The following is a 57,671-nucleotide window of genomic DNA, read 5'->3' as shown; positions in this document are numbered from 1 at the left end:
GGTGCACCTTCGAATCGTGTTGGGACGATGTATCCGTACTTCTCCGATGGATAAGTCGGCTCGACACCGAGGAGGACGATATCACCCGCGTTTTGCTGAACGGCTTCATTGAGTAGGCGGACGCAGGAGAAGTAGGCGTCATCAACGTATGAATCGATGGGCATCACAACGACTGTGTCATCGCGATTCACGTTCTGAACGTCCTCCAGGTGCTTGCAGGCAAGCAGGATCGCCGGTGCCGTGTCACGGCGTTCAGGTTCGACCACGATCTCATAATTCCCTGTGACCTGACCCCGTAGAGCCTCCACCTGTGACGCCGAAGTCGCCACCGTCACTACAGACTCCGGGAGGGCGCGCTGGATCTGCTCGAACGTTCGCTGCACCATCGAAACGTGCTCCCCCTCCTCGTTACGCAGCACTTTGAGGAATTGCTTGGAGCGCGCATCGTTGGAAAGGGGCCAGAGCCGGCTTCCAGAACCACCGGAAAGCAGGACGATATGAGCAGGTTTCACGGTAGTAAGCAAGACGAATATTCCCCGTTCGATTTAGCAGAGCGGCAGTTTACAGACTTCGAGAATGATACCATCCGCCTATTTCAGCAACCGCAACTCACATCTTCGGCACACAGCGAGGTAGGAACAAAGAAACGGCTCAATCAACAAAGAAGGCGACCCTGCCAATTGATCTCATGGCAGGGTCGCTATAGGGCGTGAGGGCAAGCCGGAACGCGCCAACTCGTTGTTTCTTAGTACACGACGACCTTCGTGCCCGAAGGGATATTCTGGTTAATCCACTTGGCATTCTCGATCGCCAGGCGCACACAGCCATGACTCAGCTGCTGGCCGAGGCGGCCATCCATGATCGTGGAGCTGTTCTGGTTGTACAGCACTGAGTGGAAGAGGTAGTCCCCGTAGAACTGGGTCCAGTAGTAGCAGCTGTACCCGTGCCCGAACACGTACCCGCGAAGGCCAACCGTGAACTCACCCTTCACCGTGGGCGTCGACGGCTTACCCGGGCTCGCCGCCCAGTAGAACACCTGGTTCCAGTTACCCTGACGCCCATTGTAGACACCCACGCGGCATGCGGCGGTATCGATCATAAGGAGCCAGTTGGTGTTGCTCGCGTACCACTGGGCACGACGGTGCATATCGTTTTGGAAACGCGGGAACTGGAAGCTCGTGGATCCAAACGGCGACGTCACGCCGTCGATGGTGGCGAAGGCCGTGATCGTGTAGGTTCCCTGGGCCCAAAAGCCGTCTGCCTGGCTGGCCCACATGGTCCACGATCCATCCGTCTGCCGGCGGCCCTGTACCCAGCTCGTGCCGGCCGGGGTGTCGACACGGAACGAGACGTTCGAGGGCACACGCGTCCAACCGCGTGCCGCGATGGAGAACGAAGTGTCCTCGATGCTCTGCGACAGGCGCACCGAACCCGCGGAGAACGTGAAGCGCGCGCTATCGAAGGCGTACGTGGATCCATCGATGGTGGCGTAGGTCTGGACCGAGAAAGTTCCCCAGGCACGGAGATCTCGACCGAGAGACGCCTCAAGGGTCCACGCGCCGTCTGCACGCTTGGCTGCCTGCATCCAGACAACCTCACCAGAGGGCTTTGAGATTTTGAACGCGACGTTGGAAGGGATGACATCCCAACCCGATGCCGTGATCGTCGCCAAAGAGCCCGACGCGGAGGCCGTGGTCTGCACCTGTCCGGCGCTCACGGTGACCGCTGCGAAACCAGTTGCCGACGTTTTTCCGTCCACGGTGGCCCAGGCCGTCACCGCGTAGGTGCCCCAAGCGCCACCGAGGGCGTTGACTGTGGGGGACGCAGCCCAGGCGCCGTCCTCTTGCCTCGTACCCTGGAGCCAACGTTCGACACCCGCCGGCGACGTGATCTGGAAAGCGACATTCGAGGGCACGGTCTGCCATCCGGAGGCAGTGAGTGCGAGCGAGGCGCCCTGGGCCTCCGCGGTCACGGACGCGCTCCCTGCAGCGCCGATCGCCGCGGATCCGGCCGGGGCAGTGAGCTTGCCGACGGTGCCCCATGCGCGAATCTGACGCATCCCTGACAGCGGGGCGGAAACCTGCGCCGACCATGTTCCATCAGCGGCCTTGACGCCCTGGACCCACGTGAGCTTGGCCCCATCACGGACCTCGAACGCGACATTTGAGGGGGCGACGCTCCATGCGGTCGCCGTCATGCGGATCTGCGACCCATCGCGAACCGCCGCGACCGTGGCGGAAGGCGCCACGAACACGGTGGACGTTGAAGCGTATGCGGCCGTCGTCGAGCCGAAGGAGACCCACGCAGTGGCCGTGTACGCCCCCGCCTCGCCAACGCCTGAGATGGCATCGAGCGTCGCCGCCCAGCTGCCGTCGACAGCGCGGCGCGCCTGCAGCCAGAGGATCCTGCCCTTCGGCGTGCTGACCTCGAAGGCGACATTGCCCGGATTCTCGGCAAATCCCGAGGCGGTAAAGGTAATCGCCCTGTCCGTGGTGCTGGCAGTCGCGCTTACCCCCGCTGCGCGCGCATCGCAGCTCGCGGTTCCGAACGCAGCGGTGAGCTTGCCGTGCGTTGCCCAAGCAGTGACCGTGTAGGTGCCGTTGTCGATGACACCGCCAGCCATGGAGGAGGTGGAGGCGGTCCAGGAGCCGTTTGCGCCGCGGCGCGCCTGGATCCAGATCTCGGTGCCCGAAGGCCGTCTCACCTGGAAGGCGACATTCGACGGAGCCGTTGTCCATCCCGATGCGGAGAGCGCAATGACGGCCCCTGTGCTCGAGGCACTCACCTGGGGTGTCCCGGCGCTCGCCGTGAAGGACGAGCGCGATACAACGGCCGTGACAGCACCCAGGTTAGCCCAGGTCTTGACCTGGTAGGTGCCCCATGCACCCAGATCACCAGTCACTGAGACCGATGCGGTCCAACTGCCATCGGATTGCCGCTTCGCCTGCACCCAACGAGAAGGACCCGCGGGCCCTGCTATCTCGAAGGCGACGTTTGCGGGCTCTATGGTCCATCCACTTGCCGATAGGGAGACCGTGGCACCCGAAACCGAGGCTCCCGTTGAGACTTCCCCGAGTCCGATATTCACCTTGGTGGCACCAAACGACGCGGTCACCGCGTTGAACGTGGCGTACACCTCAACCTTCTGGGCTCCCCAGGATCCAAGCTCACGGGTAACCGACGGACTCGCCGTCCAAGAACCGTCCGCCTGATGGATGCCCTGGAACCAGACGGTCTTCCCCGCGGGCGTGGTCACGGCGAAGGCGACGTTCTGGGGCTCGGCGCTCCAGCTATCGGCAGCGAGCTTGAGGAGGGCGCCTGAAGCCATAGCGCTGATCCGCGTTGTCGGCGCCGCCACCGTTGTCGTCTTGGTGGCGACAGCCTCTGTGTTGCCGTCGATGGTTGCCCAAGCCGCGATGGTCACCTGGCCCCAACGGATCTTGCTTGAGGGAACCGGCAAGGAGGCGGTCCAAATGCCATCATCCACCACAGACGCCTGGACCCACTGGGTCGCACCTCCTTGGGACGTGGCAGCGAATGCGACGTTGGAGGGCGCGGAGGAGAAGCCGCTCACCTTGAGGGCGAGCGTGGTGCCGTCGGACTCAACCGCAAGTGCCGGTGCGGCGGCTGGGGTGGCCGGGTCTGTTTCCTCCTGCGAAGGGGTGGCGCTGCGATCTGAACCGTCCCCCTCAACCTCAACTGAGGGTTGCGTGGCCTCTACCTGCGTGGGGACTGCATCCGGCTGGCCCGCTTCAGCCGTGGCGTCATCCCCGAACGCCAGGGCGGGAGTCGCGGTGAGGCCGCATCCCAACACAAGCGCGAGCGCGCCGATGACCGGTATGCGAAAGCGTTTCATATACATCCCATCTCTCTAAAACCAACGCACTGCGGGTATATCACCGGGTCCGGACACGATTTTGCCAAGTGCGCCAAACCTCAGCGGGTCGGAAAGCCCCAACGCACCTGATGCGTGACGCCGTAATGCCGGATGAAGTCGTCCAACGATTCGATCTTGATCTTGCCGACGTTGCTGATGATCTTGCCGTCACCCATGTAAATGCCGACATGCCCGTAGATGGAGCCCATCGTGGTGTGGGGATGCGACGGGGTCGCCACGAGCATCCCGACGCGCAGTTGCAAGGGATCAGCTGACGTGCAGTAGGCCCAATACAGGTCACGGGCATCGCCGAAGAAGCTGGCAACACCTGCCCGCTCATACACCTGCTCGACCCACATCGCGCACAGCCCTCCACCGGGGGAAGGCGTGGCCAAGGCCGTATCGACGATATGGCGCTCCACAGCACTTGCGGACGCGTAGAGGGGATAGCGCGGGTAGAAGATGAAATTCACCGTGTCGAACGGCAGGGTCACGCCCTCGATCGTCGCGTATGCAGTGGCGATGTGCTTTCCCATGACGATCAAGCCGTTCTCTTGTCCAGCGGTTGCTGTCCAAGAGCCGTCAGATTTACGGACGCCCTGGAGCCAAATGGTGCCCGTGGGCGTGTCCACACGGAAGGCGACATTAGACGGCACCCTGGTCCAGCCCTGCGCGGTGAGGGTGAACGATGCGGTGCCGACGGCAGCGTTAACTCGCACGGACCCTGCTGAGACCGTGAACCGAGCGGAGTCGAAATAATGGACGGCCCCATCGATGGTGGCGACGGTCTGCGCGGAGAAGCTGCCCCAGGCGCGCAGGTTGAGGGGAGCCGAAACATCAGCGGCCCAACTGCCGTCGGCTTGTCGGATCGCCTGGATCCAAACCTCTCCGCCCTGTGGCTTCAGCACCTTGAACGCGACGTTCTCGGGGGCAATGGCCCAACCAGACGCTGAAAGGGTCGCCCTCGTGCCCCGCGTCACCGCGTTCGTCGAGATGCGACCGGCGGTTACCTCGAGCGCGTCCCATCCCGCCGGGGCCGTCTTGGAGTCCACGGTCGCCCATGCCACCACGTGGTAGGAACCCCAAGAGCCGCCCACTGCGGAGAACGTTGCGGCTGCGCTCCAGCTGCCGTCGGGTTGACGTTCCGCCTGGAGCCAGCGGGAGATGCCCGATGGTCCCGTGACCTGGAAGGCAACATTCGAGGGCGCGCTGCTCCAGCTCGAAGCGGTGAAGCTCAGGGAGCCATCCGTCAACTCCGATGTGACATGCGCGGTGGTCCCCTCTTCGATAGCCGTCTCCCCCACGGCACCGGTCACAACGCCCATGGTGGCCCACACGCGCGCGCACCGTGCACCTGCGATGGACCTTGGGACCTCCGCGAGCCATGATCCATCCTGCCCGCGCACAGCTTGAATCCAGATTGAGCGGGCGCCGCCCGTGAGTTCGAACGCCACATTCTTAGGCGTTGCGCTCCAATTGAGCGCCGATATGAGGATGGCACCCTGATCGGTCCGAGCGGTTGTTACCTGCATCGTCGGCAGCGACAGCGCATGGGTCGTCGACGCATAGGGGGCCGTCTTAGAGCCGAAGGTAGCCCAGACGGTGGCAGAGTACACGCCGAACGCGTTCACGCCATCTTTGGCGGTGAGGGCTCCGCTCCACGCGCCGTCTGAAAGCGCGATCGCCTGGATCCATCGGGTCGTACCACCTGGCAGCCTCACCTCGAAGGCAACGTTACGCGGACGCTCGGCGAAACCATCCGCCCGGAATGAGATCCCTGATGTGGTCTCCTCCGCGGCCACCTGCACCTCAGTGCCATCTATCTGGCATGTGGCGCTCGCATATGCCGACGTGGCCCCCAGATGGGTCGCCCACGCGGTAACCGTGTAGGTGCCGTCTTCGAAGACGCCGCCCAGCATTGAGGAGATGGCTGCCGACCACACGCCCCCAGAAGTCTCGCTGGCCTGAATCCAGGCCTCCCGTCCTGAGGGGCTCTTCACCTGAAATGCTACGTTGCTGGGCGGAATGGACCACCCTGAAGCCTCGAGATGCGCGGTCGCGCCGGTACCATCCGCACGCACTTGGGCGTCTCCCGCAGCCACCGTGAACGAGGTGGCGGCAACTGACGTCGTTGAACCGGAGACCGTCGCCCATACCCGTACCTTGTACGTCCCCAGCACGGTGACGGCGTTCCCCAGTCGCGTTTTGAGGGCCCAGGACCCATCAGCGCCGCGCACGCCCTTAAGCCACCGTGAGGAGCCGGACGCCGGGATGATCTCGAACGCGACGTTGCTGGGCGCCTGGGCCCAAGCTGACGCTGAGAGCACGAGGTTGCCACCTTCGACGGCCGCCCTGGCCTCCACCGCCACCGATGCGACCTCCGCTTGCTCGCGGGCGGGAGACGTCGCGACATCCCCCTCTCCCAGATCTGACGCGGGCGTCTCGTTCGATGGGAGGGCATCATCGTCTCCAGCTGCGGACGCTGATGCGCTGGCACCGTGATCCTGAGGCGCGTCGGTTACGATCGCCTCCTCCTGGCCTCCTTGCGCCGCCGTCACAGCGAGCTGATCGGCCGGTGCCTCGTCAGCGAAAACCGCGCCCGGCACCGCAGCGGCACCGGGCGCAAGCAGCGCGACCAGGATAGATACGAAGACACGCTTCTTATTCATGTTCGTTCCCCAACAGTTGATGCACAGCACATACCTGGCGTCGTACCAGGCCCTTCGGCCAAGTGTACCACCTAGGAGGCGAGGTTTAAATAAACGGCCTCAACACGCCCTTCATACCCGCACGCGCGTACACGCTCGAGATCATGACCTTCGGCGGATATGCCTCGATAACACGGTCATTACCGAGATAGATCGATATATGGCCGGCGTAGCAAATCAGGTCGCCCGGCTGGCGCTCACCGAAGGAGACGCGCTTGAAGCGGGGGTTGTTCCACATGTGGTTCGCGTACTGATCATGGCCCGGCGTGTAGTAGTGATCCCACGGGTTATAGGGGGAAAGCTCCATGCCGGTGGCGTAAAGGCCCTGCATGACCAGACCGGCGCAGTCCACCCCGATACCCGGCGCGCAAGAGTAGTCCCACTTATAGGGAGTCCCCAGGTAATCCATGGCGCGGGTTATGAGCGTGTTCACGAGGTCGTTGCGCGTGGCGTTGTAGGGGATGCGCGACGGCGAGGCGTACCCGAAGATGCCCTGCCCCTGATTCTTGACCTGAACGTTCTGATTGGAAACCTGGTAGTAGCCGGCAGGGTTCTGATAGCCGATGTACGGCGGGAATACGAACGAGGTCTCGGCCGGCAAGACGAAGGGTTTGCTTCCCGAAAGGCTGATGTAGGTACGCACGCGGTAGGTCCCGTACACCGAGTACCCCTGCCAGGCGTACCCTGTGGCAGCCCATGAGCCATCCGCTTGACGGACACCCTGAATCCATTTTGAGCCACCCTGGGGAAGGACGATCTCGAAAGCCAGGTTCGATGGGGTGACGTTAAAACCCTTGATGACCACATCGAAGGCGTTTCCGCCCGATGTGATGCGTGAGCTGACCGTGATTGAACCCAGACTGGCCGTCGCTGTCGTCGAAGCGAGATTCGAGGTGAGCTTGCCGATGGTGGCGTATACCTTGATGCGATAGGTACCCCACTCGCCGAGGTCACGCAAGACAGAGACATTCGCCGCCCACGCGCCGCTCTCCTGGCGAGACGCTTGGACCCATTTGGACGCTCCCGAGGGGAGCACGACCTCGAAGGCAACGTTCTTGGGGTCTATCCACCAACCCGAGGCCGAGAGGGAGAGGTCGGTCGCATTCGAGACGGTCGCGAAGGCCTTGACCGGTCCGGCGCTCGCCTCGACGGTGTCCCCGCCGACCGTGATGGTTGTCCCGTCGAACGTCGCATAGGCGCTCACACGATAGGTTCCCCAGGCACCGAAGGTGTCCGTCGCCGAACCAGACGCCGCCCATGAGCCGTCATCGCGGCGGACCGCCTGGATCCACCTTGTGGCACCTGTCGGAAGTTTGACCGCAAAGGCCACATTCGAGGGGGCCTTGTCCCAGCCGGAGACGGAGAAGGTGAGGTTCGCATCCTCGGCGGTCGCCGAGACCCGGATGCCCCCCATCGTCGCCCGCGCCACGGCCGTTTCGCCGAACTGGGAGGTCCTACCGCCAAACGTCGCGTAGACGGTGGCACGATAGGCGCCGAGCTGCTTGTACACGGAGAGAGCCTGGACCTGCGCCGTCCACGAGCCATCCTGCTGGCGGTACGCCTGGACCCAGGCTACATCTCCCGAAGGGAGCTCGAGACGGAATGCGGCATTGGAGGGCGCTATGCCCCAGCCCGATGCCGCGAATGTGAGGTCGGCTCCGGATGCGGATGCAGACCCCGTGACGCGAACATCTCCGGCGCTGACTTGGGCTGTGTCCGAACCATAGCTCACGGTCTTACCGGCGAAGGTGGCGAAGGACGTCACGGTGTAGGAACCAACGTTCCCGAAGTCGGAGATGCTGTCGACGCTCGCCGTCCACGAGCCGTCGGACTGGCGGCGTGCTTGATACCAGCGCTCCGCCCCGGTGGGGGAAACGATACGGAACGCGACGTTTGAGGGGTCGAGGGTCCAGCCGCTCACGCGAGCAGCCAGAGTCCCGCCATCGACGGAAGCAGTCGTCGCAGGCTTGGGAGACGCGACGTTCACACGGGCCAGGCCATACGATTCGGTTTTTCCGCCAAAGGTGGCGTACGCCTCCGACTCGTAGGAGCCGTACGCGCCGAAATCGGCACCTGCGGGTATGGAGGCGCTCCAGCTGCCGTTAGTCGAACGAGTCGCCTGGTACCAGCGGACCCCACCACCCGGAGAGGTCACCTTGAAGGCGACGTTGCTCGGGTTGACGTTCCAGCCAGATGCCGTGGTCTCAAGCTTGCCGTCGCGCGCAGCGAGGGAGACGGCCGGCGTAGGCCGATCGATCTGAACAGAGGCAGACGTGAGGTCATAGGTATAGAAACCGAAGGTGCCGTACGCCGTGACGCGGTAGGAGCCAGCACGGTCGAAGATGCGCAGGGTGTCCGCCGTCGCCGTCCAGCTTCCATCGGCGCGCCTGCTCGCCTGGTGCCAGGTGACGGCACCGGACGGCGAGGTGATCGAGAAGGCGACATTCGATGCCTCGGACGGGAAGCCGGAGATCCCCATGTTCAAGATGCCGCCCGAAAGCGAGGCGGTGGTCTTCATGTTCGACATATCGGGTCGGGCGAACCGTGGGTCATACGAGTAGTTCAGGTCCACGTTCCCCGAGATGCCCGCGACCGAACCACGCGAGGTATACTGCCACATGCTGTACGTGCCACCGTAGGTGTTGGTGACGTTCCACTGGGCGACCCAGCGCTCCCACTGGTTGAACACGGGACTCGAGAGGTTCGTCTCCCACCAGCTCGTGCTCGTGTACACGCCGGGGGTGTAGCCCTGGGCCTTGATAGCGTCGCAGTAGGCCTGCGCCATGGCAGCAAACGCGGCCGGCCCGCCCGTGATCTGGCGGTACTTGTTGTTATCGTCGACACCGGCCGGCACACCGCTCTTATCGGTGTTCTCGATGTCGTAATAGACCGGGAGCGCGAGGTCGGATGGACTGAGCCCCGCCTTCTTCAAAACGGTGAGTGTCCAGTTGGCCTCTTTCTTCGCGCTTTCTGTATCCCATGCGTAGCTGTAGAGGTAGACGCCGAACTTGATGCCGTTTCGCTGGGCCCCGGCGATGTTCCTCAGGAACTGGTCGTCGTCCCCGCCCCAACCGTAACCCAGGCGGATGATCGCGAACTCAACACCCGCCTGTTTGACCTTAGCCCAATCGATGACACCGTTCGCATAGCTCACGTCGATACCCCAGGCGGTGGCGCCGCTCGGCAGGGTCACGCGCGTGGCGCGGTACGCGGGACCGTTCTCCGCGGGCCCGCCGACCGCCTTGATCTGGCCGTCCTCGTAGCGCCAGGAGTTCGCCATGGACAGATCGGAGGAAGGCGTGTCGGAGCTGGATTCGGCGTCTGCAGCGCCCTCCCCCTCGCCCTCGTCTGCCGCCGGCTCCTGTGTAGCCTCCTGCGGCGCCGCGGGCTGCTCGTCAGCCTCGGCCGTCTCCGTCGCGGCGTCATCGGAGGTGTCTGACGAAGCGGTGTCCTCCGTTTGCGTGGACGCCTGAGGATCGGGCGTCACAGTCGCCGCTGCCTCGGCCGCGCTCTGCTGGCTCTCGGCGTAGACCGCAAAGGGTTGGACGAGCGGGGCGAAGGCGAGCACGGCGGTCAGAAGCGCTGAGAGCGCGAATCTGGATCGGGGCATGTCAGTTCCTTCCCGGCAAAAGCTGCATTTGCACTCACCAATATACGTCATCCCACGTTCACATCTGCAGACGATACCCCGGGTTTTTCTGACAGTTTTGATATCTTTGAACAATAAGTCGGTGCCACCGGCATCGATCCAATACACGCGGTGCGAGATCGAAGAACCCCGCCCCTCTGCACGTGGTCCACCCCGCTCTGGTACCATGACCACAAAGTCCATCGTGCCTGCGTGAATCGGAGGATCCATGTCTCAGTATGACTACCTCGTTGTCGGGGCCGGTGTCACCGGCGCCATCTTCGCCCACGAGGCCCGCCGAGCCGGGAAGACGTGCCTGGTCATCGACCGTCGCAACCACACGGCAGGCAACATGTACACCGAGGATGTCCACGGCATCAACGTGCATGTGTACGGCGCCCATATCTTCCACACCTCCATGCGCGAGGTGTGGGATTACGTCAACCGCTTCGCCGAGTTCAACAACTACGTGAACTCCCCCGTCGCCTACTACAAGGGCGAGGTCTACAACCTGCCCTTCAACATGAACACCTTCGCCAAGATGTGGCCCGGCGTCGTCACCCCCGCCGACGCCCGCGCCAAGATCGACGAGCAGATCGCCCGCGAGGGCATCGAGGAGCCGCAGAACCTCGAGGAGCAGGCCCTGTCCCTCGTTGGGCGCGACATCTTCGAGAAGCTCGTCAAGGGCTACACCGAGAAGCAGTGGGGCCGCGACTGCACCGAGCTGCCCGCGCACATCATCCGCCGCCTCCCCTGCCGCTTCATCTACGACAACAACTACTTCAACGACCGCTTCCAGGGCATCCCCATGGGCGGCTACACCAAGCTGATCGATGCGATGCTCGAAGGCACCGAGGTCCGCCTCGGCGTCGAGTACCGCAACCTCATCGCCGAGCAGCCCGATATCGCCGACCGCGTCATCTACTGCGGCCCCATCGACGGCTTCTACGATTACAAGCTCGGCACCCTCGAGTACCGCAGCCTCCGGTTCGAGACCGAGGAACTCAACGAGGTGAACCACCAGGGTGTGGCCGTCGTGAACTACACGGAGCGCGACGTCCCCTACACCCGCATCATCGAGCACAAGCACTTCGAGTTCGGCGAGCAGGAGACCACGGTCATCACGCACGAGTACCCGGCGGACTGGAAGCCGGGCGACGAGCCGTACTACCCGCTCAACAACGAGCGCAACGCCGAGCTGTACAAGCAGTACGCCGAGCTGGCGAAATCCGAGGGCAAGGTCGTGTTCGCGGGGCGGCTGGGCGAGTACCGCTACTACGACATGGACAAGGCCGTGGCGGCAGCATTCCGCCTGGTGCGGCGCGAGCTCAAGATCGAGCCGACGGAGGCGTAGGCAGCGGGGCCCGTCTCCCCGGCACGAAGCGGCGTCCTGAACAGCGGGCTCTGGGTACATACCCGGAGCCCGTTTCTGAATGCCGACAGGTCAATATTGCCTCTTTTTACTGCAGGAAAGCCATGATTCAGATCTGCCAGCAAATCAGGCGTACGCTGACAGGTCAAAAACAGGGCTTTTCGCCGTATAAAAGGGCGAATTTCGACCTGTCAGCGTTTGGGCCGGTGCCTGTCAGCATCCGGGTCAGCGCGTGGCGCGGTGCTCTGCAATCAGCGTGCCGATGAGCTCGACGGCCGCATCATATGAGCGCCGACGGTCGAATTCGACCTCGGCTACGGCCCGGGCACGGGTGCCCATCCGATCCCGGGCATCCGCGTCCGCGATCAGCTCACCGAGAACCCTCGCGAGACCCGCGACATCCCCCGGCGCCACGTTCACCCCAAAGCCGTCGCGCTCGACCTTCGCGCGGAACTCAGGGTTCATCGACGTGTTGACCATCGGGTGGCCGGCGGCGAGGTAGTCGCCGATCTTGGTGGGCACGCTCTGAGGGGCATCGGCCACGAGCGAGTTCACCGTCGCATCCGCCGCGGTGAGGTAGGCCGCCATCACGGGATAGGGCAGGTAACCGAGGAGGTCCACCGGGGCGGCGGTCTCAGCCACCACCCGCTCGAGATCGGGACGGGTCGGGCCGTCGCCCAGGATCTTCACGCGCAATCCGGGATGGGCAGGTGCGAGCTTGGCGGCGGCGCGCACGAGGGTCTCCAGGTCGTAGAGGGCGGATATGTTCCCCGCGTAGGTGAGCCACACCTCGCCGACGGGCTTGATGACCTCGGCGGCGTGCGCGGTCGTCCCCGCATCGAAGGCGACGAGGTCGTTGCCCACGTAGAGCACGAGCTTGGGGATGTCCTCAGCCCGGTCGCGGAAGCCGCGGGCCGCATACTCCTCGCTCGTCCCCACGATGGCGTCGGCGAGCGCGAAGGCCCGGCGTGCCTGCAGCTCAAAGGGGGCGAAGAGGAGGTCTGACACGACCGGCACATCGAGGGCCACGCGGAAGGCCTCCGGCCAGAGATCGTTGACGTCGATCACGAAGGGGATCCCGTGCCGCCGGGCCGCGCGGCCCACGGCGAGCGTCACATCGTTCGGCGGGATCTGGCAGTAGATGAGGTCGTAGTCGTGGTGGGCGTCGAGGTAGGCCTCTGTGCGCCGCGCCATCACATGATGGGCCCAGATGCGCTGCGGGCACATGTTCTTCGGGTAGCTCGGCTCTTCGATGAAGCGCACATTGAACGGATGGGCGGCGGCGTTGAAGGTGGTGAGGTCGCGCTGGCGCTTCTCCCAATGCTGGAAGCTCGCGGTGATGAAGTCGACCTCGTAGCCGCGCGATGCGAGCAGGGCCGCGAGGTAGGTGTAGCGCGTGGCGCCCTTGACCTCATCCCCGAGCCGCGCATCCACGCTCACCACGGCGATGCGCCCCTTCCCCTCCGGTTTTCCCGGCATGGCCCCTCCGTTCACGTCCATCCGCTACCGCCTCCTTCCTGCCACCAGCCCGCTGATGCGCTCATAGGAGACGCCGAGCAGGTTGAGGGCGAGGGCGAGCCGGTAGCGCCGCTCCCCGCGTCGCCACTGATCCTGGCTGCGGCGTCGGAGCCCAGCGCGAAATGCGCGGGCGCGGGCACGTCCCCGGGCGCGGTCGTCATCGAACAGCAGGGCGATGTTGTAGTGCGTGTCGACGATCAGGTGCACCTTCTCGCGCAGGTATGATAGGGCCGCGGGCGTGAGACCGCCTGTCACCTCGCCGGCCTCGGCGCGTCCCAGGTACGCGAGGAGCTCCTCGACCACCCGGGTGTGGTCGTCCCAGCGCCGCACGTAGTTCGCATGGCTCACGCTCTGCGCGGCGTTGCCCACCAGGTACTGGTAGACCTCGATATCGAAGTAGGCGATGGTGGCCGCCGGAACGCTCGCCTTGACCACGTACTCGTAGTCCTCGTAGAAAGTGTGCTCAAGCAGGCGGATCCCAAGGGCGCGCAGGTAGTCCGTGCGGCAGGTCAGGGTGTGGATCATGATCTGGAAGACCGTGTCCCCGTTCGCGAGCACGGTGTCGAAGGGCAGGACCTCACCGGTGGCCACCCCGGCCGCCAGCGGAAACGGCGTGCTCGCGCCCGTCGTCATATCGACCTCGCGCTTACGGTCGATGACGAGATCGGCATCAAGCGAGCCGAGGGCGTCGATCAGGCGCACGAGGCCATCGGTGTCCACCCAGTCGTCGCCGTCGACCACGCGGAAATAGCGACCCTGTGCGGCGGCGAGGCCCGCGTTCACCGCCGAGCCGTGGCCGCCGTTCTCCTTCGAGACCACGCGGAAGATCCCCGGCCGACGTGCGGTGAAATCCGCGGCGAGGGCGCGCGTCCCGTCGGTCGAGCCGTCGTCCACGACGATAACCTCGAGCACCCCGTCGAGACGGGGGTCATCGTATGATGCGAGGCCGCGGGCGAGGTAGGCCTCCACGTTGTAGGACGGGACGGCGATGGTGAGGACGGGACCTCTCTCGGAAGAGCGCTTGGAGCCGCCAGGGGCACCGCCCGCCGCCGGCTCTCCCCCACGCTGCGCCGCAGCCACCTGATTGGGGATCAGACCATCCGGATCCGGGCACGTGCCACCTTGCAGCCCATCCTGCGCCATCTGCTCGCTCATGATACCTCAGACCCCCGTCTCACCTTGGCGTAGCCGCCGCTCATGCCCCTTCGCAGCAGATGGAGCAGGCGGCCGACGGCCCGGTAGAGCAGCGTCGAGCGACTCCTCAGCACGGCGGCGCCCATCCGCGTGAGCGTGCTCGGGCCCTCGGGGGCGTCATCGAGCACCAGGCTCTTGAAGAGCGGGTCCGCGATGAGCTCGCGGCACCAACGCGCGCGGTCAGCCCCCGTCATACCGGCACGCGGGTCGCAGTTGCGCTCGAGGGCGGAGAGGCTGTATCGCACGAGCCGCGTACCGAGCCGCGCCCGCACCTCACCCCCGTCAAGGCTCCAGCGGATCTGCTGATCCCAGAGCTCCTGAATGCGACGGCGATGGACCTCGAAGTACCTCGGTACGAACCGGCCCGTCAGGTTCCCCGCCGTGCGCTTCCCATACACGTAGAGCGGCTCATCCACGAGCGCGGCGCCCCGGGCCCGGTCGAGGACGGCGATGTTGAAGAGGATGTCCTCGATCAGCGGGACATCCTCGAACGCGAGGTCCGCGATGAGCGTGCGGCGGTACACCTTGTTCCACGCGTACCCGTAGAGCGTCGCCTCCTCGAGGCCGAGCACCTCGCGATGCAGGTCTCCGCCGGTGAAGATCCCCGGATGCGGCGGCAGGAGCACGCGCTCCGAGGTGGGCGCGCCGGAGCCGTCCAGGTACTCCTCCCGGCAGCCGAAGACCACGAGATCGCAGCGGGAATCCGCGAGTGCGGCTAACGCTCGTTCAAGCAAAACCGACTCGAAGCGGTCATCCGCATCGGGCATCCAGACGAACGCGCCGCGCGCGGCGGCGAGACCCGTGTTGCGCGCGGCGGCGAGACCGCGGTTCCGCTCATGGCGCACGAGGCGGATCCGCCCATCGCGGACGGCGGCGTCTTGCACGATGCCGGCAACCTCATCAGGCGATCCGTCATCGACGCAGATGAGCTCCCAATCGGTGAAGGTCTGTGCCTCCACCGACGCGATGGCGGCGCCGAGGTGGTCGGCGACCCGGTAGCACGGCATGACGATCGAGACGAGGGGGGTGCCGGACCGTCCCTGTGATGCGGGTTCGCTCCCCATGCCTAGTTGAACTGCTCGCGGTAGGCTTGGCAGACGTCATCGACCTTGCCGATCATGCGCATGCGGCCCTTCTCGATCCACACGGCGCTCGAGCACAGGCGCTCAACCTGCTCAAGCGAGTGGCTGACGAAGAGCACGGTCACGTTGCCCGAGTCGATGAAGCTCTGAATACGGTCCTCGCACTTCTTCTGGAAGAAGACGTCGCCCACGGAGAGCGTCTCGTCGACGATCAGGATATCGGGCTCGACCACGGTGGCGATCGCGAAGGCGATGCGCGCCACCATGCCGCTCGAGTAGTTCTTCATGGGCATGTCGAGGAAGTCGCGCAGCTCGGCGAAGTCGACGATCTCATCGAGGTGCTCGCTCATGAACTGACGGTCGTGGCCGAGCAGGGCCCCGTTCAGGAAGATGTTCTCACGCGCCGTGAGCTCGAGGTCGAAGCCGGCACCGAGCTCGATGAGCGGGGCGATGCTCCCCCGGACCGTGACCGAGCCCTTGGTGGGCTCGAGCACCCCGGCGATGACCTTGAGCATCGTCGACTTACCCGATCCGTTGGTGCCGACCAAGCCCATGACCTCGCCCTTGGGGACGAGGAAGCTCACGTGGTCGAGCGCGTGGAACTCGCTGAAGAACAGCTCGCGGCGCACCAGCTTGATGAAGTACTCCTTCAGGCTGTTGAGCTGCTCGCTCGCCATGTTGAAGACCATCGTGACGTCGTCAACGATGACGGCGCACTCCTCCGGTGCGAGCGTGCGGGGATCTCGTTCGTCTCGTCTATCAGGCATGGCTTCCCTTAGATGTAGAGGATGAAACGGTGCTCCGTCCTGCGGAACACGAAGACGCCGATCAGCATGGCGACAGCGGCCCAGAGTGCGCACATGAGCAGGAGCTCGGGCGTGGGATCGCGTTGCCAGAGGAAGATATCGCGCATGAACTGCAGGTAGTTGTACATGGGATTGATCTTCACGAGCGTGATGATCCAGGTGGGGGCCTGCTTGTCGACCAACAGCGAGAGATCCCAGAAGATCGGGGTCAGATAGGTCCACGCCGTGAGGACGACGCCCCAGAGGTGGATGACGTCGCGGAAGAAGACGGAGAGCGCGCCGATGGCCAGCCCGACGCCGATACAGAAGAACATCAGGAGCGCGAGCGCCACCGGCAGCCAGAGCAGGTGCCAGGTGGGCATGACCCGGAAGAAGAGCATCACGATGGCGACGGCGATGAGCGAGAACGCGTAGTTCACCAGCGCGAAGAGGACCTTCTGCACCGGGAAGATGTAGCGGTGCACGCGGATCTTCTTGAGCAGCGGCGCCGCTTGGATGATCGAGGTGAGCGCGGCGTTGGTGGAGTCGCTCATAAGGGCGAAGGTGACGTTGCCCACGATGAGGTAGAGCGGGAAGTTCTCCACGTTGCTGCCGAAGAGGTATGAGAACACGATGCTCATGACGACCATCATGAGCAGGGGGTTCAGCACACTCCATGCCACGCCGAGGAAGCTGCGCCGGTACTTGAGCTTGAAGTCCTTGGAGACGAGCTGCTCGAGGATGAGCAAGTCTTTGCGGTACGAATCCACCTGGGGCCTGTCGGCTTTCGCGGAACCGGATATGAACGGCACGGGCCGCCTCCTTTGCGGTCAGTCGTCTGGGCATGACGAGGCCGCGTCGGTAATCTGATCGTAATCGCCCATTATACCGGGCGCGCATGGGACGCACATCGGCTGCGCCATGAGCACACATCCGATACGCCCGCGCGCCGCAGAGCGGCAGGGGCCGAAGCCTGGATCAGCCCTCGGGAATGCTCTTGAGCTCGAGCTTGACCTCCGGCACGCGCGAGAGGTCGGCCAGGGTGACGCCCTCGACGTACTCGTCGATCGCGGCCTCGAGGCCGGTCCAGAAGCGCACCGTCGAGCACAGGTCAGAGCGGCTGCAGGCGCCCTCGAGCCCCTCGCAGGCCACCGCCGCAGTGTCGCCCTCGGCGGCGCGCAGGATGTCGCCGGCGGTCATCTCAGAGGCGGGCCGCCCCAGCTCATAGCCACCGCCCTTGCCGCGCACGCTTGTGAGCAGCCCCGCCTGGAGCAGCGGGCGCACGAGCTGCTCGAGGTACTTCAAGGAGATGCTCTCCCGCTCCGCCACGGTGCGCAGGGAGATCCTCCCCTCGCGCTCGCCGAAGGCGGCGATGTAGATCATGAGCCTCAAGGCGTAGCGCCCCTTTGATGACACGAGCACGGGTGATCCCTCCTTTCCGGAACCTGCTTGGGATGTGCGGACCGGCTTATGCCGCGTCCTTGGACAGGATCCCGTCGAGGGTCCGCCAGGCGAGCTCGGCGCACTTCACGCGCGCCGGCATGTGCGAGATGTCCTTCATCTCAGCGGCTTCGTCGAGATCCTCGAAATCCTGCTCGCTGAGCTCCTCCCCGCGGATCATCGCGAGGAAGAGCCCTGAGAGGCGGCGCGCCTCCTCGACGGTCTCGCCGGTGACGAGCTCGGCCATGATGTCGGCCGAGGCCTGGCTGATCGCGCAGCCGGAGCCCGTGAAGCTCGCCTCCTCGATCACGCCGTCCTCGATGCGCAGTTGCAAGGTGAGCTCGTCGCCGCAGGTGGGGTTGATGCCCTCGTGCTCGTGGGTCGCCCCGTCCATCGCGTACTTGTAGTCGGGGTGGGCGTTGTGGTCCATGAAGGTGGTCGAGGTGTACAGGTTAGCCATTGAAGGTGCTCCAAACCCGCTCGAGCGACGCGATGAAGGCGTCGATGTCGTGCTTGTCGTTGTAGAAGGCCACGCTCGCGCGGCAGCAGGCGAGGTTCTCGACGCCGAGCCAGGTGAGCAATGGCTGGGCGCAGTGGTGCCCCGCGCGGATGCAGACGCCGTCCATGTCCATGATGCTCGCCACGTCGTGCGGATGGATGCCGCGCACGTTGAAGCTGACCGCGCCGTGGTGGCGGTCCCAATAGATGGAGCCGATGATCTCCACGTAGGGAAGCTGCGTGAGCTGGCTCATGAGATAGTGCACGAGCGCCTGCTCGCGCTCGCGGACGGCTTTATAACCGACCTGGTTCACCAGGTAATCGAGGGCCGCGCCGGTGGCGTAGATGCCCGCGGCGTCCTGGGTGCCCGCCTCGAACTTCTCCGGCACCGGAGCCCAGGTGGCCCCCTGCTCGGTCACGGAGTCGATCATCTCGCCGCCGGTGAGCATCGGGGGCATCAGCTCCAGGAGCTCGTGCCTGCCCCAGAGCACGCCCACGCCCATGGGGCCGAGGACCTTGTGCGCCGAGAACGCGAAGAAGTCTGCCCCGAGCGCCGTGACATCGACGGGCATGTGCGGAACCGACTGGGCACCGTCCACAACGAGGTAGCCGCCCTGCGCGTGCACGGCACGGGCGAGCTTCTCGACCGGGACCTCGACGCCGAGCACGTTGGAGACGTGCGTGGTCGCGATGATGCGCGTGCGCGCCCCCACCTTGGCGGCGATCTCCTCGTCCGTGAGCTCACCGGTCTTGGTGGGATACAGGTAGACGAGTGTGGCGCCGGCCGCAGCCGCGGCCTGCTGCCAGGGAATCAGGTTCGAATGGTGCTCCATCACCGTGATGGCGATCTCGTCACCGGCCGAGAGGACCTGCGGCGCGAAGGACTTCGCCACCAGGTTCAGCGACTCGCTCGTGTTGCGCGTGAAGACGATGTCATGCGCTGCCGGGGTGCCGTTCGGGCCCGCCGGCGCACCGATGACCTCGGCGATCTGGGCGCGGACGCGGCCGATGGCCTCGGTCGCCTCAACGGAGAGCGAGTAGAGGCCGCGGAGCGGGTTCGCGTTCATCGTCTCGTAGAAGCGCTTCTGCGCCTCGAGCACGGCGGCGGGGCGCTGCGCGGTGGCGGCGCTGTCGAGGAAGGCGATGTCCGGACGGGAGGCCAGGAGCGGGAAATCGGCCTTGTAGGGGTTTGCCTCGATGTCTATGCGCGGCCAGTCCCGCGAGGCCTCGTCGCTCGCATCCACCACGCCGGCACCCGGGGCCGTGCAGGTGTCGCAGGTCACGTTCTCCGTATCGATCATGCAATCTCCTCCCCGAAACCCGGGATCACGGTCTCACCCAGGCGGATGACGTTCGCGCGAACCTCGTCGTCGGGCGCGTTGAGCGCCGCGTCCTCGAGCTTCGCCGAGATGAACAGGGCCTCGGCCGCCTCGGGCGACAGCCCGCGGCAACCCAGGTAGAAGAGCTGCTCGGGGCGGACATGGCCGATCGTCGCCCCGTGGTTGCCGGCAACGTCGTCCTCGTCGCAGAGGATCACCGGCACGGTCTTGTTGTCCACGCGCTCATCGGCCAGCAGCACGGTCTCGCGCTCGGCGCCCTCGCTCCCCGTGCACCCGTGCATGAGGTCGATGGTCCCGCGGAGCACCTTCTTGCTCGCCCCGGCGAGCACGCCGTTCGCATCCATGGACGACGTCGTCCGGCGTCCGAGATGGCGGATCTGGTAGTTGAAGTCGCGCACCTGCTCGCGGGCGCCGAGGTAGCTCGTATCCACGTCGATGCGCGCGGCATCGCCGCGCAGGTCGGCGGCGAGGCCCGTGTAGGAACGACCAGCCCCGAGTACCGTGTGCGAGACCTCAACGTGCGCGCCCTCGTCGACGAAGATTCCCGCGTCGTCGAGGGAGATGAAGGCGTCGTCGGCGGTCTGCACGGTCGTGATGGACACACGGCTCCCCGCCGCAGCGAAGACGCGCATCGCCGCACCGATGAGGCCGGGCTCAGAACCGGTGCCATTGAGCGCGACCGTGAGCTCAAGCGACGAATCGCGGCGGGCGATCACGTCGACACTCGCCACGGAGGCGGTACCCGGGGTGCCAGAGACGCGGACGCGGACCTGAGCCGAGGCCCCGCTCGGCACCTCGAGCACGCAGGGGCGCTCGCCGATGCTGCGGAGGTAGCCGTAGGCCTCGGCGCCCATGCCGGTCTCGAAGGCCTCCTCGACCGAGAGCTCCTCCTCAACCCGGACGGCCCCCTGCTGGTAGCGGGAGAGCGCCGGCACGTCCATGGGATCGACCTCGCCAGCGGCGAGTGCGACGTGGTCGCGGGCGTCGCCGGGCGCACTCGCGCGGGCACGGGACGCGAAGCGCTTGCCGGCGGCCACGAGGGCGTCATCGAAGGCGTCCGCGTTGGCGGAGACCACATCGGCCGATCCCGGGGCGGGCTCGACGCTCACGGCGGCGGGCGCCGGCGTGAGGCCGGCCGGGATCTCCACCGCCGTATCGTTCATCTTGAGCCAGCTCCACGTGGGGGCCGGCATGGCGTTCACGCCGGTGAGCGCGACGGCGCCCGAGGCGTTTCCAGAGGTACGATCCATCAGCCGACCGCCCCTTCCATCTCGAGCTTGATGAGGTTGTTCATCTCGACGGCGTACTCGAGCGGCAACTCCTTCGAGACCGGGCTCGCAAACCCGTTGACGATCATGGTGCGCGCCTCCTCCTCGGAGATGCCGCGGCTCATGAGGTAGAAGATCTTGTCGTCGCCGATCCGGCCGATCGTGGCCTCATGGCCGATGTCGACGTTCTTGGCGCGGATGTCCATCGCGGGGATGGTGTCCGAGCGCGAATCGGCGTCGAGCATGAGGGATGAGCAGGACACCGTGGCCGCCGAGCCCGTGGCCTCGGGCGTGGCGACGATCGAGCTGCGGAAGGTCTGGATGCCGCCGCCCTTCGAGATGCCCTTCGTCTCCACGGTCGCCGTGGTCTCGGGAGCCGCGAGGACCACCTTGCAGCCGGTGTCGAGGTTCTGCCCCGCGCCGGCGAAGGTGATGCCCGTGAACGAGCTCTTCGCGCGGCGGCCGGCCAGGATGCTCATCGGGTAGAGGTAGCCCACGTGGCTCCCGAAGGATCCGGAGATCCACTCGATCTCGCCTGCCTCCTCGACGCGGGCCCGCTTGGTGTTCAGGTTGTACATGTTCTTGGACCAGTTCTCGATCGTGGAGTAGCGCAGGTGCGCGCGGCGTCCCACGAAGAGCTCCACCGCGCCGGCGTGGAGGTTGGCCACGTTGTACTTCGGGGCGGAGCAGCCCTCGATGAAGTGGAGGTCGGCGTCGTCCTCGACGATGATGAGGGTGTGCTCGAACTGCCCGGCGCCCTTGGCGTTCAGGCGGAAGTAGCTCTGCAGGGGGAAGTCGAGCTTGGTCCCGGCGGGCACGTAGACGAAGGAGCCGCCGCTCCATACCGCGCCGTGCAGGGCGGCGAACTTGTGGTCCGTAGGCGGGATCAGCGTCATGAAGCGCTCGCGGATGAGGGCCTCCCACTTCGGCTCGTGGAGGGCCTCCTCGATGCCGGAGTAGACGATGCCCATCTTGGCGGCAGTGTCCTGCATGTTGTGGTAGACGAGCTCGGAGTCGTACTGGGCGCCGACGCCGGCAAGGTAGCTCCGTTCGGCCTCGGGGATGCCCAGGCGCTCGAAGGTGTCCTTGATGTCATCGGGGACGGACTCCCAGTCGGAGCGCTGGTCCGTGTTGGGCTTCACGTAGGTGACGATGTTGTCCATGTCGAGACCGGAGATGTCCGGTCCCCAGGTGGGGCCTGACTTCTTGAGGTAGATCTCGAGCGACTTCAGGCGGAAGTCGAGCATCCAGGCGGGCTCTTCCTTGCGCTCCGATATCTCGCGGACGATATCGGGCGTGAGGCCCGCGTCGAGGCGCTCGAAGCCCTCCTCACCGTAGGTGAAATCGTAGAGGCTGCGGTCGATGTCCGCGACCTCGCTGCGCTTCTTCGCCATCTCACGCCTCCATCGGGACGCCAGCGGCCTCGCGCTCGAAGGACTCGAAGCCGTGCTCGTCGATCCAGGGGATCAGCTCGGCGTCGCCCTCGCGCACGATGCGGCCGCCCACCATCACGTGGACGCGGTCGACATGGAGGTGCTCGAGGATGCGCGTGTTGTGCGTGATGATGAGGAGTGAGCCGTCGGTGGTGCGGCGGTAGGCGTCCATGCCGCGCGAGACGACCGAAAGGGCGTCCACATCGAGGCCGGAGTCGGTCTCATCGAGGATGGCGAGTTTGGGCTGCAGGAGCAGGAGCTGCAGCATCTCGACCTTCTTCTTCTCGCCGCCGGAGAAGCCGACACCGAGCTCGCGGTTCAGGTAGGAGACGTCCATGTCGAGCTCCGCGGCGAGCTCCTTCACGCGGCGACGGAACTCCCTGCCCTTCATCTCGAGGCCCGGACGGCCGGCGATGCTCGCGCGCAGGAAGCTCGACAGGGGCACGCCGGAAATCTCGACGGGGGCCTGGAAGGAGAGGAACAACCCGGCGCGACTGCGCTTGTCGCAGGAGAGCTCGGAGATGTCCTCGCCATCGAAGGTGATGGCGCCCGCATCCAGCGTGTAGACCGGGTCACCCATGATGACGTGGCCCATCGTTGACTTGCCGGCGCCATTGGGACCCATGAGCACGTGGGTCTCGCCGGCGGCGACCTCGAGGTCGATTCCGTGGAGGATGGCCTTCTCATCCACGGACGCCGTCACGCCCGCAAGGCTGAGCAGCGGTGTTGCTTGGACGGTCATGAAATCCCTCTTTCCCCTCTCCCCGCTCTCGCCGGTGCGCGCGGGCGGGTGTAAATCCTAGTGAATTCATCGGATTAACAATACCCGTACCGAGCCGGTGGTCAAGGCGTGGCGGGCGTAAATCCGAGTAATCTACTCAGATTATAGAGGGATGGGGTTCTGGGGGCGCGAAACCGGATGCGGGGAATGCGGGGCGCGCGCTGAGCGATACAGGGCGTGGGGTGCAAGGCGACCGCGTTACACACGCGGGCAAGACCTGGCTCGATGCGCCACATGCGCGAGGTGCAAAGGCCCAAACCATCGTGCTGAGCGCATTCTCATCTGTTTGGTACAGGTTTCGCCGTTGCAGTGACAAACCTCCTCAGGTTGGTGCAGGTTTAAGCCGCCGTGGCGCGTAGGCAGTAGCTCGGACGCTCTGAACCCGCAGGTCAGAGAAGCGGCACCTTTCGGTCTACTCAGACGAAAGTTGAGAACCTGTACCAACCTGAGGAGGTTTGCCATGCGACACCCAAAACCTGTACCAAAGTGGCGAAGTTTCGCATGCGCCCTCCTGAGCCCGAATCGAACCGCGTGCGTTTTCCGCCTCGGGCGCGTTGCGTGCCCTCGCGCACCCGAGCTGAGAGCGCACGTCTGCCGCAACCAATGATGTGGCATCGACGCAGGCGAGATACGGGATCCCGATGGCGTGAGTGCGCGGCAGCAGCTAGCAAAACTCGGGACGGCTGGAGCTCTTGCCCGCCCACACCGTCGAGCTGGCACGATACCCGCCGCACCCCCCTCGGGCGCCGGCCCGGCGGGCGGCTACGCCAGATCCCGGAACGCGACCGCCTTGGTGTGGGTTTCCGAAAATGGAGCGCTGTTTTGGTCGGTTTGGTGTGGGTTGTAGCTGACGCAGCACGTAGAAGCCTATCTGAACGTGCTGGAACCGCAGGTCATAAGGCTGCCTGTTTTTGGTCTACTCGGCCTCAGCCCGAAAACCCACACCAAACCGACGAAAAATCAGCCTGGCTGCGAAGAGCCCACACCAAGCCATACTTTTTACGCGGAGGCGCCGTCGCGTGCCTCGATCGCCTGAACCAGGAAGGCGGTGGCGCCGGGGCGCACCCGTTCATCGTAGTAGGCACGGAACCGGTCATCCGCCAGGTACATCCTCGCGAGGCCCACATGGGCCTCAGGCGTGTAGGAGCCGTTCTTCCAATGGCGACTCACCCACGCGCCGTGCGCGTCGCTGAGCTCCGCGGCGGTGGCGGAGCAGGGGTCTCCCCCATCCATCGCTTGGCTGAGCAGGTCAAGGACCCGCTGCTCGAGCTCCTGGGTCTCGCGCCACTCGTCCTCGCTCATGCCGAGGACCACGGCGTTCGCCTCATCGGCAGCGGCATCGCCCCAGCGCGCCCGCACCTCGTCGCCGTACTTCCGCTCGTTCTCCTCAACCGCCGCCTGCTTGAGCGCGCGAAACCGGTCGTGCTCGGTCATCTCGCACCGTCCTTCCATACGCGCGAGCGTGCCCTCCACACTCGCTATCAGCGCGTCGGTGCGAAGCCGGTCCTCTTTGAGGCGTGCGAGGTGGCTCCTCAGGGCCTGTCTGACATCGAAGGCCGGATCGTCGATGATCCCCTTAATGCCCGTGAGCTCAACGCCCATCGCGCGGTAGAGCAGGATCTGCTGCAGACGGTCGAGCTCAGCGGTCCCGTACGCGCGGTAGCCATTTCCCCGGCGGGGCGCGTGCAGAAGGCCAATCTCGTCCCAATGATGCAGCGCACGCACGGTGACACCCGTGAGCCTCGAGACCTCGCCCACCGAGTAGGTGGGTTCGCTCTCGTCGTGACCGCACATCTCATCGCCTCCCTCGCTCAGTTCGCTCCGACGCGTACCAGCATCGGGCCTCCCGTCGCGTGGGGGTCAAGGCCCCTATCGCGCCACGCCATGCCAGCTGTGCTTCTCCGCAGATCCTTCACAAGGACTCGGCGCCGATTTCTACAGGCCGCCCAAGATCAGCAGGATCGAGCCGATGAGGCCCGGAGTGAGCTGCTTCAACGCCGAGGAGCGCTTATCGGGCGAGGTGACGAACAGGAACGCGCCGGCGATCACCGTCGAGACGGCACCGGCGAGGGCGAGCTTGAGACCCCAGTCCGCGCCGGTGATGGCGGCCCCCAGGCCGACGATCATCTCGATGGCGAGCATCAGGTTGTAGAGTCCCTGATTCGCAGCCATCTCGCGGGTCTGACGGGCGAAAGCCGGCTCCAGGTTGAAGAGGCGACGCGCCAGCGATCCCGTCCAGCCAAACATCTCAACCCCGGCGATGAACACATGCAGGAGCGCCGCAGCCGCAACGAAGATCATCCCGACGGCACGTACGAGAAATGCGATACCCGCGATCAAGTCCATAGCGCACTCACCTTTCGATCCAGTGGAACGGCAGCTCATGGGGGCCGAGGCCCGCTGCATCGCGGGCGGCGATCTCGACATGAAGGCGCACGATGCCCTCATCAACCGACGAATACGGACCGAAACGGCGCGTCAGGCGCACGCCCGGCAACTCACCGGGATCTCCAGCGCAAAACGCAAGATGGAACTTTTGCTGATTGATGGAGGTGGGCGCGAGGAGGGCCGCCTCGACAGCGCGGGCGAACCACGGGGGCGTGTCGGCGCCGACATTGCTCACCTGCGAGGCGACCTTGGACCGCCGCACGACACCAGCGTTCTCCCCGTGACCGATGGCCACGAGGATCACCAGGCTCTCTCCCTCAGGGATGCTCGCGCGCACGAGACGGCGCTTCGCGGTCGTCGCGACCCAGCAGCTGTTGAGGCCAAGCCGCTGCGCCTCGAGCACGATGCGCTCACCATAGTAGCCGGCATCCTGCTCGAGCCCCTTCCGGCGGCGTCCCGAGATCACCAGGTAGTTGGTCACCTGCGAGAACTTGCCGTAATGGGCGAGTGGGCTCGAGAAGGCCCGGGGCTCATCCCAGCGGAAGGAGAGGGTGAGCCCGCCGGCACGCGAGAGCTCTTGGGCGAGGGCCTCGAGCTGCAGGCGGATGGCGCCGCCGACGGTCTGACCGGTGTAGGCGCGCACCGAATGCCGCGCGTAGATGGCGTCGATCAGGTCCATGGCACCTCCTAATGGCTGGCAGCGCCGGCAACACTTGCCGGCTCGACGGCGCGATCCCGGTGTTGCGCCTTCAGGTAGTCGATGTACTTATTCCCCCATGCCTCAACCTGGTCGAGCACCGGCCGGAATTCGCTTCCGATCTCGGTGAGCTCGTATTCGACACGCGGCGGGATCTCGGGGAACACGGTGCGCTTCACCAGGCCAAACTCCTCGAGCCGTTTGAGGTGGGTGCTGAGCGTGGCCTGTGTGACATCGATCTCCCGCTGGATGCGGTTGAAGCGCTTGGGACCGTCTGCCAGCACGTGCAAGATCAGGATGGCCCACTTCCCGCTGATAAGCTGCTGGGCAGTGACGAACGGGCACATCCCGAACACCCCTGCCTCAACACACGTCTCTTTTTTCATACGATCACTCCATTACTCAAGTGAATTAGACTCGCTTAAGATAACTATCGTACTTGTAGCCTTGTTTGCCAAGTCATAGGATTCACTTAGCACGAAAAATTGATGTTAGTTGAGAAAAAACTGTCTTAGATTCCGAAAGGAGCCTGATCGTATGAACACTACACGTATGCCCGTCTTGTTCGTAGGCCACGGAAGCCCCATGCTGGCGCTCGAAGACACCGAGGTCACACGTGGCATGGCTGCCATCATGAACGAGGTGGTCGAACGTCACGGGCGGCCGCGCGCGATCCTTGCGATCTCCGTGCACTGGTTCACCCGGGGCACGTTCGTGCAGAGCGCGCCGAAGCCGCGTCAGATATACGACATGTACGGGTTCCCACCTGAGCTGTACGTGCTCAAGTACCCGGTGGCCGGAGACGCCGCGCTCACCAACGCGGTGCAGGACCTGCTGGGCGCGGATGTGGCCGTGAGTGACGACTGGGGCATCGACCACGGCTCCTGGTCCGTTCTCGTGCACATGGTCCCCGAGACGGATATCCCCGTGGTCCAGCTCTCGGTCGACGGCACCCTCGACCATGGGTCCGTCTACCGGATCGGACAGCGTCTCGCTCCCCTGCGCGACGAGGGCGTCCTCATCATGGCCAGCGGCAACATCGTGCACAACCTCCGGCGCGTCGATTGGGAGCATCCGGACGGCGCAGTACCGGCGACCATCTCCTTCAACGATCGTATCATCAAGGAGGTGACCGCGCGCAACGACGCAGCCATCATCGACTTCGACCGGTTGCCCGACGCGCAGTTCGCCGCGCCGACGCCCGACCACTTCCTGCCCCTCGTCTACACGCTCGGCGCGAGTGAGGGCAAGCCCGTGCGCGTGTTCAACGACGTGAGCACGCTGGGAACCATCTCGATGACGGAATTCGTGTTCGGAGACAGCGCCGCGTGATGCGATCGCAGCGGGAACCTCGGCTGCGACCAGCACGCTTGATCGGAGCGAGCAGATAGTCTGAAAAAGAAACGGGGCGCTCGTGTGAGTGCCCCGTCTTTGAGTCTGTGGTGGATCGTCAGGGATTCGAACCCTGGACCTTGGGATTAAGAGTCCCCTGCTCTAGCCAGCTGAGCTAACGATCCAAATATGTCCGCTTTGCCTGAGAGAGGAAGTGGGGTGGGTAAAGGGGCTCGAACCCTCGACCTACGGAGCCACAGTCCGTCGCTCTAGCCAACTGAGCTACACCCACCGTGTGTCCCTCGCGCAAAGCGCTTGACTATTATGCACTCTGTCCCCCAGGGGTGCAAGCCTTATTTTTTTAAATTCTCAGGGACTCTTGCCAATCTCGCGCGGATGCCCGTGAAAGCCGCTCTGACCAGGCATCCGATGAGAGCTCCCGTGCAATCGACCAGCACGTCGGCAACCTGCCCGTTGCGACCGGGCACGCAGACTTGAATCGTCTCGTCGATCGTCGGGACCAGCATCAGCACAAGTGCGGCGACCCCGAGCATCCGGCGGTCCCGTTTGACACCTGGGGCGAACGCCTGCATCACCAGGACGCCGAGGATGGCGTACTCCGTCAGATGGGCGGCCTTGCGGACAAGGAAGTTCGTCGCCCAGCCCGATGCGATGCCGAGGGAATCGAGCACCGTCTGAATCGCCGAGGCGGTCCCGTGGCTCACCTGAGAGCTGCTGGATCCCGGCACCAGCGAGTTACCCCATATGAATAGGATCATGACGCCCGCGGCCACGCACCAGGCCGGTGACAACGGCCGTTGCCCCGATTGCATCGCCCTCTTACGCCTCAGCCTTGAGACGGGGCATGGACATGGTGCCACCCTGGATGACCCGAAGGTACTCGCGGCTGGTGCGGCGCATGCTGTGCGACGGCATCTTCGCGACCTCCTCGCCGAGAATCTCGTTGATGCGGCCATGCATCTCCGTGAGGCGCTCGCCCTCTGCAACGGCCTCGGCGCGCTCCTCGGTTGCCGGAATCTCCTCGGCTCGAATCCGGGGGGCGGCAGCGGGGACCTCGTCGGCAGCGGGAGCAGGTGCGCCCGCTACCTCGTCCTCCTCTGCGAGGATGGCCAGGGCGGCGGCCCACATGTCCTCATGACCGGAGTAGTCGGCCATGGGGACCTCGTACGGCTCGCCCGTCGATGCGGGCGCGGCGCCTGATCCGGAGACGTCCGCCACGGCGCTCTCATGAGCTGCGGGGACGTTCTGCGGCTGTACGGGCCTCGCGGTGCCGACAAGCCCGAGCGAAGCCAGGGCGGCAGCGCGGGCGGCGTCGGTATCGGAGATGGGAGACACCTCCCGGGAGAGATCCGCAGTGGCCTCGGTTCCCGACGCCGCCTGCATGAAGGACGCCGTCGTAGCAGCAGGAGCGGATGCGGGAGCCATGGCGGGGGACCCACCTTGCATGGCGGCCTCACGCGGCGCGGCCGCAGTCGCAGGCGCCCCCGTCCGGGCCGCGCTCTCGCTGCGGGAAAGCTCGGCGAGGGCGATCTCGTAGATGTCCTTGGATCGAGTGGGATCGCAGCTGATCGGCGAGTCCTCCTCAAGCAGGCGGTCGATCTCCGTCCAGGCCTCGGCCTCGGAAAGCGCGTCGGCAGCCCGGGCGATGACCGGCACGCCCTGCGGCGCATGGGAGCCGAAGATGCCCGTCCGGTGCCCGCCGGAGGCGGAGGCGTTCTCGGCGTCGGGTTCTTGCGCGTCCTCGAACCGGTACTCCCCCGATTCAGATCGGTTGCCCACGCGGGCGTTTCCATTCGCCGCGAGGGCGGCCATCGCGGCGGCGCAGAGCCCCGCGCCCACCGCAGCGCCGATCGCGAAGGGCATTCCACCCTCCTGTATGAGCCGATGAGGACCCTCGAAGGGCGTCGTGAATGCGAATGCGAGCGCAGGGAGTATCAAGCCGATGCCGCCGGTCAAACCGGCTGCGATCGCCGGATGCGCGTATTTCTGTGCTGCCATATCTGCTTCCCTTCATCACACCTGCCACCGGCGGACACCGTGGACGGCACCGCCTCAGAGCATGCGGGCCCGAGAGAAACCGATGAATCTTGGTGGCTCCGGAGCCGATGGGCCCCCTTGCAACGGATGGTGATTCGTTTCATCTGCGTGTTCCATCGCGGCCATTGCCTCAAGTATGTGAGAGCGCTCATCGATTTGCAAGAGGAAAATCCAGATTTTCCCCAGCTCGTGGATGGGAAATCTGCATGTGGAACCCTCTGGCGACTCGAACGTGTCTGCATAAACGGCGATCCCGTACACGCCATGGCACCGAGCGGCCTCCCTTGGCGCACCCCGTGCAGCCCGACACCGAGCTGGGAGCCCCTTACGACCGGCTGCCAACGGGACCCCGCATCGCACGTAGCTCAGGTCCTTGCCCCGATCTTCATCCTGCCCCGCAGGCATACATACAAAAGAAGGGGCCCGAAGGCCCCTCCCCTAACGGCTATGCGTATCTGCACCGCATGATCTTCTCAGCGCTTACAGCGCCTCGGGATGATCCTGTGCCTTCTTAGCCGTGCGCACCAGGAACTCCTGGTTGCTGTCCGTGGCCTTCAGGCCCTTTATGAAGCTCGCTGCGGCGCGCTCGGTGTTGTTCATGTTCGCGAGCACGCGGCGGATGCCCCAGACGAACGGGCGCATCTGCTCGCCGATGAGCAGATCCTCGTTGCGCGTGCCCGAGGCGACCGGGTCGATAGCCGGGAAGATACGGCGGTCGGCGAGGTCGCGGTCGAGCTTGAGCTCCATGTTGCCGGTGCCCTTGAACTCCTCGAAGATGACCTCGTCCATCTTCGAGCCCGTGTCCACGAGGGCGGATGCGAGGATGGTGAGCGAACCGCCGTTCTCGATGTTGCGGGCGGCACCGAGGAAGCGCTTGGGCGGGTAGAGGGCGGCGGAGTCAACACCGCCGGAGAGGATGCGGCCCGAGGCCGGGGCGGCCAGGTTGTAGGCACGCGCCAGGCGGGTGATGGAATCGAGCACCACCACGACATCCTCACCGAGCTCGACCAGGCGCTTGGCGCGCTCGATCACGAGCTCGGACACGCGGGTGTGGTTGTCGGCGGGCATGTCGAAGGTAGAGGCCACGACATCGCCCTTGATGGAGCGCTGCATATCCGTGACCTCCTCGGGGCGCTCGTCCACCAGCAGGCAGATGAGGTGCACCTCGGGGTTATTCTGGGCGATAGCCTGGCAGATCCGCTTTAGGATCGTGGTCTTACCCGCCTTGGGCGGCGAGACGATGAGACCGCGCTGGCCCTTGCCGACGGGCGCCACGATGTCGATCGCGCGGCCCGTGATGGACTCGCGGCCGTGCTCCATGCGCAGGGGCTCGTTCGGGTAGATGGGCGTGAGATCGCTGAACTTCGGGCGATGGCGCATCTGCTCGGGGTCGACACCGTTGACGCTGTGGATCTTGGCGAGGCCCGGATACTTGTCGTTGGCGCGCAGGGGCCGCAGGGTGCCCGAGACCATATCGCCCGCGCGCAAGCCCGCGGCGCGGATCATGTTCGCGGCGACGAAGGCGTCATCGCGGCTGGGCATGTACCCGTGCGCACGGATGTTGCCGAATCCCTGGTGATCGATATCGAGGATGCCCGTGATCTCGCGGAAGCCCTCGGTGCGGGCGCACGCGGCGTAGATGTCCTCGACGAGCTCGGCCTTCTTCTTGCCGGCGTAGTCGATGTTGAACTCCTTGGCCTTCTCGCGCAGCTCCGCGACCTTGAGCGCGGTGAGCTCCTCACGGGAGACGCTCGGCTCGGAAGGCGTGTTGAACCGGTTGTTATTGCGCTTGTTCCGGTTGTTCTGAGGACGGTTGCCGCGGTTGTTGCCGCGCTCGCTGCGNCAGACGGCCGCGACGGCGGGGCTTGGCCTCCCCTGCCTCAGGTGCGCTCGCCTCGGCTGCCGCCGCGGGAATATCAGCCGCTTGGCTCTTCGGCTTGCGCGTGCGGCGCGGACGAGGGGTTTCCTCGGCGACGGCCTCGGTTGATTCAGTCTTCTTTTGTTCTGCCACGTGGTGCTCTTTCTTTTCCATCGGCCACATGCTGGCCGCCTGCAACCGCAACGGGAGAAAATGCTGCCTGCGGATGTGATTCAGGATGTAAAACTGGATTGCGCTTCGCGCTGCCCGCAGTGTAACACAACGGCACGACATGCAAACAGGCGCATCGTAAAATGCACGGAACTGCGGAGATTGCGTGCACCGTGAGAAAACAGGGCGGCACGGCGCCGTAGAGGAAAAACAGGCCCCTCATCCAAAGAGATCGGATGAGGGGCCAGAAAACAGGGCGAATGCGGATGTTCCGCTACATCTGGGTGGGTGCGGACACGCCGATCAGCGAGAGCGTGAGCTTCAGCACGGAGCGAACGGCGTCGCACGCTGCGAGGCGGGCGCGGGAGAGCTCGGGCGCGACCGGGTGGCCTTCGCTCGGCAGGACCTGGCAGGCCTGGTAGAAGCTGTGGAAGGCCGCAGCCAGCTCCTCGGCGTAGTGCGTCAGACGGAAGGGCGCGCGATCGCGGGCGCAGCTCGCGATGAGCTCCTCGAGCTCGGAGAGCTTGCGGGCGAGGGCGAGCTCGGTGGGATCGGTCAGCAGCGCGTAGTCGATCTCCCCGGAGAGCGCCTTCACGGCGACGGGCTCCATGCCCATGAGCTCGGCCTGCTCGAAGGAGACGCCGGCGGCGCGACGCAGGATCGAGCAGATGCGCGCGTGCGCGTACTGCACGTAGTAGACCGGGTTGCTCTGGCTCTTCTCCTTGACGGCCTCGATATCGAAGTCGATCGTCTGGTTGCTCGAGCGGGAGATCAGGGTGTAGCGCGTGGCGTCGGCCCCCACCTCATCGATGAGCTCACGGAAGGTGATCATCGTGCCCTTGCGCTTGGACATGCGGATGGGCTTGCCGTTGCGCAGCAGGTTCACGAACTGGCCGAGGGGCACCTCGAACTGGCCGGGGTAGCCGAGAGCGTCGCAGACGGCCTTCACGCGGGCGATGTAGCCGTGGTGGTCTGCGCCCCAGATGTCGATGACGTGGTCGACGCGCTGGAACTTGTTCCAGTGGTAGGCGATGTCAGAGGAGAAATAGGTGTAGTCGCCGTTGCTCTTCTGGATGACGCGGTCCTTGTCGTCGCCGAACTCGGTGGACTTGAACCAGAGGGCGCCGTCCTCGGTGCGGTAGAGGTAGCCCATCTCATCGAGCTTGGCATAGGCACGCTCGACCGGCGAGGTGCCGGTCCAGTCCTCCTGGTACATGGTGCGCTCGCTCATCCAGACGTCGAAGTCGCAGCGGACGTCGTGGCAGGTCTCGCGCATGTCCTTGAGCATCTTCTGGTAGCCGCGCTCGCGGAAGGAGAGCATGCGCTCCTCAGCGTCGGCCGTGACCCATTTGTCGCCGTCCGTGCGGAAGAACTGGGCGGCCTCGTCGATGATGTAGGTGCCGCCGTAGGAGTCCTTGCCGAGATCGTTCGTGAACTCGTCCATGTAGAGGTGGGAGTCCGGGTGCTCGTCGAGCTCGTCCTGGACGTAGTTGTCACGGTCGAGGGCGAGGTAGTCGCGGGCGGCCTCGATGTCCACGCCCTGCTTCTCCATGATGTCCGCGAGCTGCATGTAGCGCTTTGAGATGGAGTTGCCGAAGGTGTTCATCTGGTTGCCGTAGTCGTTGATCCAGAACTCGCGCTCGATCTCATAGCCGGCGTGCTCCATGACACGGCACATGGAGTCGCCGAGCGCAGCCCAGCGGCCATGGCCCACGTGCATGGGGCCGACGGGGTTGGCGGAGACGAACTCGATCTGGGTCTTCAGACCGCCGCCGACGTTGGAGCGGGCGAAGTCCATGCCCTGCTCGCGCGCCTCGGCGAAGATCGCGTTGGTGGCCTGGGCGTTCAGGTAGAAGTTGATGAATCCGGGGCCGGCGATCTCAACCTTTGCGATGGCGTCATCGGCGGGCATGTGCGCGAGCACGGCCTCGGCGATCTTGCGCGGGGCGGTCTTCGCGAGCTTCGCGGACTTCAGAGCGAGGGTTGAGGTCCACTCGCCATGAGAAGTGTCCGCTGGTCGCTCGATGCCGTAGTCCGCAAGCTCGAACGCGGGCAGCTCCCCCGCCTCCTGTGCGGCCGCGAGGGCAGCGCGTACCAGCTCTTCTATCTTCTCAGGCATAGATCCTCCTTATTGCGAGCGTCAAGGGCCCCGCGAGACGCAGGGATTCTGCTACTTTAGCATATCGATGCACGAATCACGCAGGATATCAAGGTCTTGTGACACCCGTGAAATGCGGAGGGGCGCCGGTGCGGCCCGGGTTATTCCGCGAAAATAAACAACCTATCGCCCCCATAAAATGTGACAAGCAACCCACCAAAAATGGTTTTTCGGCCTTTACCTGCTTATTTCATATTGTTTTCATATCGCTTCCTGCTATTTTTATATCTAGCACTAGAGCAGAAGGAGGAAGCATGTTCGCAATCGGAGAGCACGTTATTCACCCCGGGCAGGGCGTCTGCACCGTCACAGGCTTTGAAGACGAACCAGCCCCCATGATCGTATTGGAGGCCAAGCGGGGCCTCACCACGACGAGGATGCGCTATCCCGTCGCCCAGGCGAAGCGCCTGCACGCCTGCATCTCGCAGGAGGAGGCCGAGCATCTGCTCGAGCACTACGCCGACCTTGAATGCGACAGCTTCACCGAGCGCAACAGCGCCCTCGAGGAAACCTATTTCAAAGGCCGGATCAAGCGCGGCGCGCCCGACACCGTCTGCGTCGCCAAGACCATGCGCCGGCGCATCCAAGACGCCATCAAGCGAGACAAGCGCCCGAGCAGCTACTATACGCGTGTGCTCAAGGAGGCGCACCGCCGCGCCGTCGAGGAGCTCGCCGTCGCCCTCGATCAGAGCGAGGACGACGTGGCGGCGCGTATCGACGAGCTCGTCGCGCCCGCCCCGGGCTCACCGAGCGTGAACTAGGCCTGCGGGCCGCATCCAACCACTTGGGGTACCATAGCCGCAACGCACACCGAGGGCCCTGGCCGCACGCGCCGGGGCCCATCGCATTGAGAGGGGCTCCCATGGCAGAGAAGCTATCCGCTGGAATCGGACGAGACGAGGCCCACGCCCTGCTCGCCGAGCACAACAAGGATCCGTTCCACATCGAGCACGGCGAGACGGTCGAGCAGACCATGCGCTACTTCGCCCGCGAGTACGACCCCGAGAACAAGGAGTTCTGGGGCATCGTGGGGCTCCTGCACGACCTCGACTGGGAGGAGCACGACGACGAGCCCGCGAAGCACACCATCTACGCCGCCGAGATCCTCGAGGCCGCAGGCGGCACGCCGGAGCTCATCCGCGCCATCCAGAGCCACACGAGCGACTTCAACCCGGAGCTCCCCCACCCCGAGCACGTCATGGAGAAGATCCTCTTCGCGACCGAGGAGCTCACGGGGCTCATCGGCGCCGCGGTGGTCATGCGGCCGAGCAAGAGCGTGATGGATTTCAACGTGAAGTCGCTCAAGAAGAAGTTCAAGGACAAGCGCTTCGCCGCCGGCGTCTCGCGCGATGTGATCCGCTCCGGCGCCGAGCAGCTCGGCTGGGAGCTCGACGACCTCTTCGCGCGCACCATCGAGGCCATGCAGAGCTTCGCCCCGGATCGGGACACGTTCGTCGCTGAGTAGGGTCGCCGCCGACCACGCTGCAGACCGCTGCGGTCAACCTGCGGTAAAAGGGCCTCGGAGCAATTGCGCTCCGAGGCCCTTCGCATTCCCCGCTTAGGCACGGGCGGTTGGGCGTGATCTTACGGTCTCACCTGGCCCGCGCCGGTGATCTCGTATTTCCAGGTGGTGAGCGCCTCAGCGGCGAAGGGGCCGCGGGCGTGCAGCTTCTGGGTCGAGATGCCGATCTCGGCTCCGAGGCCAAACTCCCCGCCGTCGGTGAAGCGCGTGCTCGCATTCGCGTAGACGGCGGCGGCGTCGACCTCGCGCAGGAACCGCGCGCAGGCCTCCGCATCCTCGGCGATGATGGCCTCCGAGTGGCCGGTGCCGTATCGGTTGATGTGCGCGATGGCCTCGTCCTCGTCGGCGACCACCTTCGAGCTGATCTCGAGTGCGAGGTACTCCCGGCCCCAGTCCTCCTCGGTGGCGAGGACGAAATGCGCGAGGGGGCTGTCCTCGGCGTCCGCGTGGCCGGCTGAGGCCGTCACCGCGGCCCCGCGGGTCGCGGCGTCACCGTGGACGAGGACGCCGGCGCGCGCGAGATCGGTGAGGATGAGCGGCAGGAAGTCGGCGGCGATCTCATTGTCCACGAGGATCGACTCGGCGGCGTTGCACACGCCCACGCGCTGGGTCTTCGCGTTCAGGATGATCGCGCGGGCATGGTCGAAATCAGCGGAAGCGTGCACGTAGATATGGCAGTTGCCGGTGCCCGTCTCGATCACCGGGATCAGGCTCTCGCGCACGCAGCGCTGGATCAGGCCGGCGCCGCCCCGCGGGATCAGCAGGTCAACCGTGCCGCGCAGGGTCATGAGGGCGCCCGTGGCGGCGCGATCGGTCGTCTCGATGATGGAGACGGCCTCGCGCGGGAGCCCCGCCGCCGCGACAGCATCGGCGAGCACATGGGCGATGGCGACGCAGGACTTCTCGGCGAGCGAGCCTCCGCGCAGGATGCAGGCGTTGCCGGTCCGGATGCAGATGCCCGCGGCATCCGCCGTCACGTTGGGGCGGGCCTCGTAGACCATGGCAACGAGGCCGAGCGGCACGGAGACCTTCTTGATGTCGAGCCCGGCGGCGTTGGTGCGGTGCTCGAGCACCCGCCCAACGGGGTCGGGCAGGGAGGCCAGGGACTCGAGCCCCTGCGCCATAGACTCCATCCGCTCGGGCGTGAGCAGGAGGCGGTCGAGCATGCCCTCGCTCGTCCCCTTCTCGCGGGCGGCCTCCATATCGAGCGCGTTGGCATCAAGGATCTCGGACGCGTGATCGCGCAGGGCCTGCGCCATGCCGCGCACCGCGGCCTGACGGGCCTCATCGCTCGTGAAACCGAGGGGCCGCGAGGCCGCCTTCGCCGCACGGGCCAGCTCCTCGACGTATGTGGCAACGTCCTGCATAGTGGACACTCCTCTCATCGTTCATTCATGTGCCTCATCTTACCCGATGTGTTAAATCAGGATTCGATGTGCCACAGAGGACGCTTGCGGGAAACGAAATGCTCACCGCACAATGGCTGATCGCATTTATATTCTGAAATTCCAATATTTTAATATGAAAATTAAGATATATATATTCTGAATCTATCGTCAAAATCAAAACTTCCAGAAGTGCGGCAGTGAAGCGGAGATCTCTGAGCAGAGAGCGCCGCCCCATCGACAAAAGTGCAGGTCGTTGGTTCGAAATCTGCCCAGCTACTCGAAAACCCTGTTTCACTGCCGCACTTCTGGAAGTTTTCAAACTGCATGACGCTTCGCACGCCCGGAGAGGAACCCGATACGCGATTGTCGCCTCGCTTCGATGCCATTCTGTGTAGAAAACTGGTCGCCGAATCTCATGAGCACAGACGGCCCGCCGCCATGACCTTTGCAACCGCTGCTCAAACCACCTTGGTTGTTCGCGAAAAAACGCCCCGGCCCCTCCCGCCGCGCACCAAGAATAATGCCCGCAGAGGAAGGGCCGGGGCGGCCATCGAAACACGTGAGGGGTTAGCTCAGATCCGAGCCGTTGCTCTCGATGACCTTCTTGTACCAGAAGAACGAGTCCTTGCGGCGGCGCTCGAAAGTACCCGTACCATCGTCGTGGCGATCCACGTAGATCATGCCGTAGCGCTTGTGCATCTCTCCGGTCGACGCCGCCACGAGATCGATGCAGCCCCATGGCGTGTATGCGATGAGATCGACGCCATCGTCAAGCGCCTCAGCCATGGCCTGAACATGGGCGCGCAGGTACTCGATGCGATATGGGTCGTGGATGGATCCATCCGCCTCAACGGTGTCGGCGGCGCCCAGACCGTTCTCGACAACCATCACGGGAATGCCATAGCGCCCGTAGATCTCGTTCAAGGTGTAGCGCAAGCCGTCCGCATCGATGCTCCAGCCCCAGTCGGAATACTGGAGATACGGATTCTTCGCGCCCATGACGAGGTTGCCCTTGCCGTCCTTCTCGACGCCTTCGTGCGTGGTCTCGCAGTTCGTCGCATAATACGAGTAGCTGATGAAGTCCACGGTGCCGACGGCGAGCTCGGCGAGGTCGTTCTCCCCCATCACGAGCTCGACGCCGTTCTCGCGCCACATACGATGCGCGAAGGCCGGGTAGGCACCGCGCACCATCACATCGGATGAGTACCAGAAGCTCTCCTGGTTGCGATGCTGCGCGGCGAGGATGTCCTTCGGGTCGCAGGTGAGCGGATAGGAGGAGGGTCCGCCGGCGATCATGCACCCGATCTGGTACGCGGGATCAATCGCGTGACCGCGCACAACCGCGCGGGCACTCGCCACAAACTGGTTGTGCAGGGCCTGGTAGTTCCCCTGGATGAATTCAAGTGGCGCATCGGGCATGAAGAGCTTCAGCATGAGCAGCGAGTTGATCTCGTTGAAGGTGAGCCAGTACTTCACGAGGCCGCGATACTCGCGGAAGAGCGTCTCCGTGAAGCGATCGAACAGCTCGATGACCTCCCGGTTCTCCCAACCTCCGAGCTCCTCCTCGATGTAGAGCGGCGTGTCGTAGTGGCTGATGGTCACCAGCGGCTCGATGCCGTACGCCCGCAGCCCCTTGAACACGTTGCGGTAGAACTCGAGCCCCGCCTGATTCGGCTCCTCCTCGATGCCCTTGGGGAAGATGCGACTCCAGGAGATCGACATGCGGAACATCGTGAAGCCCATCTCGGCGAAGAGAGCAATGTCCTCCTTATAGTGGTGATAGAAGTCGATGCCCTCGTGGTTGGGATAGTACTCCCCGTCCAGGCACACACCGTGCGCGCCGGCTGGCATCGCACCGAACATGAGACCTGCGAGCTTCTTGGTGCTGCCGTCGGGCATCTTCACGGTGACGTACCGCGGCTCCGTGGCCGAGCCCACCGTGGTCACATCTGTGCGTGCGGGACCGCGGCCATCGACGTTCCAGGCACCCTCGCATTGGTTCGCCGCCGTGGCGCCGCCCCAGAAGAACCCCTCGGGAAATTTCGCAGCCATTGCTTGCTCCTTTCGGCGCATCAACGCGTCACTCCGCGTTCATCTCGGCGGCTTGTGCGGCCTCGTTCTCCAGGCACTGCTTGTCGTACATCTTCACAAACGGCGCGTAGCAGAGGTAGCCCACCACGAAACCAACCACCGGAATGAAGAGGTTTTGCCAGGCTAGCGACCCCAAGAACTCTCCAAGGAAGACCGGCAGCGCCGTTAGGATCATCACGTACGGGGGTTGGAAGAACCCGACCGAGAACCCGAGCCAGAGCAGGGCCGTGGTGATCACAGCGTTCAAGATGAACGGGATGCAAATAAGGGGGTTGTACATGATGGGCACGCCGAACACCAAAGGCTCTGAGATGTTGAAGATCGCCGGGATGACACCCGCCTTGCCGATCGCGCTGAGTTGCTCAGATTTGGCGCGCATGCAATGCACCGCCAGGGGCAGGACGTTACCCGTGCCGCCACAACATGCAAGCCCAGAGAACAGGAACACAGCGCTGAACACGGGTGCGGAGCCCGCGGCCACGAGCTCAGCATTTGCCTGATACGCAGCCATGTGGGGAGCTATCAGCACAGCAAAGGCGACTGCGGATCCGTGGATGCCCAGGCACCAAAGCAGCATCGCGATGAACACGATCACGATGATACCGGGTCCGGAGATGAGCACCGAGAGCGGGATGGACAAAACGCCAATGACCGCGCCAGGGAGCGTGGTACCCATGGTGTTCTGCACCAGGGTGTTGATGCCGCACCAGAGCACGATGTTAATGACCAACGGAATGAGGGTGGCAAAGGAATCGGACAGGAAGGGCGGTACGGAATCGGGCATCTTGATCGTGATATTACGATCCTGGCAGGTCTTGATAATCCTAACCACAATGAGCGGCATGATGAGTGCTGTGAACATGCCTGTACCGCCGAGGAAGCTCGAGTCGAGGGCGTTCATGGTAGATCCGTCGGCAAGGGTGACCGACTTTACCGGCGATGCCACCATGAGGAACAGGAACAGGGCCACAAAACCGTTGGCGACCTCCCCCTTCATCTCCAGATTCTTGGTGTAGGTGTACGCCACACCGAAGGCGACGGCGATCGCCATGACACCCATGGTCATCTTATAGGGAAGCTGGAGCCACTGGTAGACGGGATCGGTGGTCTCGAGCACGCCAGCGATGTTCAAGATCGTCGCGATGATCGTGAACACCGCGCCAGCGAGGATGAGGTTCATCGTCCCCATCATGCCGCTGCTGATCGAGCTGAACGCCTTGTTCGTCTGCAGCTTGCCGCCATACTCCTGGATCTTCTGCATGGCCTTCGATTCAAAGAGGCCGTCAAAATGTGCCATTGGTCTCCTCCTACGCCGATGCGAGCAACGAATCGATATGCTTGAAGATATTGGGGCAGTTGCCGATCCCGTAGTCCGCCGGCGGAATGACGCCGACGGGAATACCCCCCACCACGCGCTCGACGTTCGCTTTTTGATAGGACACCTGCGGGCCCATGAGGATGCAGTCCGCGCCGGTACTCGCCTCGGCGGCGTTATTGATGCCTGTGGCACTCACAGAAAAGTCAATGCCCTGATCAGCGGCATACTTCTCCATCTTCTTCATCAGGATGCTGGTGGACATTCCGCCAGCACAAACAAGCAGCACCTTCATGGCGCTCCCCTTTCAACGTGGTTGTTCGTTCTGCTTTTAAGCCTTATGCCGTGCGATCGGCCTTCTCGCGATGCAGGTAGATGAGCTCTTCGATAAGCTCCTGCGCGAGCATTGACGTCATCAGATGGTCCTGCGCGTGCACGAGCATCACATCGACCGGCGTGTGCTCACCGTTTGCCTCTTTGACGAGCAGGGCCGTCTGCTGCTCATGCGCATCGAGTGCCGCCTGCTTCGACTGGGCGAGCAGGTCATCCGCACGCTCAAAATCATGCGCGTGAGCCGCGGCGAGCGCCTCAAAGGCGAGGCTGCGCGCGCTACCCGCAGCGGCGATCAGGGCAAATGAGATCATCTCCACACCCTCTTCAGGTGTGACCTCCACGTCTTCCATGTCTCCTCCTTCCAAACCTTGATATGTGCTATCGAGATGCGGTGCGTCCACCGCGACGTAAATCCCATGATTCGGCTCCAGACCTTACTCGTTGAGCTGAGTGAGCAGATCGACGAGGGTCTCCCAGCGCTGCTCATCCACGAGCTTGGCAAGCGCCGCATCGTCCACGAAGAAATCTGCAAGCGAATTGAAGAACGCATCGAGCTCCGCACCGCCCGAACGCGAGAACGAGATGAGGAACACGGCTCTGACCTCGGTCCCCCGTTCATCCCATACGACCGGCTCATCGAGGAGGCCGACGGTCACGAAGGTGTCGTCACTCACCGCTTCAAGGGGGTGCGGCATGGCAACTCCGTTGCCATAAGACGTGGGGGCCGCCTCCTCGCGCTTGAGCACGAGCGGCAGCAAACCTGAGACATCGCCGCGCACCGCCTCAGCGCGCTCGCAGAGAAAGCCCAAGACCTCGTGCTTGCTCGCGCACGTGAGATGGGAGAAGAACAGCGTGGGAGAAAACGCCCCGAGGACCCTATCGTCTGACGGCCCGTTTCTTAAAAAATCGCGCATGCGCTCGCCCTCAGCGGAATCGAAGAAGAACGTCACCTGGCGCACAGGAACGGGAACTGAGACCGGAAGGGGAACCGTGGTGAACACGTAATCGATATCGGTGAAATCCATGTCTGCGACGTGCATGACGTCGCACGAGATGACCGTGTCGATGAACTCGCCGAACTCGCGCCGGCACCGGTGCTCGAGCAGGCGGGCGCTACCGGCCCCCGAGGCACACACCACCAGCAGGTTCTTGCGTGGGGCAGCACCGCGACTACGCTCGAGAGCGAGGGCGAAGGCCAGGGCGATATAACCCATCTCATCATGTGAGGGGACCGTACCGTACGCGCCCTTGAACACGTCGGATACCTCGAGCGCCATGGACCAGGCGAGAGGGTAGCGCGTCGTGATATCCGCGAGCAGCGGGTTCTTCAAATCCATGTGGTAGCGAAGGCGCACGGACAACGGCACGATATGCCGTGCGAGGTTCATGCGCAATTCCAGGTCACTGCGGAAGTCGAAACGGAACACATCCCATATCCGGTCGAGCATCTCGGTGACGACGCTCCAGATCTCATCCGAGATGACGAGCCCGCCCGTGTCCTCCACATCTTTGCTCGCTTGATCGCTCAGGAACGCGGTCTGCTTCCCGGCGAGATGTATCGCGATATAGGCGATCTCAGCATCGGGCAGCTCGATCTCCAAGCGAGATTCGATCTCCTCGGCAATCTCGCGTGCGATCTGGAACTCGCGCGTGGAGATGATATTCGCAAGCGTCTCGCCCTCGAACGGGACGTAGCTGCCCCCTTCAATCCTCAAAAGTGCGATGGCGATATGGGTGATGAGGTTGTGGTAGACGAGCACATTGATGTGGAAGTCGGCAGCATCCAAGACCTTCTTGACGCTCTGCTCAACCCGCTCGAGCGCTTCGCGCCGCACGCCGAGCGCTCTGAGCCATGATACATCTCCCTTGGAATCCTGCGCACCGACTACAGCGCGCTCGGGCATCGGCAGCTCCCCATCCATCACGGAGGCGGCGAGGCAGAAGCGCTTGTTAAGCTCTGATCCAACGACGCGCATACCGTAGCGCGGCCGCCGCTCGATCGACAGGTCGAAACGGTCGAGAATCTCCTCAACGCGCTGTATATCCGCGGAGAGCGAGCCCCGTGACACGAACAGTGTGGATGCCAGCTCGTCCAAGGTCACCCAAGTTGTGCGCTGCACGAGGTCGTTGACGAGATAGGAGATGCGCTCCCGGGGCGAACTCGGGACCGTCTTGGCGTTGCGAGCATGGGACGACGCCCACAGGGCAGCGAGGCGGTCCCCGTCCTCCACGGTGAGCGTGTAACCGCCGCCGCGACGGTGCTCGATGTGGGCGATGCCCGTCAGGCGCTCATTGGCGCGCTGCACATCAGAGCGAACGGTGCGCCCACTGACCCCGAGACATGCGGCGAGATCGGCGGGCGCGATGCCGGGACGTTCCTCGATGAGCTTGATGACGCGCTCCCATCGCATGTCCCGTCGCTCCTTTCGACCTGTGAGGCCCGGGCTTGGGCCTGTATCCCGTTCGTCGCTATCTATCATGCCGCGAACGCCAGGGCGACTCCATACCCGGACTTTCCCGCTCAACTGGCAAGATCCTGAACGAGTCCGCACGACGCGCTATCATGGCGCTGATAATCCACCGCGTCCATCGGAGGCACCATGTCCCTGCGCGCACGTTATTACCTGACCGGACTGTACGTCGAAGACCACTCCGTGAGCGTCCCCCTCGATTGGCGCGGGATCGAGCCCGCCGAGCTCGCCGCCAACCCGAGTCTGCGAAGTCACGAGCCCGCCATACCGGGGGCGCCTGAGACCATCAGCCTGTTCTACCGCGTAGTCTGCGCCCCCGAGAACATCAACCGCGATCTCCCGCTCCTCATCTTCCTGCAGGGCGGACCGGGCGGTGCCGGACCGCGGCTCACCTCGCCGACGAGCGACGGCTGGATCGAGGAGGCCGTCCGCCATTTCCGCGTCATCCTCCCCGATCAGCGCGGATGCGGTCGCAGCTCGCGCGTGAGCCGCCATATGACCGAGCGCATCCCCGGCGCCCGCGCGCAGGCCGACTACCTGAAGCGCCATCTCGCCCGCTCGATCGTCAAAGATTTCGAGTACCTCCGGCTCACGGCGTTCGAGGGACGCCCCTGGGTCACGCTCGGTCAGAGCTACGGCGGATTCCTCACCCTCACCTACCTCTCGTTCTACGCAGAGGGTGTTGCCGCCAGCTTCACCTGCGGCGGCATCCCGCACGTGCCCGCGAGCGCCGCCGAGGTCTACGCGCACACCTTCCCGCGCATGGCGGAGAAGACCCGACAGTTCTATGCACGCTACCCTGAGGATGAGGAGCGAGTCCGTGCCCTCGCGGACCGGCTCTCCGCCCGCGACGTGTCCCTCGCCGACGGTTCCCCAATGTCGGTGCGGCGCCTGCAGCTCATGGGCAGCGACTTCGGCATGAAGCCCAGCTTCGAACGGATGCACAATATCCTCGACACGGCGTTTGAGGAGGGGGATGGGACGCCTGCCGGCGATACGCCCACCGTGACCGACGCCTTCCTCGCCGCGGCCCTCGAGCGGACGAGCTCGGCGGCATCACCGCTGTACTGGACGCTGCAGGAGCTCATCTACGCCGACGGCGAGCTCGAGCACCCCATCCGGTGGGCCGCTGCACGCGAGCTCTCACAGCGCCCGGAGTTCGCCGCAGGCGCCCGGCCCCTGATGTTCACCGGCGAGGCGAGCTTCCCCTGGCTCTTCGAGGAGGACCCCGTGCTCCGGCCCCTCAAGCCCGCTATGGATCTGCTGATGGAGGACACCGCGTTCGATCGGCTGTACGACCCCACCGCCCTCGCCACGAACGAGACGCCCCACACGTCCGCCGTCTACTTCGACGACCTGTACGTTGACGCCGGTCTGCAGCTCGACACGCTCTCGCGCATCGGATGCAGCCACGCGTGGGTCACCAACGAGTTCGAGCACGACGGCCTGCACGGCACCACCGTGTTCCGCCACCTGTTCGAGGACGCCCGCGACCGCGGGGCGCTGGCTGCGATCTTCTAGGCCACCGCCCTCCCTCAGGCGAAGACGATCATGTCGTCGCGGTGGATCGCCGGCTTGCCCGCGAGCTTGGCGAGCAGGTAGTTGCCGGCGATGACCTCCTGGCGGCGGCCGGCTGCGAGCTCCAGCACCTCAGAATCGGCCTCGGCGATCCCACGGGCGATCACCAGCCCGGACGGATCCCGCACATCCAGGGTGTCACCCGCCGAGAACCTGCCCTCAACGCGGCGGATGCCCACGGGGAGCAGGGACGAGCCGCGCGTCGTGATGGCTGCGGCCGCCCCCTCGTCGACCTCGACGGTGCCATGCGAGCTGTCGCCGAGCGCGATCCAGAGCTTGCGCGGGGCGATCTCAAGCCTGCCAGCCGGCGGCTCGAAATAGGTCCCGACCGACTCACCGCGGGCCAGGCGCACGAGCGCATCGGGTTCCTTGCCCGAGCAGATGACGCTCGCGATCCCCGCGGTCATGAGGATGCGACTCGCACGGATCTTGGTGATCATCCCGCCCGTCCCCACGGCGCTGCTGGAATCACCCGCCGAGGCGATGATGCCGGCGTCGATGTGACGCACCCGCGGTATGAAGCGCGCCGTGGGGACGAGCGCCGGGTTATCGGTGTAGAGCCCGTCGATGTCCGAGAGCACCACGCAGAGGTCGGCGGAGACCAGGCAGCTCACGAGGGCGGCCAGGGTGTCGTTGTCACCGAAGCGGATCTCGTCCACCGTGACGGTGTCGTTCTCGTTCACGACAGGCGTGACGCCGAGGTCCACGAGGCGCAGCAGGGCGTCGCGGGCGTGCAGGTACGAGGAGCGCCGGGCGGTGTCGTGCCGGGTGAGGAGCACGAGCGACGCCGTGCGGCCGGCGGCGCGGAACTCCTCGTCGTAGGCTGTGACGAGGACGCTCTGGCCGACGGAGGCGCATGCCTGGAGGCTCGGCATGTCGGTGGGGCGCGCGCCGAGCCCGAGCTGGGGCACGCCGCAGGCGATCGCACCCGAGCTCACCACCACGAGGCGCCAGCCCTCCTGGGCGAGCGCAGCGGCCTGCCGCGCGATGTCGGCCACGAAATCCCGCCGGAGCACCCCATTCTCCTCCACCAGCGTGGAGGAGCCGATCTTCACGACCATCGTCTTGTACGCAGCCGTCATGGCATCGCCTTTCACCGTGTCAGCCGCGCTCGCGGCCCCTGGAAGCGCGCACCATCATAGCGCATGGGCCGCGCCGGCTCCGCAGTGGCCGATGGCTTCGGAGCGCGGGATGGAATAGAGGCGACGCGGACGACCGGCGCGCCGACAGACCGGGCCTCTTCCCAGCCTAGCGGCGCCGGGCCCACGGGAGCGTGGCAGAGACCTCGGCCATGCGCTCGCGCACGAGGCGGTCGCGCAGGTTCGCGAGCCCCTGCTCGAGCCCCACCACATATGACTGCGGGTACAGGAAGCGCCGGTATGCGGGGTCGAGCTTTGCGAGCGCGGCCTGGCAGCGGGCGCGCGCATCCTCCAGGCTCTCGCGCGGGGCGATCGCGCGGCCGTCGCGCACGCAGGGCTCCAGCATCTCACGGTAGCTGAAATGCGAGACGTCCGTCACGAGAGCCGGATCGGTCACGGCGACGAGCGTCTGCCCACGGCGCTCCCCCTCCCCCTCCAGGTGCGCCTCATCGTAGATCATGTCGCAGACCGGGGATCCCGTTGCGTCCACGTAGCGGCGCACACCCTGGATCCCGGGGATCGTGCGCTTGTACGGCTGCTCGGAGAGCTTCATGACCGGCGTCCACGAGCCCTCGCCCTCCTCGAGGCGGGCCGTCATCTTGTACACGCCGCCCAGCGCCGGCTGGTCGAAGCAGGTGACCAGCTTGGTCCCCACGCCGAAGCTGTCAACAGGGGCTCCCTGGTTCAGCAGGGACTGGATCGTGTACTCATCGAGGTCGTTTGAGACGACGATCTTGATATAGGACAGGCCCTCCTCATCGAAGCGCGAGCGCGCATAGGCGGAAAGCTTCGCCAGGTCGCCGGAGTCGATACGAATGCCGGAGAGGCGCTCGCCGCGCTCCTCCATCTCCTTCGCCACGATGATCGCGTTCTCGACGCCCTCGCGGACATCATAGGTGTCCACGAGCAGGATGCAGTTGCGCGGCATGCTGCGCGCGTAGGCGCGGAAGGCCTCGAGCTCGGAATCGAAGCTCATGACCCAGCTGTGAGCGTGCGTGCCCGAGACCGGGATGCCCCACCGGCGGCCTGCCAGCACGTTCGACGTGGACGCGGCGCCCGCCACGTAGCTCGCGCGGGCGACGGTGAGACCGCCGTCCGGGCCCTGGGCGCGACGAAGCCCGAATTCGGCCACCGGCCGCGCCTTGGCGGCCTCGACCACCCGGGCGGTCTTCGTGGCGACGAGGGTCTGGAACCCCACGGTGTTCAGCAGCGCCGTCTCAAGCAGCAGGCAGTCGAACGTGGGGCCGGTCACCCGGACGAGGGGTTCGCGGGCGAAGGCGAGCTCCCCCTCGGCGATCGCGTCGATGTCGACGCGCATGCGGAAATCGCGCAGGTACTCGAGGAATTCGGCGTTGAAGAGCGGACCGCCCAAAGGGGCCTTGAGCCCGGAGAGGTACGCGATGTCCTCAGATGTGAAGCGGAGGCTCTCAACGAGCTCGGGGGTCTCGGCGGTGCCGCACATGACGGAGAAGCCGCTGCCGAAGGGGTTGTCGCGGTAGAAGACCGTGAAGCAGGCCCGCTCCTCGATCTTGCCGTTCTCCCAGAGCCCCTGTGCCATCGTGAGCTCGTAGAGGTCGGTCAGGAGCGCAACGTCCGTGGGTAGCGTGGTGTCGGTGAGCGCCATGTGCTGTCCTTCCTTCGCATTCCTACAGATGATGGATTCGCGATCCGGGCCTCACGGCCTGGTCACGAGATAGTACACGAGGAGCGCCACGCCCAGCAGGGCGAGGATGAGGATGATCTTCTGCGCGGGCGGCATGCCGGGGATCTCATCTGGATCATCCGTCTCGGGCGTGAGGACCATGCGCTGCCCGAACGTGAGGTTATCGGGATCGACGACGGGATCCTCAGCGGGGGCGGCGCGACGGGCGGACTCCGCACTCGCCGGCGGAGATGGCATGGAATCATGGGGGCCGGATGACTCGGGACGAGCCTCCTGCTGGGCCCGATCTCTCAGGATCTCGGCGTCGACCTGCTCCTGCTCAGCGCGGAGCGCCTCGAGCTCACGGCGCTCGGCCTCAGCGGCCTCGGATTCACGGCGAGCCTTCTCCGCTCGGAGCGCCTCGAGCTCCTCGCGTTCCGCCTCTGAAAGCGGCGCACTCTCACGATCTGCCATGGGGTCTCCCCTCTCCCGCAGGCGCGATGCCAAACGGGCCTGTACGCGTCGGGTAGCAGTATACCCTCAGCGACGTGGGCAGACGGGATGCGGCGAGATTTCAGGGATCGGGAGCACGGTGGCGGCGGCGAGCGTCTTGGGCGGTCGGGCGATGCGGGAACCTGAGACGCAAGGTTCATCCGCACGAAGAGTCACCGTGGCCGGAAGGGCCGGGCTCCACGGGGCAGGCCGATGCGCGCCGTGCGCCTGCTTAGATATCGATCTCGATGCGCTCGTCATTACCCTCGAGCACGAGGCGGTATCCGCACTTCGCGGCGATGGAGGCAAGGGTGTGAATCGTCGGGTTCCAGGGATCGCGGGTGATGCTCGATGTGATGAAGTTTCGGTGCTTGCCTAAGCAAACTGACACTCCCGCTCGACTTTGACCCGAGACCTCGAGCATCCTGTCAAGAGCATCCCTAGCCTCCATGGCTCATTCCTCCTGATTGCAGCAATACATTTGGGCTTTAGCTAAGGATAGTAGTGATTGAGAACAGTTTGCCCACAAATCGGTGTGCGTTCAAAATTGTTACGTGCACGGTATATAAATGAGCAATTTCCCAATAATGTATCATTGTATTTTGGGATGTTTTATTTTCAGCTGCGATAAAGCACGGAAGGGTTGCCGCGTGCAGAGAAGCTGAGACTCAGAGCCAGCTCAGATAGCCCACATACTCCTGCGTGCTCTCAGGAACTGCGAATGTGATCTCTTGATCCCCCACGGTGAGCGTCACATACCCAGGATCGGTGTAGGTGTGCACCGTGGCGGCGACGCCCTGGTAGGTGGTGTCAAAACTGCCCGTTTCCGTCAAGCCGTCAGGCAACGTCGTCACACTCCATGACGGGATGTCCAAATTGTCGATGATGGCGCTAATTTGGGTGTCGCGCATACCGGTCGCCTGCGCGATCTCCGTGGTGCGGGACCGGAGGTCCTGATCGATCTGATCTTTGATACCCGAGGCGTCGAGCGCCGCGTTCGCCGCCTGCGTCTGCGTCGTCTCACCAACCCCGCGCACAAACCTGCCGAACGCTGTGTCCCTGAACACGGTGTTCGCCAGCACGGCGACGATGACGAGGATCACCGCGATCGCGATGACACCACTGATGATCTTACGTAGCAACCTGAACATGCCCGGCCCTTTCTCATCGTGTCGATTGGGGCTATTCTCCCCACGCACACGGGGGCCGACACCGGAACCGGGCCTCTGCACCAAATAACAAAAGGGCGGCTGGAGCGTGTGCCCCGGCCGCCGATTGCGCACTCAAGCGGTTGCTCGCGTTCTCGTTACTTGGCCTTGCCCTGGTTGGCCACGGCGTCGATCTTCGCCGCGATGGTCTCCGGGTCGCCGATGTAGCGCTTGTCCAGCACGTTCATATCCTTATCGAAGGTGTAGACGCACGGGATGCCAGTCGGGATGTTGACCTCGAGGATCTCCTCCGGGGTCAGCTTCTCGAACTTCATGACGAGCGAGCGCAGGGAGTTGCCGTGGGCGGCGATCAGCACGCGCTTGCCGGCCTTCATCTCGGGGAGGATGTGCTCCTCGAAATACGGCCAGGCGCGGGCGATGGTGTCCTTCAAGCACTCGGTGTAGGGAAGCTCGTCCGCGGGGATGTCGCGGTACATCTCCTGGGTGTGGGGATCGCGCTCGTCACCGGGCTCGAGGGCGGGCGGCTGCACGTCGAAGCTGCGGCGCCAGATCTTGACCTGCTCGTCACCGTGCTCTGCGGCGGCGTCGGCCTTGTTGAGACCCTGCAGGGCGCCGTAGTGGCGCTCGTTGAGCTTCCAGCTCTTGATGACCGGGAGCCACTCGCGGTCGAGCTCGCCGAGCACGATGTTCAGCGTGTGGATGGCGCGCTTGAGCTGCGAGGTGTAGCAGATGTCGAAATCGAAGCCCTCCTCCTTGAGCGCGCGGCCGCCAGCCGCGGCCTCGGCACGACCCGTCTCGGTGAGATCGACGTCGGTCCAGCCGGTGAAGAGGTTGAGCTTGTTCCACTCGCTCTCTCCGTGGCGCACGATCACGAGCTGCATGGTGTCCTGTGACATAGGATTCCTTCCGTGGGTGATGGGTGCCAATGGCACGCCTATGGGCACGGCTGTATTGTCGCACGGGGCGCCGGAGCTGTCGACTTGATTCAGCTTGGCTTACCGCGCGGTTACAGGCGGGCGCGGCGGCGAGGAGATGACGAGATGCAGGGGCCATATGACGACCCCGCCGCTCAAGCCGGGCGCCGCGGCCTCCGGAATTTCTTCCTTGTCCTCACGTGCGCTCATCGTTCCCCAACGGATTCCATTCACAAGGCTGTCCGCTCGTGAGGACACAGATATTCAGCTGTACGTTAGATGGGCGGACACCGCGGCTCACGCAATCGACGGTGTTAGTCGAAGCGCGTTCAAATCCACCAAAAAGCTCATAAATTACCAGTTCATGNCTCCCCGCCGCAATCCAAGAGGCGCGGACGAGGGGCCTTACCATCCCCATCGTGTACAACACCAGCGGATACGAGCTGCCCGAAGCCGTACACGAACTCGGCGACCTCATCGATATCTGGCTCACGGACTTCAAGTACGCCAACGCCGCGCTCGGGGCGGCACTCAGCAGGGTCAGCAACTACCCCGCCGTCGCCCTGGGTGCGCTCCGCCAGATGCATGGGGAGATCTCCCGGCGGGGCGGTGTGCGATACGGCTTAGATGGGCTCATGCAACAGGGCATCATCGTGCGCCATCTCGTTTTGCCTGGCCATGTGGACGACTCCCTGCGCGTGCTCGACCTCATCTGGGAGACTGTCGGGGACGTTCCCATCTCCGTGATGAACCAGTACACGCCGAACGCGTTGATGCGCGGCGCCGGAGGTGACCTCGCACGCGCGGTCACCGACGAGGAATACGAGCAGGTCCTCGATCACGCAGACGATCTGGGGTTCACGCAGATGTTCTGGCAGGAGGGCGGGGCCGTGGACGAGAGCTTCACGCCGGCCTTCGATACGACCGGCGTGCTTCGATCAGCGGCCATCCGGGACGCTCGTCCATAGTCTCGATTGCCGCAGGGCGCATCGTTTTTCTGGCTTGTGGTCAAAAATCGCATCTTCTTGGGCAAGTTCCTCCCTACGGGGTGCCTGGCACTGTGTGATAGCTCCCCGCGTTGAAAAGATAACGATACGAGAATGCGATTTCGATGTGCATTTCGACTGTAGATTTCTGTTGAGCTGTCCGCAACCAGCGGATCTGCCCAAGAAGTTGCATGTTTTGACCAAGATCGCTGATATGCGCAGCCAAGTGGCGAGAAGTGGCGGCTCAGCTCATCGAAGGCACACGAACGTTTCACGCTTCAAGCCAGATGCGACCTCGACTTCCGCGGTGCGCCCGGGCGCTGGCGGCCCGCCCGAGGCGCCCATAAAAAAACGGGCCGACCGTGGTCGACCCGCATCTGCATCTTTGGGTGGAGACGAAGGGAATCGAACCCTCGGCCTCTGCCATGCGACGGCAGCGCTCTCCCAGCTGAGCTACGTCCCCAAGACGGCTATCTATTGTAGCGGCCCACCGCCACCTGTCAACAAGCCATTTCATCTCATGAGCACGGTGAAGACGCCGGGGGAATCGCAAGGGGATCGAGGTGCGGGCGTCAAGGTTTCCGCACCGTCTGCTCCCTCTCAGCTGTCCCTTTCATGCAGGCCGATTAGATATAACAGGCCTTTGTTAAGTCCTGTAGAATGGGTGACCGTAATCAACCTCGAATGTTCGGCGGTACCTCGCGTGGATTTCGCGATCCCCTACATATGTCTGGCCGCCGCGGCCTTCCTCACCACGTTCGCCTGCACGCCATTGGCGCATCGCCTCGCCGTGAAGCTCGACGCCGTGGATTACCCGTCCAAACGGCGCATCAACACAAAGCCCATCCCGCGCCTCGGCGGCCTCGCGGTCTTCGCCGGGCTCTCCGTCGCCTGCATCCTGCAGATCGTCGGCACCTTGAACTGGGGCTGGCCCTCGGCGCTCGTGCCGCATCCGAGCATGGCAATCAACTATCCTATGCTCGCGGTCTCGTTCCTCATGATCGTCGTCACCGGTGCCCTAGATGACGTCATCCAGCTCTCACCGCGCCTCAAACTCGCAGGCCAGATTGCCTCCGCCATCATCGCCGCAGCGAGCGGCCTGCTCATCCACGCGGTCGTGAACCCCTTCGGCGCGGGCGAGCTCGACCTCGGCTGGCTCTCGTACCCGGTCACGATCATCTACCTGGTGGCGTACACGAACATCATCAACCTCATCGACGGGCTCGACGGGCTCGCCTCGGGCCTCGCCGCCATCGCAGCCGGCTCCATGTTCTCATTCGCGATCCTCGCCGGCCGGGGGGATGCCGCCTCGCTCTCCATCGCCCTGATCGGCGCCTGCCTCGCCTTCCTGCGCTACAACTTCCACCCCGCGAGCATCTTCCTGGGTGACTCCGGGTCGCTCCTCCTCGGATTCGCCCTGGGCACGATCTCGCTGATGAACGTCTCGCGCGTGGCGGCCCTGACCTCGATGATCATGCCGCTCATCGTCGCCGGCGTCCCCATTCTCGACACCCTCTCCGCCATCATCCGCCGCAAGCGCGCCCACGTGAGCATCGGCCAGGCGGACAAGGGCCACATCCACCACCGCCTCATCCAAGAGGGATTCGACCAGCGGCAGGCGGTCCTGTTCATCTACGCGTGGACTATCCTTCTCTCCATCGGAGCCGCAACCATCAACCAGGTGAGGGTCGAGTTCCGCGTGGTGATCTTCCTGATCCTCCTGGCGTCCTCGATCGCCTTCGCCCTGCGCCTCCACCTGTTTGAGCCTGTCCTCCTGCACCATTACAACGCTCAGGAGGACGAGGACGAGATCATCAGCCCCGACAGCCCCGCGTTCGCAGAAGAGCAGGAGCGGATCGTGGAGGAGCGCCGACGGCGTCGGGAGGAGCGCGGGACGCACCGCCATGGCAAGGGTACGCCGTAGCGCACCCAACCTCCGCTCGTAGAAACAAGACGCATCGCACAGACCTATCAAAGGAGCACCACCATGCCGAACGAGAACAGCTACGAGGTCGCCCAGAGGCGCAGCGACGAAATCCGCGCCGACCTGGCCAAACATCCCGGAAGCTACACCATGCTCACGGGCGACCGCCCCACGGGCCGCCTGCATCTGGGGCATTACTTCGGCACCCTCAAGGGCCGGGTCGAGCTCCAGAACCTCGGCGTGAAGACGAGTGTGCTCATTGCCGACTACCAGGTGATCACCGATCGCGACACCACCGAGCACATCCAGGAAAACGTCTACAACCTGGTGATCGACTACCTCGCCTGCGGTATCGACCCCGATCGGACCATGATCTACGCTCACTCCGCGGTCCCTGCCGCCAACCAGCTCATGCTCCCCTTCCTGAGCCTGGTCTCCGAGGCCGAGCTGCAGCGCAACCCGACGGTCAAGGCGGAGATGGAGGCGAGCGGCCACGAGCTCACCGGGCTCCTGCTCACCTACCCGGTCCATCAGGCCTGCGACATCCTCTTCTGCAAGGGCAACGTGGTCCCCGTCGGCCGTGACCAACTCCCCCACATCGAGCTCACCCGTCTCATCGCACGCCGATTCAACAACCGCTACGGGACCGTCTTCCCCGAGGTGGACGCCCTGCTCTCCGACACCCCGCTGCTGCCGGGCCTGGATGGCCGCAAGATGTCCAAGAGCTACGGCAACGCCATCAGCCTCTCGACGACGCCGGAGGAGACCGCGAAGCGCATCAAGAAGAGCCAAACGGACGGCGAGCGCCTGATCACCTTCGACCCCGAGAACCGCCCCGGTGTCTCCGGGCTCCTCTCGACGGCGGCGATCTGCACCGGACGCAGCGAGGCCGAGATCGCCGACGAGATCGGCATGGGGGGATCCGGTCAGCTCAAGGCCCTGGTCACCGAGGCCGTCAACACGTACCTCGAGCCCATCCGCGCACGCCGTCGAGAGATCGAGCAGAACATGGATTTCGTGAAGGACGTGCTCCACGAGGGCAACCGCCGTGCGAATGAGATCGCGGAGGCGACGCTCGGCGAGATCCGCGAGGCCATGGGCATGGTGTACTAGGCCGCTCTGTAAAACACCCTGCGCGCTGACTTCAGGACCGGCAGATGCCATGGGCACCTGCCGGTCCTTATCCTTGCTTGCCGTGCACTCCCCATACGCAAGGAGCGGGCCCGATCGAACTGACCGGGCCCGCTCCTTGTACACCGTTGATCGCACAGAGGGGAGGGATGCGATACAAACTCAACGAAGAGGATAAAATGTCGCCGTTTCCTCGTCCGTTGTTGAGTTCACTATAGGTAACTTGTCATGCCCTGTCCATGTCATGGTGCCACTTCACAAGCTATCCATAAGTTACCATTAGCTTACTTATGATCACAACAGAGTGTGCTCCCCTATCCCTCCAGCTGCTCGCTCACCTCAAGCCAGGCAGTCTCGAGCTCATCGATGACGCCAAGCGCCTCGTCGATCTTGGCCTGCTGCTCCTCGAGAGCCTGGTAGTCGGTGGGGTCGATCTGCACCATCCCCTCACGGAGCGACTCCACAGCCTCGCGTCGCGTCTGCATCTTGCGCTCCAAGGAGGCCGCCTCACGTTTCAGGCGCTGACGATCGGCGTTTGTGAGCCCCGACGTCGCTGGACTCGTCTCGGCATCAGCACGACTGTGTGCAGCCGAAGCCCGAGCAGCTCCGACCCCGTCCCCCACCATGTGCAGGTACTCATCCACACCGCCCGGCATGTGCCGGAGGTGCCCGTCGATCAGGGCGTACTGATGGTCGGTCACGCGCTCCATGAGGAAGCGGTCGTGCGTGACCAGGATGAGCGTGCCCGGCCATCCGTCCAGCAGATCCTCGACGACCGCGAGCATGTCCGTATCCAGGTCGTTGCCGGGCTCGTCGAGGATGAGGACGTTGGGTTCGGCGAGGATGGTCAACAGCAGCGAGAGGCGACGCTTCTGACCGCCAGAGAGGTCGCCGATACGGCTCATGAGCTGCTGTGTTGTGAAGCCGAGGCGCTCGCAGAGCTTCTCCGGGCTCGTCTCCTTGCCGTCGACCACGTACACGCGCTTGAAACCGCCGAGCACCTCGCGAATCGTCTCCCCCTCGTGCGGGGCCAGCTCGTCGAGCTGCTGGGACAAGATGCCGAAATGAACGGTCGAACCGATCTTCACCCGTCCTGCGCGAGGCTCCAGCTTGCCCTGAATAACCTGGAGCAGCGTCGTCTTGCCCGTTCCGTTGGCGCCCAGCAGGCCGAAGCGGTCCCCCGGCCCGATGAGCCAGGTCACGTCGGTGAGCACAGGAGCGCTCTCAGCTCCGTCCGAGGCCCCGTATCCGGCGGTCACATCCAGCAAGTCGATGACCTTCTTGCCCAAGCGGGCCACAGCCAGGCGCTTGAGCTCGAGCTCGTCGCGAAGCGGGGGGACGTCGGCGATCAGGTCCCGGGCGGCGTCGACGCGGAATTTCGGCTTGGTGGAGCGAGCCTGGGCGCCGCGGGAGAGCCACGCGAGCTCCTTGCGCGCCATGTTGCGGCGGCGCTCCTCAGTGACCCGCGCCTGCCGGTCGCGTTCGACGCGCTGCAGGATGTAGGCCGAGTACCCGCCCTCGAACGGATCGACCCGGCCGTCGTGCACCTCCCACATGGAAGTGCAGACCTCATCGAGGAACCAACGGTCGTGCGTGACCACCAGCAGGGCCCCGGACCCTGACTGCCAGCGGGTCTTCAGGTGCCGGGCGAGCCAGTTGATCGCCCGCATATCCAGATGGTTCGTGGGCTCGTCGAGCATGAGGACGTCCCACGTGCCGATCAGCAGGCGGGCGAGGTCAACGCGGCGGCGCTGGCCGCCCGAGAGCTCCCCAACCCGGGCCTCCCAGGGGACATCGGCGATGAGGCCGTCTAAGATCTCGCGGATTGTGGGATTGGCCGCCCACTCATATCCAGGCAGATCGCCGACGACAGCGTGCTGCACCGTGGAGTCGTCCTCCAACGCATCGCGCTGGCCGAGCACGCCCACATGCAGGTCGCGTCGGTGAGTGACGCGCCCATCGTCCGGCTGAAGGACTCCGGCGAGCACGGAGAGCAGGGTGGATTTGCCGTCACCGTTTACACCGACGATGCCGATGCGGTCCCCCTCCGCCACGCCGAGCGTCACGTCATCGAGGACGAGCTTGGTCGGAAATTCCAAATGAACCCGGTCGCTTCCGAGTAAGATTGCCATGGAGTCACCCTTTCATTGCCGCCGTCTCATCCTAGCAGGTTGGGCACGCGGTCGCAGAGGACGGGGTGGCGGGCTCCCAAGCAGAGGGCGATGCGACGCGGTGGGCGAAACGGGAAATCCAGTCCCTGAGGCACACGGCATCGTATCAGGTCCCTGCCTGATTTAGCAGCCCATGGCAAGTGAGGGCGGACGCCTTTGCCATGCTCAAACCGTACAGCCGGGTATCACGTGTGCACGGCGCCCCCCGAAAGGGGCCGCGGCGTCAATCCCTTCAAACGCAGGGAAGTGCGCCCATCTCGAGAGGCTATTCCAAACCAGCGGGCCACCGGCTGATGTCGAGATCAACGCGGCCGTCGGCGAGAAAGTGCACGCCCTCCGACTCGAGCAGCTCGCGCTGGGCCGCCTCCCCGCCGAATGCGAAACCGGGGGCGAGGCGTCCGTCGGCGAACACCACGCGATGGCACGGTATCTCACCGGGTAGCGGATTTGAATGAAGGGCGAAACCCACGTACCGGGCACGGTGCGGTGCACCCACAAGGCGCGCCACCTGACCGTAGGTCGCCACCATGCCGGAGGGGATCTGTCCCACCGCCTCGTACACGCGGTTGAAAAAGCCCTCGCGCTCGATCTTATCCATGCGCGCCTCCGAGATCCTCGCCCGGCCGCTTACAGAAGCACGCCGGTACCATGTTCACCTAAATTGTATAGCAGCGCTGGCACGCCATGACAAAGCCCCTCATCGAGTCCAATATGCTTGGATTCGATGAGGGGCTTGCTCCTCTGCGCAAGACAGGCTCTCGTCAACACAGACGAACCTGCGGACCCATGCGGAACATGCAGGCAGTTTGCCCGCCTGCCCACTCCTTAGGAGAACCGGCCGCTCAGGTAGTCGTTCAGGCGCTGGCTCTTCGGGGCGTTGAAGATCTGCTCGGTCTCCCCCGTCTCGACCATCTCGCCCATGTAGAAGAAGGCGGTGCGGTTTGAGACGCGGGTCGCCTGCTCCATGTTGTGGGTCACGATGATGATGGCGCGACCGGCGGCGATGCTGTGCATCAGCTCCTCGATCGCCAGCGTCGAGATGGGGTCGAGCGCCGAGCACGGCTCGTCGAGCAGGATGACATCGGGCTTGAGGGCGAGCGCGCGGGCGATGCAGAGACGCTGCTGCTGGCCGCCCGAGAGCGCCTGAGCGCTCTTGTTCAGCTTGTCCTTGACCTCATCCCAGAGCGCCGCGCCGCGCAGGCTCTCCTCAACCAGCTCGTCGAGGGTGGCCTTGTTGCGCTGGCCATGGCAGCGCGGGGCGAAGGCGATGTTCTCGTAGATCGTCTTCGGGAAGGGGTTGGGCTGCTGGAAGACCATGCCGATGGACTTCCGGAGCTCGTAGAGGTCCTCCTCGGGCGTGTTGATGTCATGCTCGCGGTAAAAGATCTCCCCGGTGATCTGGCAGCCCTGGATCTCACGGTTCATGAGGTTCAAGCAGCGCAGATACGTGGACTTACCGCAGCCGGACGGACCAATCAGCGCCGTGATCTCGCCCTTGTGGAAATCAAGCGACGTGTCCTGGAGCGCGTGATGATCGCCATACCAGACGTTCACGTCCTTCGTGTAGAGGACCGGTGCCTTAAGCTCCTCAAGTGCCGGGGAGGCAACGGACTGTTCCAAGGTCTCGATCATACGCCTGTCACCTTTCTGGAGAGGGCGCGGCCGGCGAGGCGCGCCACCACGTTGAAGATCAGGACGCAGATCATGAGCAGGGCAGCGGTGCCCCACACGATCTGCTGGGCCTCAGGCGACCCTTCGCCGTAGATCTTGTAGATGTGCACAGCGAGGGACTCACCGGGGCGGAAGATGTTCCACGCGG

General features: G+C 64.5%; 47 protein-coding genes and 3 tRNA genes (2 of these 50 only partly in view). 8 read left to right on the top strand and 42 right to left on the bottom strand.

What is annotated here, in order from left to right; genetic code table 11:
* The 4 genes from CAP13_RS03205 to CAP13_RS03190 all read right to left on the bottom strand — a co-directional run.
* On the bottom strand, positions 1 to 512 hold the beginning of the coding sequence (locus tag CAP13_RS03205) for a sugar phosphate nucleotidyltransferase (protein ID WP_218775294.1). It extends 808 nt beyond the left edge of the window; 512 of the gene's 1,320 nt are visible here — the first part of the coding sequence; its start codon is at positions 510 to 512; its stop codon lies beyond the left edge, outside the window.
* Between the two features lie 233 nt (positions 513 to 745).
* On the bottom strand, positions 746 to 3,856 hold the full coding sequence (locus tag CAP13_RS10075; protein ID WP_218775293.1) for a L,D-transpeptidase family protein: 3,111 nt from the start codon (positions 3,854 to 3,856) through the stop codon (positions 746 to 748).
* Positions 3,857 to 3,936: 80 nt separating this feature from the next.
* Positions 3,937 to 6,546 carry an NlpC/P60 family protein gene (locus CAP13_RS03195; protein ID WP_085830191.1) on the bottom strand — a complete coding sequence of 870 codons (2,610 nt, stop codon included), beginning with the start codon at positions 6,544 to 6,546 and terminating at the stop codon, positions 3,937 to 3,939.
* An 85-nt stretch (positions 6,547 to 6,631) separates the two neighbouring features.
* On the bottom strand, positions 6,632 to 10,195 hold the full coding sequence (locus tag CAP13_RS03190) for a GH25 family lysozyme (protein ID WP_179184911.1): 3,564 nt from the start codon (positions 10,193 to 10,195) through the stop codon (positions 6,632 to 6,634).
* 247 nt (positions 10,196 to 10,442) lie between these two features.
* On the opposite strand from CAP13_RS03190, the gene glf reads away from it, so the two are divergent.
* Positions 10,443 to 11,567, top strand: a complete 1,125-nt coding sequence (gene glf / locus CAP13_RS03185) for a UDP-galactopyranose mutase (RefSeq protein WP_085830189.1) — start codon at positions 10,443 to 10,445, stop codon at positions 11,565 to 11,567.
* Positions 11,568 to 11,810: 243 nt separating this feature from the next.
* Here the strand turns inward: glf and CAP13_RS03180 are convergent, their stop codons facing one another.
* The 15 genes from CAP13_RS03180 to CAP13_RS03110 all read right to left on the bottom strand — a co-directional run bounded on the left by CAP13_RS03180 (position 11,811) and on the right by CAP13_RS03110 (position 26,395).
* The gene (locus tag CAP13_RS03180) at positions 11,811 to 13,085 is read right to left on the bottom strand and encodes a glycosyltransferase family 4 protein (RefSeq protein ID WP_179184910.1); all 1,275 of its coding nucleotides are present in this window, start codon (positions 13,083 to 13,085) and stop codon (positions 11,811 to 11,813) included.
* A 3-nt stretch (positions 13,086 to 13,088) separates the two neighbouring features.
* Positions 13,089 to 14,246: a glycosyltransferase family 2 protein gene (locus tag CAP13_RS03175; protein WP_085830728.1), complete on the bottom strand. Its 1,158-nt coding sequence runs from the start codon at positions 14,244 to 14,246 to the stop codon at positions 13,089 to 13,091.
* 8 nt (positions 14,247 to 14,254) lie between these two features.
* Positions 14,255 to 15,361 carry a glycosyltransferase family 2 protein gene (locus tag CAP13_RS03170; RefSeq protein ID WP_085830188.1) on the bottom strand — a complete coding sequence of 369 codons (1,107 nt, stop codon included), beginning with the start codon at positions 15,359 to 15,361 and terminating at the stop codon, positions 14,255 to 14,257.
* A 2-nt stretch (positions 15,362 to 15,363) separates the two neighbouring features.
* Positions 15,364 to 16,146: an ABC transporter ATP-binding protein gene (locus CAP13_RS03165; RefSeq protein ID WP_085830187.1), complete on the bottom strand. Its 783-nt coding sequence runs from the start codon at positions 16,144 to 16,146 to the stop codon at positions 15,364 to 15,366.
* 8 nt (positions 16,147 to 16,154) lie between these two features.
* The gene (locus CAP13_RS03160; protein ID WP_085830727.1) at positions 16,155 to 16,967 is read right to left on the bottom strand and encodes an ABC transporter permease; all 813 of its coding nucleotides are present in this window, start codon (positions 16,965 to 16,967) and stop codon (positions 16,155 to 16,157) included.
* 175 nt (positions 16,968 to 17,142) lie between these two features.
* Positions 17,143 to 17,586 (bottom strand): RrF2 family transcriptional regulator, encoded by a 444-nt coding sequence (locus CAP13_RS03155; protein WP_085830186.1) that lies wholly within the window; start codon positions 17,584 to 17,586, stop codon positions 17,143 to 17,145.
* A 46-nt stretch (positions 17,587 to 17,632) separates the two neighbouring features.
* Entirely contained in the window at positions 17,633 to 18,064 is a 432-nt protein-coding gene (sufU, locus tag CAP13_RS03150) for a Fe-S cluster assembly sulfur transfer protein SufU (RefSeq protein WP_085830185.1), read from the bottom strand.
* Positions 18,057 to 19,403, bottom strand: a complete 1,347-nt coding sequence (locus CAP13_RS03145; protein ID WP_085830184.1) for an aminotransferase class V-fold PLP-dependent enzyme — start codon at positions 19,401 to 19,403, stop codon at positions 18,057 to 18,059. The genes sufU and CAP13_RS03145 overlap by 8 nt, the downstream gene beginning before the upstream one ends.
* Positions 19,400 to 20,692: a SufB/SufD family protein gene (locus CAP13_RS03140; protein ID WP_085830183.1), complete on the bottom strand. Its 1,293-nt coding sequence runs from the start codon at positions 20,690 to 20,692 to the stop codon at positions 19,400 to 19,402. Before CAP13_RS03140 ends, CAP13_RS03145 begins: the two co-directional genes overlap by 4 nt.
* Positions 20,692 to 22,104: a Fe-S cluster assembly protein SufB gene (sufB, locus tag CAP13_RS03135; protein WP_085830182.1), complete on the bottom strand. Its 1,413-nt coding sequence runs from the start codon at positions 22,102 to 22,104 to the stop codon at positions 20,692 to 20,694. Before sufB ends, CAP13_RS03140 begins: the two co-directional genes overlap by 1 nt.
* Position 22,105: 1 nt before the next feature.
* Positions 22,106 to 22,885, bottom strand: a complete 780-nt coding sequence (sufC, locus tag CAP13_RS03130; protein WP_085830181.1) for a Fe-S cluster assembly ATPase SufC — start codon at positions 22,883 to 22,885, stop codon at positions 22,106 to 22,108.
* A 1,038-nt stretch (positions 22,886 to 23,923) separates the two neighbouring features.
* A complete protein-coding gene (locus CAP13_RS03125; protein ID WP_085830180.1) occupies positions 23,924 to 24,718 on the bottom strand; it encodes a MerR family transcriptional regulator in 795 nt (264 codons plus the stop codon).
* A gap of 141 nt (positions 24,719 to 24,859) precedes the next feature.
* Positions 24,860 to 25,270 carry a DUF1304 domain-containing protein gene (locus CAP13_RS03120; protein ID WP_245798877.1) on the bottom strand — a complete coding sequence of 137 codons (411 nt, stop codon included), beginning with the start codon at positions 25,268 to 25,270 and terminating at the stop codon, positions 24,860 to 24,862.
* A gap of 7 nt (positions 25,271 to 25,277) precedes the next feature.
* A complete protein-coding gene (locus tag CAP13_RS03115; RefSeq protein WP_085830179.1) occupies positions 25,278 to 25,991 on the bottom strand; it encodes a nitroreductase family protein in 714 nt (237 codons plus the stop codon).
* 8 nt (positions 25,992 to 25,999) lie between these two features.
* Complete coding sequence (locus CAP13_RS03110) at positions 26,000 to 26,395, bottom strand: winged helix-turn-helix transcriptional regulator (RefSeq protein ID WP_085830178.1); 396 nt, start codon at positions 26,393 to 26,395, stop codon at positions 26,000 to 26,002.
* A gap of 151 nt (positions 26,396 to 26,546) precedes the next feature.
* On the opposite strand from CAP13_RS03110, the gene ygiD reads away from it, so the two are divergent.
* Complete coding sequence (gene ygiD, locus CAP13_RS03105) at positions 26,547 to 27,341, top strand: 4,5-DOPA-extradiol-dioxygenase (protein ID WP_085830177.1); 795 nt, start codon at positions 26,547 to 26,549, stop codon at positions 27,339 to 27,341.
* A gap of 108 nt (positions 27,342 to 27,449) precedes the next feature.
* Here ygiD and CAP13_RS03100 read toward each other — a convergent pair.
* The 6 genes from CAP13_RS03100 to argS form a co-directional block, all read right to left on the bottom strand.
* Positions 27,450 to 27,526, bottom strand: a tRNA-Lys gene (locus CAP13_RS03100).
* A gap of 30 nt (positions 27,527 to 27,556) precedes the next feature.
* A tRNA-His gene (locus CAP13_RS03095) sits at positions 27,557 to 27,633 on the bottom strand.
* 61 nt (positions 27,634 to 27,694) lie between these two features.
* Complete coding sequence (locus CAP13_RS03090; protein WP_085830176.1) at positions 27,695 to 28,174, bottom strand: VanZ family protein; 480 nt, start codon at positions 28,172 to 28,174, stop codon at positions 27,695 to 27,697.
* A 7-nt stretch (positions 28,175 to 28,181) separates the two neighbouring features.
* Positions 28,182 to 29,360: a hypothetical protein gene (locus tag CAP13_RS03085; RefSeq protein ID WP_085830175.1), complete on the bottom strand. Its 1,179-nt coding sequence runs from the start codon at positions 29,358 to 29,360 to the stop codon at positions 28,182 to 28,184.
* Between the two features lie 519 nt (positions 29,361 to 29,879).
* On the bottom strand, positions 29,880 to 31,082 hold the full coding sequence (gene rho, locus CAP13_RS03080; protein WP_425429827.1) for a transcription termination factor Rho: 1,203 nt from the start codon (positions 31,080 to 31,082) through the stop codon (positions 29,880 to 29,882).
* Between the two features lie 620 nt (positions 31,083 to 31,702).
* A complete protein-coding gene (argS, locus tag CAP13_RS03075) occupies positions 31,703 to 33,547 on the bottom strand; it encodes an arginine--tRNA ligase (protein ID WP_085830174.1) in 1,845 nt (614 codons plus the stop codon).
* A gap of 293 nt (positions 33,548 to 33,840) precedes the next feature.
* On the opposite strand from argS, the gene CAP13_RS03070 reads away from it, so the two are divergent.
* Both CAP13_RS03070 and CAP13_RS03065 read left to right on the top strand, forming a co-directional pair.
* Complete coding sequence (locus CAP13_RS03070; protein WP_085830173.1) at positions 33,841 to 34,347, top strand: CarD family transcriptional regulator; 507 nt, start codon at positions 33,841 to 33,843, stop codon at positions 34,345 to 34,347.
* Positions 34,348 to 34,448: 101 nt separating this feature from the next.
* Positions 34,449 to 35,051, top strand: a complete 603-nt coding sequence (locus tag CAP13_RS03065) for an HDIG domain-containing metalloprotein (RefSeq protein WP_085830172.1) — start codon at positions 34,449 to 34,451, stop codon at positions 35,049 to 35,051.
* Positions 35,052 to 35,170: 119 nt separating this feature from the next.
* On the opposite strand, the gene CAP13_RS03060 is transcribed toward CAP13_RS03065, so the two are convergent.
* The 6 genes from CAP13_RS03060 to CAP13_RS03035 form a co-directional block, all read right to left on the bottom strand.
* Complete coding sequence (locus tag CAP13_RS03060; protein WP_085830171.1) at positions 35,171 to 36,475, bottom strand: glutamate-5-semialdehyde dehydrogenase; 1,305 nt, start codon at positions 36,473 to 36,475, stop codon at positions 35,171 to 35,173.
* 588 nt (positions 36,476 to 37,063) lie between these two features.
* Positions 37,064 to 38,548 (bottom strand): glycoside hydrolase family 1 protein, encoded by a 1,485-nt coding sequence (locus CAP13_RS03055; protein WP_085830170.1) that lies wholly within the window; start codon positions 38,546 to 38,548, stop codon positions 37,064 to 37,066.
* 28 nt (positions 38,549 to 38,576) lie between these two features.
* Complete coding sequence (locus CAP13_RS03050; RefSeq protein WP_085830169.1) at positions 38,577 to 39,884, bottom strand: PTS sugar transporter subunit IIC; 1,308 nt, start codon at positions 39,882 to 39,884, stop codon at positions 38,577 to 38,579.
* Between the two features lie 10 nt (positions 39,885 to 39,894).
* A complete protein-coding gene (locus CAP13_RS03045) occupies positions 39,895 to 40,197 on the bottom strand; it encodes a PTS sugar transporter subunit IIB (protein WP_085830168.1) in 303 nt (100 codons plus the stop codon).
* Positions 40,198 to 40,240: 43 nt separating this feature from the next.
* Entirely contained in the window at positions 40,241 to 40,585 is a 345-nt protein-coding gene (locus tag CAP13_RS03040) for a PTS lactose/cellobiose transporter subunit IIA (protein WP_085830167.1), read from the bottom strand.
* Positions 40,586 to 40,669: 84 nt separating this feature from the next.
* Positions 40,670 to 42,646 carry a BglG family transcription antiterminator gene (locus tag CAP13_RS03035; RefSeq protein ID WP_085830166.1) on the bottom strand — a complete coding sequence of 659 codons (1,977 nt, stop codon included), beginning with the start codon at positions 42,644 to 42,646 and terminating at the stop codon, positions 40,670 to 40,672.
* Between the two features lie 189 nt (positions 42,647 to 42,835).
* On the opposite strand from CAP13_RS03035, the gene CAP13_RS03030 reads away from it, so the two are divergent.
* Positions 42,836 to 44,227, top strand: a complete 1,392-nt coding sequence (locus CAP13_RS03030; protein ID WP_085830165.1) for an alpha/beta fold hydrolase — start codon at positions 42,836 to 42,838, stop codon at positions 44,225 to 44,227.
* Positions 44,228 to 44,241: 14 nt separating this feature from the next.
* Here CAP13_RS03030 and proB read toward each other — a convergent pair whose 3' ends face one another.
* From proB to gpmA, 6 genes are all read right to left on the bottom strand, one after another.
* Positions 44,242 to 45,366, bottom strand: a complete 1,125-nt coding sequence (gene proB / locus CAP13_RS03025; protein WP_085830164.1) for a glutamate 5-kinase — start codon at positions 45,364 to 45,366, stop codon at positions 44,242 to 44,244.
* A 166-nt stretch (positions 45,367 to 45,532) separates the two neighbouring features.
* Entirely contained in the window at positions 45,533 to 47,047 is a 1,515-nt protein-coding gene (locus CAP13_RS03020) for a nicotinate phosphoribosyltransferase (RefSeq protein ID WP_085830163.1), read from the bottom strand.
* Positions 47,048 to 47,098: 51 nt separating this feature from the next.
* Complete coding sequence (locus CAP13_RS03015) at positions 47,099 to 47,539, bottom strand: hypothetical protein (RefSeq protein ID WP_085830162.1); 441 nt, start codon at positions 47,537 to 47,539, stop codon at positions 47,099 to 47,101.
* Between the two features lie 250 nt (positions 47,540 to 47,789).
* Positions 47,790 to 47,948 carry a hypothetical protein gene (locus tag CAP13_RS09850; RefSeq protein WP_179184909.1) on the bottom strand — a complete coding sequence of 53 codons (159 nt, stop codon included), beginning with the start codon at positions 47,946 to 47,948 and terminating at the stop codon, positions 47,790 to 47,792.
* Positions 47,949 to 48,225: 277 nt separating this feature from the next.
* Entirely contained in the window at positions 48,226 to 48,708 is a 483-nt protein-coding gene (locus CAP13_RS03005) for a hypothetical protein (protein ID WP_085830160.1), read from the bottom strand.
* A gap of 155 nt (positions 48,709 to 48,863) precedes the next feature.
* On the bottom strand, positions 48,864 to 49,622 hold the full coding sequence (gpmA, locus tag CAP13_RS03000) for a 2,3-diphosphoglycerate-dependent phosphoglycerate mutase (protein WP_085830159.1): 759 nt from the start codon (positions 49,620 to 49,622) through the stop codon (positions 48,864 to 48,866).
* Positions 49,623 to 50,059: 437 nt separating this feature from the next.
* Between gpmA and CAP13_RS02995 the strand changes: the two genes are divergently transcribed.
* Positions 50,060 to 50,608, top strand: coding sequence for a radical SAM protein (locus CAP13_RS02995; RefSeq protein WP_245798875.1), 549 nt, complete (start codon positions 50,060 to 50,062; stop codon positions 50,606 to 50,608).
* Positions 50,609 to 51,016: 408 nt separating this feature from the next.
* On the opposite strand, the gene CAP13_RS02990 is transcribed toward CAP13_RS02995, so the two are convergent.
* Positions 51,017 to 51,089, bottom strand: a tRNA-Ala gene (locus CAP13_RS02990).
* Positions 51,090 to 51,329: 240 nt separating this feature from the next.
* On the opposite strand from CAP13_RS02990, the gene CAP13_RS02985 reads away from it, so the two are divergent.
* Positions 51,330 to 52,550, top strand: coding sequence for an MraY family glycosyltransferase (locus CAP13_RS02985; protein WP_085830158.1), 1,221 nt, complete (start codon positions 51,330 to 51,332; stop codon positions 52,548 to 52,550).
* A 63-nt stretch (positions 52,551 to 52,613) separates the two neighbouring features.
* Entirely contained in the window at positions 52,614 to 53,663 is a 1,050-nt protein-coding gene (gene trpS, locus CAP13_RS02980) for a tryptophan--tRNA ligase (protein WP_085830157.1), read from the top strand.
* Between the two features lie 332 nt (positions 53,664 to 53,995).
* Here trpS and CAP13_RS02975 read toward each other — a convergent pair whose 3' ends face one another.
* From CAP13_RS02975 to pstA, 4 genes are all read right to left on the bottom strand, one after another.
* Positions 53,996 to 55,813 (bottom strand): ABC-F family ATP-binding cassette domain-containing protein, encoded by a 1,818-nt coding sequence (locus tag CAP13_RS02975; protein WP_085830156.1) that lies wholly within the window; start codon positions 55,811 to 55,813, stop codon positions 53,996 to 53,998.
* A 304-nt stretch (positions 55,814 to 56,117) separates the two neighbouring features.
* A complete protein-coding gene (locus tag CAP13_RS02970; RefSeq protein ID WP_179184908.1) occupies positions 56,118 to 56,450 on the bottom strand; it encodes an MGMT family protein in 333 nt (110 codons plus the stop codon).
* 227 nt (positions 56,451 to 56,677) lie between these two features.
* Positions 56,678 to 57,484: a phosphate ABC transporter ATP-binding protein PstB gene (gene pstB, locus CAP13_RS02965; RefSeq protein WP_085830155.1), complete on the bottom strand. Its 807-nt coding sequence runs from the start codon at positions 57,482 to 57,484 to the stop codon at positions 56,678 to 56,680.
* On the bottom strand, positions 57,481 to 57,671 hold the 3' portion of the coding sequence (gene pstA / locus CAP13_RS02960) for a phosphate ABC transporter permease PstA (protein ID WP_245798874.1). The gene runs 817 nt beyond the window's last position; the window shows 191 of its 1,008 coding nt (coding positions 818-1,008); the start codon falls outside the window, past its right edge; its stop codon occupies positions 57,481 to 57,483. Before pstA ends, pstB begins: the two co-directional genes overlap by 4 nt.

Origin of the sequence: Collinsella vaginalis (assembly GCF_900176655.1) — a bacterium.
In the GTDB taxonomy this organism is placed as follows: Bacteria; Actinomycetota; Coriobacteriia; order Coriobacteriales; family Coriobacteriaceae; genus Collinsella; species Collinsella vaginalis.
This window is presented reverse-complemented; position numbering and strand designations above follow the sequence as displayed.

What these genes read in the sequence shown, in the direction of transcription:
- CAP13_RS03065 (WP_085830172.1), top strand. Translation starts at nt 34,449, where the DNA reads ATGGCAGAGAAGCTATCCGCTGGAATCGGACGAGACGAGGCCCACGCC.
- argS (WP_085830174.1), bottom strand. Translation starts at nt 33,547, where the DNA reads ATGCCTGAGAAGATAGAAGAGCTGGTACGCGCTGCCCTCGCGGCCGCA.
- CAP13_RS03140 (WP_085830183.1), bottom strand. Translation starts at nt 20,692, where the DNA reads ATGGATCGTACCTCTGGAAACGCCTCGGGCGCCGTCGCGCTCACCGGC.
- CAP13_RS02975 (WP_085830156.1), bottom strand. Translation starts at nt 55,813, where the DNA reads ATGGCAATCTTACTCGGAAGCGACCGGGTTCATTTGGAATTTCCGACC.
- sufC (WP_085830181.1), bottom strand. Translation starts at nt 22,885, where the DNA reads ATGACCGTCCAAGCAACACCGCTGCTCAGCCTTGCGGGCGTGACGGCG.
- gpmA (WP_085830159.1), bottom strand. Translation starts at nt 49,622, where the DNA reads ATGTCACAGGACACCATGCAGCTCGTGATCGTGCGCCACGGAGAGAGC.
- CAP13_RS03180 (WP_179184910.1), bottom strand. Translation starts at nt 13,085, where the DNA reads ATGGACGTGAACGGAGGGGCCATGCCGGGAAAACCGGAGGGGAAGGGG.
- CAP13_RS03165 (WP_085830187.1), bottom strand. Translation starts at nt 16,146, where the DNA reads ATGCCTGATAGACGAGACGAACGAGATCCCCGCACGCTCGCACCGGAG.
- proB (WP_085830164.1), bottom strand. Translation starts at nt 45,366, where the DNA reads ATGACGGCTGCGTACAAGACGATGGTCGTGAAGATCGGCTCCTCCACG.
- CAP13_RS03035 (WP_085830166.1), bottom strand. Translation starts at nt 42,646, where the DNA reads ATGCGATGGGAGCGCGTCATCAAGCTCATCGAGGAACGTCCCGGCATC.
- CAP13_RS03085 (WP_085830175.1), bottom strand. Translation starts at nt 29,360, where the DNA reads ATGGCAGCACAGAAATACGCGCATCCGGCGATCGCAGCCGGTTTGACC.
- CAP13_RS03125 (WP_085830180.1), bottom strand. Translation starts at nt 24,718, where the DNA reads ATGTGCGGTCACGACGAGAGCGAACCCACCTACTCGGTGGGCGAGGTC.
- glf (WP_085830189.1), top strand. Translation starts at nt 10,443, where the DNA reads ATGTCTCAGTATGACTACCTCGTTGTCGGGGCCGGTGTCACCGGCGCC.
- CAP13_RS03170 (WP_085830188.1), bottom strand. Translation starts at nt 15,361, where the DNA reads ATGGGGAGCGAACCCGCATCACAGGGACGGTCCGGCACCCCCCTCGTC.
- CAP13_RS03015 (WP_085830162.1), bottom strand. Translation starts at nt 47,539, where the DNA reads ATGGCAGATCGTGAGAGTGCGCCGCTTTCAGAGGCGGAACGCGAGGAG.
- CAP13_RS03055 (WP_085830170.1), bottom strand. Translation starts at nt 38,548, where the DNA reads ATGGCTGCGAAATTTCCCGAGGGGTTCTTCTGGGGCGGCGCCACGGCG.
- CAP13_RS03175 (WP_085830728.1), bottom strand. Translation starts at nt 14,246, where the DNA reads ATGGCGCAGGATGGGCTGCAAGGTGGCACGTGCCCGGATCCGGATGGT.
- CAP13_RS03070 (WP_085830173.1), top strand. Translation starts at nt 33,841, where the DNA reads ATGTTCGCAATCGGAGAGCACGTTATTCACCCCGGGCAGGGCGTCTGC.
- CAP13_RS03110 (WP_085830178.1), bottom strand. Translation starts at nt 26,395, where the DNA reads ATGAAAAAAGAGACGTGTGTTGAGGCAGGGGTGTTCGGGATGTGCCCG.
- pstB (WP_085830155.1), bottom strand. Translation starts at nt 57,484, where the DNA reads ATGATCGAGACCTTGGAACAGTCCGTTGCCTCCCCGGCACTTGAGGAG.
- CAP13_RS03030 (WP_085830165.1), top strand. Translation starts at nt 42,836, where the DNA reads ATGTCCCTGCGCGCACGTTATTACCTGACCGGACTGTACGTCGAAGAC.
- CAP13_RS10075 (WP_218775293.1), bottom strand. Translation starts at nt 3,856, where the DNA reads ATGAAACGCTTTCGCATACCGGTCATCGGCGCGCTCGCGCTTGTGTTG.
- CAP13_RS03090 (WP_085830176.1), bottom strand. Translation starts at nt 28,174, where the DNA reads ATGCAATCGGGGCAACGGCCGTTGTCACCGGCCTGGTGCGTGGCCGCG.
- CAP13_RS03050 (WP_085830169.1), bottom strand. Translation starts at nt 39,884, where the DNA reads ATGGCACATTTTGACGGCCTCTTTGAATCGAAGGCCATGCAGAAGATC.
- CAP13_RS03020 (WP_085830163.1), bottom strand. Translation starts at nt 47,047, where the DNA reads ATGGCGCTCACCGACACCACGCTACCCACGGACGTTGCGCTCCTGACC.
- CAP13_RS03195 (WP_085830191.1), bottom strand. Translation starts at nt 6,546, where the DNA reads ATGAATAAGAAGCGTGTCTTCGTATCTATCCTGGTCGCGCTGCTTGCG.
- trpS (WP_085830157.1), top strand. Translation starts at nt 52,614, where the DNA reads ATGCCGAACGAGAACAGCTACGAGGTCGCCCAGAGGCGCAGCGACGAA.
- CAP13_RS03145 (WP_085830184.1), bottom strand. Translation starts at nt 19,403, where the DNA reads ATGATCGATACGGAGAACGTGACCTGCGACACCTGCACGGCCCCGGGT.
- CAP13_RS03120 (WP_245798877.1), bottom strand. Translation starts at nt 25,270, where the DNA reads ATGGACTTGATCGCGGGTATCGCATTTCTCGTACGTGCCGTCGGGATG.
- ygiD (WP_085830177.1), top strand. Translation starts at nt 26,547, where the DNA reads ATGAACACTACACGTATGCCCGTCTTGTTCGTAGGCCACGGAAGCCCC.
- CAP13_RS03040 (WP_085830167.1), bottom strand. Translation starts at nt 40,585, where the DNA reads ATGGAAGACGTGGAGGTCACACCTGAAGAGGGTGTGGAGATGATCTCA.
- CAP13_RS03005 (WP_085830160.1), bottom strand. Translation starts at nt 48,708, where the DNA reads ATGTTCAGGTTGCTACGTAAGATCATCAGTGGTGTCATCGCGATCGCG.
- CAP13_RS03060 (WP_085830171.1), bottom strand. Translation starts at nt 36,475, where the DNA reads ATGCAGGACGTTGCCACATACGTCGAGGAGCTGGCCCGTGCGGCGAAG.
- CAP13_RS03045 (WP_085830168.1), bottom strand. Translation starts at nt 40,197, where the DNA reads ATGAAGGTGCTGCTTGTTTGTGCTGGCGGAATGTCCACCAGCATCCTG.
- CAP13_RS03190 (WP_179184911.1), bottom strand. Translation starts at nt 10,195, where the DNA reads ATGCCCCGATCCAGATTCGCGCTCTCAGCGCTTCTGACCGCCGTGCTC.
- CAP13_RS03115 (WP_085830179.1), bottom strand. Translation starts at nt 25,991, where the DNA reads ATGGACCTGATCGACGCCATCTACGCGCGGCATTCGGTGCGCGCCTAC.
- CAP13_RS02970 (WP_179184908.1), bottom strand. Translation starts at nt 56,450, where the DNA reads ATGGATAAGATCGAGCGCGAGGGCTTTTTCAACCGCGTGTACGAGGCG.
- sufU (WP_085830185.1), bottom strand. Translation starts at nt 18,064, where the DNA reads ATGGCTAACCTGTACACCTCGACCACCTTCATGGACCACAACGCCCAC.
- sufB (WP_085830182.1), bottom strand. Translation starts at nt 22,104, where the DNA reads ATGGCGAAGAAGCGCAGCGAGGTCGCGGACATCGACCGCAGCCTCTAC.